We start from the raw sequence: 57282 nt of genomic DNA on the forward strand, positions 1-57282 counted from the left end.
GGGTGCCGGTCGCCGAGCTCGGGCGACGGCACGACGCGCCAGGCCGCGACGAGCAGCAGCGCGCCGATCGGCACGTTGACGAGGAACACCCACTCCCAGCCCAGGTGCTCGGTGAGGAGGCCGCCGATCAGCGGCGCCACGACGGGCGCCGCGAGGGCAGGCCAGGTCAGGTAGGCGATGGCCTTGATCAGCTCGGACTTCTCGGTGCTGCGCAGCACGATGAGACGCCCGATCGGCACCATCATCGCGCCGGCGGCCCCCTGGACGACCCGTGCCGTCGTGAGCGCCGCCAGGTCGGGGCTGAGGGCGCACGCGAGCGACGCCAGCGTGAACAGCACCACGGCCGCGAGGAACACCCGACGTGCGCCCCACCGCTCGGCGAGCCAGGCGCCCAGCGGGATGAACGCGGCCACCGCGACCAGGTAGCCGGTGACGGCGATCCCGAGCTGGGCCGGCTGCACGCCGAAGTCCTGGGCGACGGAGGCGGTGGCCGTCGACAGGATCGTGGCGTCGAGGTTCTCCATGAAGAAGGCCGCCGCGACCACGAGCGCCACCGGTCGCGACCAGCGCGGCGCTGCCGCCGCCTCCTCGGTGCCGCCCTGGGAGTCGGCGGCACCCGCCCCGCCCGGCCGGCCGGCCTCGGGACCGGGCGTCGACGTCACAGCGAGAACGCCTCGACGACGGGCCGGAACTTCATCGTCGTCTCGGCCACCTCGCGCTCGGGGGCGCTCTCGGCGACGATCCCGGCGCCGGCGAAGGCCCTGACGGTGCCGTCGGCGTGCACCTGCGCGCAGCGGAGCGCGATCGCCCACTCGCCGTCGCCGTCGGCGCCCACCCAGCCCACCGGGCCGGCGTAGCGGCCGCGGTCGAACGGCTCGAGGCGACGGATCAGCTCGAGCGCCCGCGGGGTGGGAGTGCCGGCCACGGCGGCGGTCGGGTGCAGGGCGGCGATCAGGTCGAGCGACGACGACCCGTCGGTGAGCCGGCCGCGCACATCGCTGGCGAGGTGCCACAGGTTCGGCAGCTTGAGGGTGAACGGCTGCTCGCCGCTCACGACGTCGTCGGCGTGCGGGGCGAGCGACAGCAGCAGGCTGCGGAGCGCGAAGGCGTGCTCGTCGAGGTCCTTGGTCGAGGTGGCGAGTGCGTGGGCGGCCTGCTCGTCGGTGACGGCGTCGACGCCGCGGGCGCTGCTGCCCGCGAGGACGCGCGCGCTCACCTCGCCGCGCTCGGTGCGGACGAGGGTCTCGGGGCTGGCCCCGATCAGGCCGCCCACGGCGAAGGCGTAGCAGTCGGGGTAGGCCGTGAGGAGGGTCGCGGCCACGAGCCGCAGGTCGGCCTCGGCGGGCAGCCGGCCCACGAGGTCGCGCGCGAGCACGACCTTGTTCACCTCGCCGCGCCGGATCGCCTGGACGGCCTGCGCGACGGCGGCCGCGTAGCCCGGCCCTGACAGCTCGCCGTCGACCAGGCGCAGCTTCGCGGCCGCGCCCACCGGCGAGGCCGGGGGCAGCTCAGCCCCGTCGACCCTCGTGATCCAGGCCACGCCGTCACGCCGCCCGAGCACGATGCGCGGCACGATCAGGACGCTCGTGTCGGCCGACCCGTCGTCGAACGCGAACGAGCCGAACGCCATCAGGCCCGTGCCCGGCACGCCGACCTCGTCCACGACCGAGGCGCGGCTCGCGACCGCGCGCCAGGCGTCTGCGGCGTCGCGCATCCGGTCCGGCCCGGTGAACTCGAGCCGGAGCGCCTCGCCGATGCCCGCCATGCCGGCGCCGCCCCGGACGAACACGAGCGGGCTGCGCGGGTCGACGACGTCCAGGAGGGGACTGATGTGGTCGATCTGCGTGGTGCGGACGGACAGGGGAGGAACGTGCAGCGACGGGAGGACCACGCCTCGACCCTACTCGGGCCACGCACGGGGCATGCCGGTAGGATCGACCATCGTGACCAAGGCCGACATGAACAAGCAACCTGACGAGGTCGCGTCGATGTTCGACGGCGTCGCCCGCCACTACGACCGCACGAACGACGTGCTCTCCGCGGGCAACGCCGTCCTATGGCGCATCGCGACCGTCAAGGCGATCGGCGCGGGCCCGGCAGACCGGGTGCTCGACATCGCCGCCGGCACCGGCACCAGCTCGGTGGCGATCGCGGCGCGGGGCGCCGAGGTGGTCGCGCTCGACTTCTCGCACGGCATGGTCGAGGTCGGTCGGGAGCGTCACCCCGAGATCGAGTTCGTCGAGGGCGACGCCGAGCAGCTGCCCTTCGACGATGCCACCTTCGACGCCGTCACCATCTCGTTCGGCCTGCGCAACGTCAACCGGCCGAAGCAGGCGCTCGCCGAGATGTACCGGGTGCTCAAGCCCGGCGGCCGTCTCGTCGTCTGCGAGTTCTCGACGCCGCCCTTCGGTCCGCTGCGCGCCGCGTACCGCACCTACCTCCGGCACGTCATGCCGGTCGTCGCCCGGGCGGTGAGCAGCAACACGCCCGCCTACTCGTACCTCGCCGACTCGATCGACGCGTGGCCAGAGCAGCAGGTGCTGAGCCAGTGGCTGCGCGGCGCCGGTTTCACCCGGGTGGCTCACCGCGACCTGACGCTGGGCATCGTCGCCCTGCACAGGGGCCGCAAGCCGGCCGACCAGTCGACCCGCGCCTCCGCGGCGAAGAAGAAGTAGCCGCCGCCCCCGGGCGGTCGACCAGACCAGACGAAGGTGACCCCTGTGAACCCGAGTGTGCCGCTCACCCGCCGCAGCTCCCTGAGCTCGTCGCTCGGCCTCGGCGAGAAGCTCTTCGCCTCGCCCTCCGACCGCCGTTTCGTGCAGTCGGTCGACGACGGGCTCGAGCTCGTCGAGCAGGGCCTGCTCCGCGAGATCGCGTTCGCCGACGAGATCGCCGACGCGACGACGCGCTACCTGCTCGCCGCGGGCGGCAAGCGCGTGCGCCCGACCCTGACCCTGCTCATCGCGCAGCTCGGCGACGGGGCCACACCGGGGATCGTCGCGTCGGCGCAGGCCACCGAGATCACGCACCTGGCGTCCCTATACCACGACGACGTCATGGACGAGGCGCAGATGCGCCGCGGGGTGCCCAGCGCCCAGACCGTGTGGGGCAACAACGTCGCGATCCTCGCCGGCGACCTGCTCTTCGCCCGCGCCAGCACCATCGTCTCCGGCCTCGGTCAGGAGGCGATCCTGCTGCAGGCCGAGACGTTCGAGCGCCTGTGCCTCGGCCAGCTGCACGAGACGGTCGGCCCGCGCGAGGGCGACGACCCGATCGCGCACTACATCGACGTGCTCGGCGACAAGACCGGCTCGCTCATCTCGACCGCCGCCCGTGCCGGCGTGATGTTCTCGGGCGCGCCCCGCGAGTACCTCGCCCCCGTCGCCGAGTTCGGCGAGAAGATCGGCATCGCGTTCCAGCTGATCGACGACGTCATCGACCTCTCCGACCAGGCTGAGGAGACGGGCAAGCGCGCGGGCACCGACCTGCGTGCGGGCGTCGTCACGCTGCCTCTCCTCTACCTGCGCCAGGAGGCGCAGACCGACATGGAGGCGGCCGCCCTGCTGGGCGTCATCGACCAGGTCGTCGACGCCACCCGGGCGGCCGAGGACGGCGCGGACCCCGTCGACGAGGCCGAGTTCGCGCGGATCGTCCGTCAGCTCCGCGAGCACGAGGTCACCGACCGCACGCGTCGCGAGGCGCACCGCTGGGCGTCGGAGGCGCTGGCCGCCCTCGACGCGCTGCCGGCGGGCCCCGTCAAGAAGGCCCTCACCCGCTTCGCCGACCGCGTCGTCGAGCGGTCCGCCTGACGGGCGACGCGCCTCCTCGGCACCGCACCACCCCCCCCAGACACAGCACCGTCAGCACGGCCGGCACCGCCGCGCCGCCCACCAGGAGAGAGACAACTCGTGACCACCCTTCGACTGGCCATCGTCGGAGCCGGCCCTGCCGGCATCTACGCCGCCGACATCCTGCTCAAGGCCGAGAAGGCCTTCGACGTGTCGATCGACCTCTTCGAGCAGCTGCCTGCCCCCTACGGGCTCGTCCGCTACGGCGTGGCGCCCGACCACCCGCGCATCAAGGGCATCGTCAACGCCCTGCGCGACGTGCTCGACAGCGGCGACATCCGCGTCTTCGGCAACGTCCGCTACGGCGAGGACATCACGCTCGACGACCTCAAGGCGCACTACAACGCGGTCATCTTCTCGACCGGCGCCATCAAGGACGCGGACCTCGACGTCCCCGGCATCGAGCTCGAGGGCAGCTACGGCGCCGCCGACTTCGTCAGCTGGTTCGACGGCCACCCCGACTTCCCCCGCACCTGGCCCCTCGACGCGCAGTCGGTGGCCGTGGTCGGCGTCGGCAACGTCGCCCTCGACGTGTCGCGCATCCTCGCCAAGCACGCCGACGACCTGCTGCCGACCGAGATCCCCGACAACGTCTACGCCGGGCTCAAGCAGTCGTCCATCACGGACGTGCACGTCTTCGGCCGACGCGGCCCCGCCCAGGTCAAGTTCACGCCCCTCGAGCTGCGCGAGCTCGGCGAGGTGCGCGACGTCGACATGATCGTGCACGACGAGGACTTCGACCACGACGAGGCCTCGAAGACCGCGATCGCGACGAACAAGCAGGTGTTCGTGATCGACAAGGTGCTGAACCAGTGGCGCCAGCGCGAGGTCGGCACGGCGTCGCGACGCCTGCACCTGCACTTCTACGCGAAGCCGCTCGAGGTCGTCGGCGACGACGCGGGCCGTGTCGCGGCCTTCCGGTACGAGCGCACCCGGCCCGACGGCCAGGGCGGCGTCGAGGGCACGGGCGAGATCCGCGAGGTCCCCGTGCAGGCGATCTACCGTGCCGTGGGCTACTTCGGCTCGCCCCTCGACGGCATCCCGTTCGACGAGCGCCGTGGCGTGATCCCGAACCACGAGGGCCAGGTGATGGACGACGACAACCAGATCATGCCCGGCGTCTACGCCACCGGCTGGATCAAGCGCGGCCCTGTCGGCCTGATCGGGCACACGAAGTCCGACGCGATGGAGACCGTCAAGCACGTCATCAACGACCAGGCGAGCTGGTGGCAGCCCGCCGACACCTCCGACGAGGCGATCCCGGCCCTGCTCGAGGCGCGCGGCGTGGAGTACACCGACCTCGAGGGGTGGCACCGCCTCGACGAGCACGAGCAGTCGCTCGGCGCGCAGCACGAGCACGAGCGGGTCCGCGTCAAGGTCGTGCCCCGCGACGAGATGGTCCGCGTCTCGCGGTCCGGCTCGGAGCCCGTCACCGGCTCGGAGTCCGTCTCGGCCTAGGCACAGGGCGGGCCGCGCCTCCTCTCGGGGGCCCGGCCCGCTCCTCCTGCGCACCGGCCCGTGCGTGCGTGGCTAAGCTGGTCGACATGGCAGACAGCTCCTTCGACGTGGTCAGCAAGGTCGACAAGATGGAGGCGGACAACGCCCTCCACCAGGCGCAGAAGGAGATCGAGCAGCGCTACGACTTCAAGGGCGTCGGCGCATCGGTCGACTGGAGCGGCGAGAAGCTGCTGCTCAAGGCAGCGACGGAGGAGCGGGTCAAGGCCGTCCTCGACGTCCTGGAGTCGAAGTTCATCAAGCGCAGCATCAGCCTGAAGCACCTCGACGCCGGCGAGCCGTTCGCCAGCGGCAAGGAGTACCGCATCGAGGCGGCCCTCAAGGAGGGGATCGAGCAGGACGCCGCGAAGAAGATCGGCAAGATCATCCGCGACGAGGGCCCCAAGAGCGTCAAGAGCCAGATCCAGGGCGACGAGCTGCGCGTCCAGTCGAAGAGCCGCGACGACCTGCAGGCCACCATGGCGCTGCTCAAGAAGGCCGACCTCGACGTCGACCTCCAGTTCGTCAACTTCCGCTAGCCCCCAGCCGCCCGGCCGCTCCCTCTCCGGCCGCCCCGCCCAGCCCGCCCCGCGCCCTGCCCGCTCCGCCCTCTTCGGCACCGCGCCCCGAGATCCGTCCCGCAAATGCCGACCGCACGGGCCGCGGGCGGCCTCATCTGACGGGATCTGCCACTTCTATGGCTCCCCCGGTCGGGTTCTGCAGGCGTCCTCGATCAAGGAGGCGCGAGATGGCTGCCCAGAGAGAGTCCCAGTCGTCGAAGACCTGGTGGTACGAGATCTCGATCACGACGTAGCCCAGGGCGATGAGGGTCGCGATCCTCACTCGGTCGTCGTTGTACTGCTTCGGCGACGAGTGGAACTCGTAGCTCGTGCACTCGACGACCAGCCAGCCGTCCAGGAGCAGGTCGACGCGGATCTCGGTCGTCAGCCAGACCTGGATCTCCGGACGGAGCCCGTGGCCGACGAGGCGGACTCTGGCAACTGACTCAGTGCCCGACTCGGATCGAGCGTCCATCAGCACGAGGAGGCCGCCAGCGGACCGCCCGAGAAGATGACGCTCGACGGCTGCGAGGGAGGGGCGTGTCGTTCGAGGCAGCCGCAGGGCGGAATCGATCACCGCGACGGCCCGGTCGACGGGCTCGTGCAGCAGAGTCTGTGCCGCCGCCCGGCTAGGCGAGACGGACAGCCGCTCACCCGCGGTGAGCTCCGTCGCGTCGCGGAGGACGAGGACATGAGGGTGGGTGCTGCCGAGCCGTCGACCTGCGTCGTCAGGATCACGCAGATCGCGGGCGTTGTGGGGCACGGACACGACGAGGCGGTCTACTGGCGGGGACCACGCACCTCGAAGGGTCAGGGCGCTGACTCCGGCGAGCACCCCTCCGACCCTGGCTGCACGTACGACGTCGACGGGCAGGCCGGGCAGGGCGTAGAGCCCGTGCCGGACACGCTCTACGTCGCCGCGCCGCCAAGCGTCGCCAGTTCCTGTCGTGTGCACCCGGCCCTCAGTAGTTCCCGTCTGTGCGCCAGCCCCTGGTGGCGTGAACGGATGATGGTGGCGACTCGCTGATGCTCCATGTCGCCCGACCCTGCCCCGGTCGTCACGTGCGTGTCTTCGCTGGAACCTGGCCTGTGGACGACTCCCGGACCTGGGGCACCTTGTGGGGGAGCGGCGCGAACTCTCCTGTGCACGAGGCGCCCGCAGTTCTCCATCCGCAAATCCCGACCGCTGACGCCATTTCGCTAAGTTCATGACGGAAAATCCCCTCATGAGAGGTCGCTCGGTCGGCATTTGCGGGCGAGAGAGGGGGAGGAGGGGCGGGGTGGTCAGCGGGACCCTCCGGAGGCTGTATATTTGTCGGGCGCCTCCGGTCGGTGATTACATGGGCCGGGCGTGCATGGCAAGTTACCCAAGCGGCCAAAGGGATCTGACTGTAAATCAGCTGGCGTAGCCTTCGGGGGTTCGAATCCCTCACTTGCCACAGTGTCATCCGGAACACGTGTTCCACCACGACGGACTCGAGAGATCGGGTCCGTTCGTCGTCTCGGGGGTCGTCCGCGCGGCGGCCCGGCTGGGCGGCGACTCATCGAGCACGCCCACGAGGAGAGCCCATGGACGACAGCGCCGACCGCGACGACAGCACCCGCACCAGCACCAGCACCAGCACCAGCACCAGCACAGTCCCGGACGTCGCCGAGCTCCTCGCCATCGCCGTCGAGGTGACGACCGCCGCGGCCAGGCTCGCCGCCGCCCGGCGTGCCGAGGGGGTCGAGGTCGCCGACACGAAGAGCAGCCTGGTGGACGTCGTCACGCACACCGACCGCGAGGTCGAGGACCACCTGCGCGGCCGCCTCGCCGAGTTGCGACCCGGCGACGGGTTCCTCGGCGAGGAGGGCGACCCCGACGACTCGACCACCGGGCTCACGTGGGTCGTCGACCCGATCGACGGCACCGTCAACTTCCTCTACGGCATCCCGCAGTGGGCGGTCAGCGTCGCCCTCGTCGAGGGCGGACCCGACCCGCTGACCTGGACGGCCCTCGCCGCCTGCGTCGTGAACCCGCTCTCCGGCGAGGTGTTCACCGCGAGTCGAGGAGGCGGCGCCTGGCTGGGCGAGGCACGTCTCGTCCCGTCCGCCCCGGCCTCGGTCGCGGAGTCGCTGTTCGCGACGGGGTTCTCGTACGAGGCCGACCGGAGGGTCGAGCAGGCCGCCGTGCTCGGCCGGCTGATCGGGCAGGTGCGCGACCTGCGCCGCCTGGGCGCCGCCTCCCTCGATCTGTGTGCCGTGGCGGCGGGGCGCCTCGACGCGTACGCCGAGCGGGGGCTCAAGCCGTGGGACCACGCCGCCGGCGTGCTCATCGCTGAGGAGGCGGGTGCGGTGGTGCGCGGCGAGGTGGGGCAGGCCCCGAGCGGCAGGCTCGTGGTCGCGTCGGCGCCGAGCGTCGCGGGGGCGGTCGACGTGCTCCTCGAGGACGCACAGTTCTGACCTCGACTCCGCCATCAGGCCCCTGACCAGGCATGTATCCTGGATATCGGCTGCAGATCCGGTCGTGACACCCGAACTCGGGTAGCCATCCGGTGAACGACCGGCTACCCTTGACGAGTTCGTTACTTCTCCGTGACATTTGTCCGGCGTCGTCTCGACTACGACCTCGAGAGCCGATGAGCCCTCTTCCCGCCTGACCCCGAGGATCCATCACCCGTGTCGAAGTCCCACACCATCGCCGAGCCCGAAGGCGACCAGCAGTCGCGTCGTGCACCCGTCGATCAGCGGGACGACGCTGCCGGAGCCCCGGCGCAGCAGGTCTTCACGACCCGCCGTGAGGCCCGCGAGGCCGAGCGTCGCGCTGCGGCCTCCGTGGCCGCCCCCGCTGCGTCCGCCGCACCCGACGAGTCCGCCCCCGCTGTGTCCCTTCCGGCCGTGTCCCTCCCCGCCGTGTCGGCTGCCGACGCGGCCCCGGCCCAGATCGTGGCCCCGGCCCCAGCCGCCGCCCAGACCGCGACGCCGGCCCACGCCACCAGGGCAGAGCGTCGCGCCGCCGAGGCAGAAGCCGCTCGTCGTCGTGGCCGTCGCCCGGCCGTGTCCGAGACGGCCTCCCTGCCCCGGGCGACCCGCTCGACCGCGCGTGCCGCTCAGCGCCCCGTGGCGGCGCTCGCCTCGCGCGCCGCGGCGACACCCGCGTCCGCCGCGAGTCCGGCTCCGGCTCCGGCCGCGACTGCTCGTCCTCCGGCTCCGGCCGCGACTGCTCGTCGGAAGGGCTCGCTCCGCGGCGCCGGCAAGCGCGTCACGGTCGTGGGCGCCATGGTCTTCGCCGGCGCGATGCTCGTCTCCACCTCCGTGCCCGCGAACGCCTTCTTCGTCGACACCGACGAGCGCACGGTCGCCAAGAACGCCGCTGCCAGCCAGACCTTCGTCGCCGGCGCGACGGCCGAGGCCGCCGCGTCTCGCGACGGCTACTCGGTCACCGAGATGAAGGTCGCGCCCGTCAGCGAGTACGCGTCGACCAGCGCCAGCACCTTCTCCAACGACGTCGCCGGCACCGTCCAGTGGCCGTTCGCGACCGGCGTGCCGATCAGCAGCGGCTTCGGCGCCCGTCACGTCTCGAACTGCGGCTTCTGCAGCACGTTCCACAACGGCCTCGACTTCATCCCCGGCGCGGGCTCGCCCATCCAGGCGATCGCCGACGGCACCGTCAGCGCGGTCACCGGCCCGGGCGGCGCCTTCGGCAACCACGTCGAGATCGAGCACGTCATCAACGGCCAGAAGGTCACGTCGACGTACTCGCACATGCAGACGGGCTCCGTGCAGGTCTCCGTCGGCCAGACGGTCACCGTCGGCCAGCTCGTCGGCAAGGTCGGCAGCACCGGCAACAGCACCGGCGCCCACCTGCACTTCGAGATCCACCTCGGCGGCGTGCCGGTCGACCCGTACCCGTGGCTCACCGCCAACACGAACTGAGCCGTCGGAGGCGCCCGCCGGCCTGAGCAGGCCGGTGCGTCCCCGCCGACACGACGAAGCCCCCGACCTCGGTCGGGGGCTTCGTCGTGGGCGCAGCAGGTGCGCGGGCGGTCAGCTCGGGTCGTCGACCGACGCGAGCCACACGGCGGCGTTGGGCGGCAGCGCCGGCCCGTCGAGGAGCATGGTCGAGAGCAGCACGTCGCCGACCGGCAGCTCGACCGCCACGTCGCCGGTGTTGGCGACGACGGTGACGCCGCCGGTGCGGAAGGCCACGACGCTCTGGTCGTAGCCGTCGACCCAGGTCAGGTGGGCGGCGCCGAGCTCGTGCTCCGCGCGTAGGGCGAGGGCCGAGCGGTAGAGCTCGAGCGTCGAGCCTGCCACGCCCTGCTGCTCGTCACGGGCGTAGGTCGACCAGTCGTCGGGCTGCGGCAGCCAGGAGGCGCCGGTCGCGCTGAACCCGAAGGCCGGAGCACCCGACTCCCACGGGATGGGCACGCGGCAGCCGTCGCGCCCGTAGCGCTCGCCGTCGGTGCGGAACCACGTCGGGTCCTGTCGGCTCTCGTCGGGAAGATCGACCGCCTCCGGCAGTCCGAGTTCTTCGCCCTGGTAGAGGTAGGCGCTGCCGGGCAGCGCGAGCATGACGGCCGAGGCCGCCCTGGCGCGGGCGAGGCCGAGCTCGGGGATCGGCAGGCCGGCGCTCTTCGGGCCGATGCCGTGGCCCTGGGGGTTCTCGGCCGTGAGGGCGAGGCGGCTCGCGTGGCGCACGACGTCGTGGTTGCTCAGCACCCAGGTGCTCGGTGCGCCGACGCTCGAGAAGGTCTCGATCGACTGGTCGACGACCCTACGGATGGCCGTCGCCGACCAGCCGGTCTCGAGGTAGGCGAAGTTGAAGGCCTGCTGCATCTCGTCGGGACGCACCCACTTGGCGAGCTTCGACAGGGGCTCGACCCACGCCTCCGCCACCATGACGCGGTCGCCCGGGTACTCGGCCAGCACCTGGTGCCACTCGCGATAGATCTCGTGCACGCCCTCCTGGGCCCAGTAGGGCGGGGTGGCGTCGGCGGTCTCGCCGCCGCCCATGCTGCCGGCGTCGGCGGGCGGCGTGTAGTCGGGCAGCCCGTCGGCCTTGATCATGCCGTGGGCGACGTCGACGCGGAACCCGTCGACGCCTCGGTCCAGCCAGAAGCGCAGCACGTCGACGAAGTCGGAGCGCACGACCGGGTTGGTCCAGTCCAGGTCGGGCTGGGAGGTGTCGAAGAGGTGCAGGTACCACTGGCCTGGCCGGCCGTCGGGCTCCACGAGGCGCGTCCAGGCCGGTCCGCCGAAGACGGACTGCCAGTTGTTCGGCGGCAGGTCGCCGTCGGGGCCCGTGCCGTCGCGGAACATGTACCGCGCGCGCTCGGCCGAGCCGGGGGCCGCGGCCACGGCGGCACGGAACCACGCGTGCTCGGAGGACGTGTGGTTGGGGACGAGGTCGACGATCAGGCGGAGGCCGAGCTCGGTCGCGCGGGCGCGCAGGGCGTCGAAGTCGTCGAGCGTGCCGAAGAGCGGGTCGACGTCCACGTAGTCGGCGACGTCGTAGCCGGCGTCGCGCTGGGGCGACGTGTAGAAGGGCGAGAGCCAGACGGCGTCGACGCCGAGGTCGGCGAGGGCGTCGAGCCGCGAGGTGATGCCGGGCAGGTCGCCGACGCCGTCGCCGTCCGCGTCGGCGAACGAGCGCGGGTACACCTGGTAGATGACGGCGGTGCGCCACCACTCGCCGCCGCGCTCGGCGCCGGACGACGGGGCCGACTCGACGTCGGCGATGGTCGTGGTGTCGGTCTCGGAGGGGGAGTCGAGCGTGTCGCCCGTGGTCTCGTGTGAGGACATCCCGCCACGATACGGCAGCGGCGGGGCCCGTCCGCCCGGTAGCGTGGGGCTCCCACGACACGGATCGGAGGACCCCTGGACTCCTTCAGCGACCTCGCGAACGGCGACTGGTCCGACGACCCCCGCCCGTTCCCCCTGGCCCTCGGCACGAACGTCTTCGGCTGGACGGTCGGCGCCCCGACGGCTCTCGAGCTGCTCGACCTGTTCGTCGGCGACGGCGGGCGCATCGTCGACACGGCCGACGTCTACTCGGCCTGGCTGCCGGGCAACTCGGGCGGCGAGTCCGAGGCGATCATCGGCCGCTGGCTCGCCCGTCCCGGCAACCGCGACCGCGTGCTCGTGAGCACCAAGTGCGGTCAGCACCCGGCCGCGCCCGGCCTGTCGCGAGCCAGCATCCGCACCGCCGTCGAGGCCTCGCTCACCCGGCTCCGCACCGACCGCATCGACCTCTACTCGGCGCACTTCGACGACGACGAGACGCCGCTCCGCGAGACGGTGACGGCGTTGAGCGAGCTCGTCGACGAGGGCAAGATCCGCTTCGCCGGCGCCTCCAACTACTCGCCCGCGCGGCTGCGCCAGGCCCTCGCCATCGCCGACAGCGACGGCCTGCACCCGTTCTCCGTCGTGCAGCACGCCTACAACCTGGTGAGGAGGGGCGAGTACGAGACCGAGACCGCCCCGGTCGTCGACCACTTCGGCCTCGCCGTCCTGCCGCACTCGTCGCTCGCCAGCGGACTGCTCACGGGCAAGTACCGGGGCGGCGACGCCCCTCGGTCGTCGCCCCGTGAGGGCCGCGCGGCGAGCTACTCGACGCCGCAGGCCCTCGGGGTGGTCGAGGTCGTCGCCGAGGTCGCCGATCGCCACGGCGTCGCGCCGGCGGCGGTCGCCGTGGCCTGGCTCGCCTCGAGGCCCGGCGTCGTGGGCGCACTGGCCAGCGCGCGCACCGTCGAGCAGCTGGACGACCTGCTGGGCGCGGCGTCGATCGAGCTCGACGAGCGCGACCTGGCGGCCCTCGACGCGGCGTCCGTCCCGCAGCCCTCCGAGGGGGCGGGGCGCGTCAGCTCCTGAGGACGACGACCGTGCGGACGCTCGGGTCCCAGCGCCGAGCCCCGGCGAGCGTGGGGGCGGGAGCGTCCTCGAGTGCCTCGCGCGCCTCCTCGTCCTCGAGGGCCTCGACCGCGGCGAGGGCCCGGCCCACGGCCTCGGCGTCGAGCCTGCTCGCCAGCGTCACGTGGGGCACCCAGAGGCCGGGGGAGGAGTGCGGCACGTCGTCCTCGCCGCCCACGATCGCGTGGACCTCTGCCTGGAGCTCGAGGAGGCCACGGGTCGCGATGATCGACCTCACGAGCACGTGACCCCGACCGTGTCCGAAGACGAGCGGTGCGCCCAGCGCGATCGGCAGCGGCAACAGGGCCTCGAGCAGCTCGGCCAGCGCCGGATCGGTGCTGTCGTCGATGCGGCGACGGGCGAGCAGCGTCACGTGCGGGGCGTTCGAGCCGCTCGCGTGGTCGGCCTGCGAGGGGAGCCCGGCGTCGGAGAGCGCGGCCCACTGGGCGCGGATCCGGGCGTCGGCCGGCTCGTCGAGCAGGAGTTCGATGCTGTGCACCCGTCGATGATGGCCTCGTCGGGGAGGCGCGGCCCCGGTGTCCTCAGAGGGGTCTCGGCTCTGCTACCCTTGTGTGGTGCCGAACGGCAGTCGCCCTCCTGGGTCAAACTGAACGCGGTCACGCCCCGATAGCTCAGTGGTAGAGCACTTCCATGGTAAGGAAGGGGTCGTCAGTTCAAACCTGACTCGGGGCTCCGGCTGGTCACGGTCACACCGTGCAGACAGCTTGCGGCGGGGTAGCTCAGTTGGTTAGAGCACACGGCTCATAATCGTGGTGTCGCGGGTTCGAGTCCCGCCCTCGCTACCGCAGGCCCTGATCGTGCATCGCACGACCGGGGCCACTGTACTTTCTGGAGCTGCTTCCCGAGACGCTGCTCGCCGGTGCGGCTCTTCCTGATCGCCGTGCGCCGGCAGTCGCATACGCTCAGGGGATGTCCCCGAGCATCCACAGCATCGGCACGGCCGTTCCCTCGACGATCATCGGGCAGGACCACATCCGTGACGTGTTCCGCAGCCAGCCGGGGCTCGGCCGACTCGCGCCCCGGCTGATCGGGGCGGTCTTCGACGGTGCCCAGATCGACACCCGCCACACGGTGATCGACGAGCTCGCCGCAGATCAGCCGGAGCAGCCCGGCCAGCCCGGCCAGCCCGGCCAGCCCGGCCAGCCCGACACCGCCCCCGTCTTCTTCGACCGTGCCGAGGGCCGCATCCTCCGCCCTGGCACCGGAGCCCGCAACGACGTCTACGTCGAGCGCAGCCCCGACCTCTTCGTCCGCGCCGCCGAGGAGGCGCTGGCCGGTGCCCCGGGGATCACCGCGGCCGACGTCACCCACGTCGTCACCGTCTCGTGCACCGGCTTCTTCGCGCCGGGACCGGACTACCTGCTGGTGCGCCGGCTCGGCCTCGCGCCCTCGACCCGCCGCCTGCACATCGGCTTCATGGGCTGCTACGGCGCCTTCCCTGCCCTCCGGGCCGCCCGCGACACCTGCCTCGCGGAGCCGGACGCCGTCGTGCTCGTCGTCTGCGCCGAGCTCTGCACCCTGCACCTGCGGAGCTCGGACGACCCCGACGCGATCATCGCCTCCTCCGTCTTCGCGGACGGCGCCGCCGCGGCCGTCGTGTCGTCCCGGCCCGCCGCCGTCGGCGCTCCGGTGCTCGACCTCGACGTGCTCGAGACCGTGCTGACGCCCGTCGGCGAGGACGACATGGCCTGGAGCATCGGAGACCAGGGCTTCGACATGGTGCTGAGCAGCTACGTGCCCCACATCGTCGAGGAGCACGTCGACGCGGCGCTCGCCCCGCTGCTGGAGGCCGGGGGCGTGACGGTCGGCGAGATCGACGACTGGGCCGTGCACCCCGGCGGCCGCAGCATCCTCGACCGGGTCGAGTCGCAGGTCGGCCTCAGCGAGGCGCAGCTGGCGCCGTCGCGCCGGGTGCTCCGCGACTACGGCAACATGTCGAGCGCGACGGTGCTGTTCATCCTGCGCGAGCACCTCGAGGGGCGTGGGGCCGAGGGTCGAGGAGGTGCGGGCGCGGCCGACGCACCGGTCACGCCGGCTGCCCGTCGGGTCTGCGCCATGGCCTTCGGGCCGGGCCTCACCGTCGAGAGCGCGCTGCTCACCCGTCGCGTCGGCGCGTGACCGTGGTCCTCTCCGAGACCCGCGGGTCGCGAGACCCGCGCGGCCCGTTCGTCGACGTCGGGCAGCGGGCCGTCGGGCTCCGCGAGCTGATGGACGATCCTGACTGCGACCTCGGCCAGCTGAGACGCACCTACGCCGTCTTCCCGGTCGTGAACGGGCTCGTCGCCGGCTGGCGTCGTGCGTACCGCGAGCGGATCCGGCCCCTCCTGTCCGCGGACCGGCCCACGAGCCTCCTCGACCTCGGATCCGGCGGGGGCGATCTCGCCCGGTCCCTGGCCCGGTGGGCGCGCCGCGACGGCGTGCGCCTGACGGTGACGGCGGTCGACCCCGACCGCCGCGCGCACGAGTTCGCGAGCGCGCGACCGGCAGAGGGCGTCGTCCACCGCTGCGCGTCCAGCGGCGACCTCGTCGCCGCCGGCGAGCAGTTCGACGTGGTCGTGTCCAACCACGTGCTGCACCACCTCGACGACGACGCCAGGGCCGCCGTGCTCGCCGACAGCCGGGCGCTGGCCCGGCGCCTCGCGCTGCACAGCGACATCCGGCGGTCGCCCGCGGCCTACGCCGGGTACTGGGTCGGGACGCTGCCGCTGGCGCGCACCTCCTTCGTCCGGGTGGACGGGCTGCGCTCGATCCGCCGCAGCTGGACCGACACGGAGCTGGCCCGTGAGCTGCCGATCGGCTGGACGGTCGTCCGTCGACCGCCGTTCCGCGTCTGGGCCGTGCTCGACCTCGACGAGCACACGGGCGTTCGGGGGCCGCGCTCGTGATCACGCACGACGTCGTCGTCGTCGGCGGGGGACCGGTGGGCGTGCTCGCCGCGGCCCTGCTGGCGGCGCGCGGCCTCGACGTCGCGGTCTGGGAACGCCGCGCCGAGGCGCCGAGCCTCTCACGGGCCATCGGCGTCCACCCCCCGTCCCTCGACGTGCTGGACCGGGTGGGCGCGGCCGAGCCGCTCGTCGCGGAGGCAGTCCCCGTCCGCCGTGGCGTCGCCCGCAGCGGCGGGCGCACCCTCGGCACGGTCGACTTCGACCGGGCGCACCCCCGCTGGCCGTTCGTCGCCGCCCTGCAGCAGCACCGCACCGAGCAGCTGCTGCGCGACAGGCTGGAGGCACTCGCCCCTGGCTCGTTGCGGCGCGGAGTCTCGCTCGACACGCTGGAGCAGGAGCCCGACCGCGTCCTGCTCCGCGGCACGGCCGACGACGGACCTGTGGAGGCGGCAGCCCGCTTCGTCCTCGCCGCCGACGGCGCCCGCAGCCCCGTGCGCGGCGCCCTGGGCATCGACGCGCCCCTGCGCCGCTACCCCGACCGCTACGTGATGTGCGACGTGGCCGACGACACCGGGCTCGGCGCCGACGCGGTCGTGCACCTCGAGCGACGCGGCGTCGTGGAGTCGTTCCCGCTGCCCGGCGGGGTGCGCCGCTTCGTGGTGCTGCTCGACGACGACGCCGCACGCACGTCCGACGGGACCCGGCCGACCGAGGCCGTGCCCGACCCCGAGATGATCGCGAGGCTCGTCGCGGAGCGGACCGGGATCGAGGTCGATCCCGGCACGGCGACCATGACGAGCGCGTTCGGCGTGCAGCGACGGCTGGCCCGCCGCACGGTCGCCGGGCGGGTCGTCCTGATCGGCGACGCCGCCCACGAGATCAGCCCGATCGGCGGCCAGGGGATGAACCTCGGCTGGCTCGACGCCGACGCCGTGGCACCCGTCATCGCGAGGGCACTGCGCTCTGCCGGAGGGCGGCGCCTCGACCCGACCGTGTTCCGGGCCTACGAGGAGGCGCGTCGCCGGTCGGTCGGCCGCTCGGCTCGGCAGGCGGAGATCAACATGGCCCTCGGCCGCCCCGTCGGGCCCGCGGTCGGCGTCGCACGACAGGTCGGCCTGTCGGCGGCGCTGCACCTGCCGACCCGCCGCCTCCTCGCCTCGCTCTACTCGATGCGCTTCGTCTGACCCGCGTCGCGCCGCCTCGCGCCGCCTCGCGTTCTCGCGGCCAGGAACGAGCCCATCGCCCTGCTCACGCTTTTCAGGACGCTGAGTCCTGAGTTGGCGTTGTGCAGGACTCTCTGTCCTGAATCGTGCACAGTTCAGGAGGCGGCAGCCGAAACTCCTGAATACGGCCCGAATCGATCGGGCGGCGGCCGCGGCGAGTTCTTGAACGAGGTGGACGGGGTCCGGCATGCGCAGCCGGCCAGCTGCTGGCCTCATTCAGGACGCTGAGTCCTGAGTTGGCGTTGTGCAGGACTCTGCGTCCTGAATCGTGCACACTTCAGGAGGCGGCAGCCGAGAACTCCTGAATCAGGGCGTCCTTACGTGGCCCGTCCAGGTGGCGCGGCCGGCGCGGACGGCCCGGGTCAGGCGACGAGCGCCGTGCCCGCGAGGGCCAGCGACACGACGAGCACGAGAGCGGCGGCGATGACGAGCCGGAACAGGCCCCTGGTCGCCCCGCCCCGGCGGACCAGCCTCGCCCCGACCGCGGACAGCACCAGCGCGGTGGCCGCCCCGACGAGGCCTGCGCCGGTCCGGACAGGAGTCAGGGACTCGTCGAGGAGGAGCCCCGCCGCCGTCACGACCGCAGCCGTCCCCAGGGCGGCGAAGGCCACGAGCCCGGCGCGCAGGCGTCCGAGCCGGTGCGGGAGCCCGACGACGCCCGTCCGGGCATCGTCGTCGAGGTCGGGCAGGACGTTGGTGAAGTGGATCGCGACGCCGAAGGCCGCTCCGACGATCAGGGCCCAGGCGGCGGGCTCGGCCGGGGGCGCAGCGGCGAGGGTGACCACGGCGGGCAGGGCCCCGAAGCCGACGACGAACGGCACGACCGACCATGCCGTGCGCTTGAGCCCGAGGTTGTAGGCCCAGCCGGAGACGAGGAAGACGAGGTGGGCGACGCCGGCGGCCCAGCCGAGCAAGAAGGTCAGGCCGACCGCGAGGACGGTGACGACCGTGACGGCGACCATGGCCGCCCTGGTCGAGACGAGGCCCAGGGCGAGCGGCTTGTCGAGGCGCCCGACCTGGCGGTCGCGCGCGGCGTCGACGAGGTCGTTCGAGAGCCCGATCGAGAGCTGCCCGGCCAGCACGGCCGCTCCGAGCACCAGGGTGCGTCCCGCGTCGAGGCCGACTGCCGTCGCGAGGACGACCGAGAGCAGCGTGACGGCGACGGTCGGGCCGGGGTGCGTGGAGCGTGCCAGGGCCGCGACGGTCGAGACGGGTGAGGTCGTCACGCGCGCGATCTCCGATGGAGAAGGAGGGTCGATCGAGTGAGCACGTCCGGGCCGGGGGTGACCCGGACGTGCCCGTCAGCCGCTCGCGGCCCATGTCGGGACAGGTGGATCAGGACCTGTCCCGGGCCGTCGATCGAGGGCTCGCGTCGAGTTACCATCCCAGACGTGGGGGAAGTGTACGACGCGAGCCCTCGCAGCGGTAGAGCCATCGAGCAGACTCGGCTACTGGCCGCGACCGGTCTTCTCCTGGAGGCGGTCGATGTGCTCGCTCGCCTTGGCCTTGCTGAGGTCGGCGGGCAGCTCTTCGCCTGCCTCGCGGGCGAGCGTGTCGAGGTAGCTCTTCTGCGGGCCGGTCATCGGCTCGTCGCCGGTCACCCAGTCCTCAGGGTCCTTGGAGGCGGTGGTGGAGGGGTCGGGACGATTGCCGCCCAGGGTCTCTCCGGAGCCGGAGCCGGAGCCGGCGTCGGCGCCGGAGGCAGGTGCCCCGCCGCCCTCGGGTGCTGCGGGGTCGACGGGCGTGATGTCAGGGTCGATGTTCGAGTCGCTCATGGGGAGAACGTACGCCGCGCCCCCGACATCGGCCCCGGTTAGACTCGACGCCGTGCCAGTGAACCCCGATCTGCAAGGGCGGGTCCTCCCGCCGGCTCCCGCCTACCTCGTCGGCCGGGAGAAGGTGCGCGAGTTCGCCCGCGCCACCGGCTCGACCAGCGCCCTGTCGCTCGACCCCGAAGCCGCGCGTGCCGCGGGCCACGCCGACGTCGTCGCCCCGCCGACCTTCCCCGTCGTGGTGCAGGAGGCGACCCTCGCGCAGCTCCTCGCCGAGCCCGACGCAGGCATCGACTACTCCCGGGTGGTGCACGGCGAGCAGCGCTTCCGCTACAGCCGTCCCGTCGTGGCCGGCGACGAGCTCACGGCCACGCTCACGGTGACCAGCGTCAAGTCCCTCGGCGGCAACTCCATGGTGACCGCCTCCTCCGACATGGTCGACCAGGCCGGGGCGCACGTCGTCACCGCGGTGTCCACCCTCGTGGTGCGGGGGGACGACGCGTGAGCGCCCTCGAGGTCGGCCAGGTCGTGGCCCACAAGACGTACCCGCTGACGCGCGACTCGCTCGTCCGCTACGCCGGCGCGTCCGGTGACTTCAACCCGATCCACTACCGCGACGACGTCGCCGAGTCGGTCGGCCTGCCCGGCGTGCTCGCCCACGGCATGCTGACCATGGGCACCGCGGTGCAGCCCGTGGTCGAGTGGCTCGACGGCTCGGGCGACGACGCCGGCGTGATCGGCTGGGTCTCCGACTACCAGGTCCGCTTCACCCGTCCGGTGGTCGTGCACCCGTCCGACGGCGCCGAGCTGTCCGTCACCGCCAAGGTCGCGGCGCTCGACGACGAGGCCGGCACGGCGCGGGTCGACCTCACGGTGACGGTCGACGAGAAGACCGTGCTGGGCAAGGCCCAGGTCGTGGTGACCCTGGCGTGACCTCCTTCTCCGAGCTGACGACGATGCGCGTCGGCGGCGAGCCCGCGCGGTTCGTCACGGCCGACGGCACGGACGAGCTGATCGACGCCGTCCGGGCCGTCTGGGCCGACGACGAGCCCTGGTTCGTCCTCGGCGGCGGCTCGAACACGGTCGCCTCCGACGAGCCCTTCGACGGCACCGTCGTCCACGTGCGCACCCGTGGCGTCGAGAGGCTGCACGACGTCGACGGCCGGGTCCGCCTGCGGGTCGCCGCGGGCGAGCCCTGGGACGACCTCGTGGCGCGCACGGTCGACGAGGGCTGGTCCGGCCTCGAGGCGCTGAGCGGCATCCCCGGCTCGACAGGCGCCTCCCCGATCCAGAACATCGGCGCGTACGGACAAGAGGTGTCGTCGACGGTCGTCTCGGTCGACTTCCTCGACGCCGACACGGGCGAGTTCGTCCGCGTGCCCGCGGCCAACCTCGGCCTCGGCTACCGCACGAGCGTGTTCAAGCAGGGCCGGGCGGGCGTCGTGACCGCCGTCGAGTTCGCGCTCCGCGACGCAGGAGGCGCGAGCGAGCAGGTCTCGTACCCGCAGCTCGCCGGGGCCCTCGGCGTCGACCTCGGGGCCCGGGTCTCGGTCGCCGACGTGCGGTCGAGCGTGCTGGCCCTCCGCGCCTCCAAGGGCATGGTGCTCGACGCCGACGACCGCGACACGTGGTCGAGCGGCTCGTTCTTCACGAACCCCGTGGTGTCCCGTCAGGCGTCCTCGGAGCTGCCCTCGGACGCCCCGCGCTGGCCGATCGACCCCGAGCCCGAAGATCAGGTGGTGCCGCTCGGCGAGGCTCCGGCACCGCCGCCTCCGCCGACGAGCGGGGCCGTCAAGCTCAGCGCCGCATGGCTGATCGAGCGCGCGGGCGTCGCGCGCGGTTTCCGGCTGCCGGGTTCGGGAGCCGCGATCTCGACGAAGCACACGCTCGCCCTGACCAACCGGGGCAGCGCCTCCTCCGACGACGTGGTCGAGCTCGCCCGCTTCGTGCAGCAGCGGGTCCTCGCCGAGTTCGGCGTCCTGCTCCGCCCCGAGCCCGTGCTGCTCGGCCTCGACCTCTGACCTGACGTCAGCCCCGTGCGGAGGGCAGCCAGCCGCGCTCCATCGCGAGGGTGACCGCCCGGGTGCGGTCGCCCACGCCGAGCTTCTCGAAGACGTGCTGCAGGTGCGTCTTGACGGTGGCCTCGCCCACGAAGAGCCGCAGGCCGATCTCACGGTTCGAGCAGCCCTCGGCGACCAGGACGAGCACCTGGGTCTCACGGGGGCTCAGCGGCGTCGGTCCCGAGCTCACGGAGTCACGCGACCCGACGCCCGCGCCGTCAGCCTGCGCCGCCGTCCGGCGAGCACGCCCCACGAGCAGCGCCGCCATCGACGGCGCGAGCGCGACCTGTCCGGCGACCACCGAGCGGAGCCCCGCGAGCAGCTCCTCCTCGGGCGCCGCCTTGAGCAGGTACCCGCTGGCGCCCGCCTCGACGGCGCCGAGGATGGCGTCGTCCGACTCGTAGGTGGTCAGCACGACGACGCGGGCCGTCGGCACGTCCCGGAGCACCGCCTCCGTCGCGGCGACGCCGTCGAGCCGTGGCATGCGGAGGTCCATCAGCACGAGGTCCGGCCGCAGCTCGGCGGCGAGCTGAACCGCCTCGACGCCGTCGGAGGCCTGGCCGACGACCTCGAAGTCGGGCGTGGCCGTGAGCATCGCGGTCAGGCCCTGCCGCATGATCGGGTGGTCGTCGACGACCAGGGTGCGGACGCTCACGACCGCTCGCCGCCGGGCAGGTGCGCCGTCACGGTCGTCCCGGCCGCGCCGCTGACGACCTCGAGCCGCCCGCCGGCCAGCCGCAGCCGCTCGTCGAGGCCGTCGAGCCCGAAGCCGTCCCGAGCGGCGGCGGGGTCGAACCCGCGGCCCTCGTCCCGCACCGACAGGACCACGGCGCCGACGGTGCCCGAGCCCTCGGCGACGTCGTCCCCGCGGGCGAGCGCGACGTGCGCCGAGCGCGACCCGCTGTGCTTGCGGACGTTGGCCAGCGCCTCCTGCGCCGCCCGGATCACCACGACCTGGTGGTCGCGAGGAAGGGCGAGCCCCGGCTCGACGTCGACGGTCACGGCGACGCCGCTCTCGCGCGAGAACCGCGCGGCGAGTCGGCGCAGGGCGTCGGCGAGGTCGCCGCTGTCGAGTCCCGAGGAGGCGGTGGCCGCGACGAGCGTGCGGGCGTCGGTGAGCGCGTCCCTGGCCGACGACTCGATCAGCTCGAGCTGGGCGAGGCCGGCGGCGGCGTCGCCAGCGGCCACCGACGACCGTGCCTGCTGGCTGAGCATCACCAGCCCGGTCAGGCTCTGCGCGACGGTGTCGTGGATCTCGCGGGCGAGGCGCTCGCGCTCGGCCACGGTGCCGGCCTCGCGGTGCCGGGTGGCCAGCTCGTCCTGGGCGGCGCGCAGCTCGTCGAGCAGCCGGCCGCGCTCGACGCCGGTGTGGGCGATCGACGTGATCCAGAAGCCGAGGGCGATGCTGAACAGCAGCGAGAGCCCCTCGCTCGTGGCTGCCGTCGCGAGCGTGTCGGGCGACCAGCCGAGGCTGACGACGAAGCCCGCCGAGATCGCCAGGCAGAGCAGGACGTTGGCGACGATCGCCGAGCGGGGCGTCGGCAGCACGGTCCAGAGCAGCGGCATCAGGAACGCCTGGACGACGGCGAGCGGCGGGGCACCGGCGACGGCGAGCCCGCCGACGACCACGACCGCCGCGACGACCACGACCTCCGCCCGGCCCACCCGGTCGTCGTCCCGCCTCACCACCGGCCGGGCGAGCAGCAGCCAGGTCAGGACGAAGAGCCCGGTCGCCGCCAGGGCGAGCGGGCGGCTGCCGACGGCGCTCCCGCCGTCGCCGCTGCTGCCGGCCTCGGAGGCCAGTGCGAGCACGACCAGCACCACGGCCGTCGCCCCGGCCCCGACGTCCCACCAGCGCATCGCGACGCGGCTCGTGCCGCGGCCCGCGCCGGATCCCGCGCCGCGGCTCACGGCGGGGGCGCCCTCGGCTGCCGTGGCGGTCATGTCCGTCACCGTACCGTCCCGCGCGGCCGCGGTCAGGCGTCCTTCCTGCCCCAGCGGAACGTCAGCCGGGCCGCGACCGCGCCGGCCACGAGCCAGACGGCCAGCCAGAGGGCCACGCCCGCCAGGTCCCAGGTGCCGCCCACCTCGGCCGCCGCCGACGACTCGGGCAGGAACACGCTCCGCATCCCCTGGGCGAGCCACTTCAGCGGGAACGCCGAGGCGACCTGCTGCAGCCACGTGGGCAGCTGCGTGAAGGGCAGGTACACGCCCGAGATGAACTGCAGCACGAGCGTGATCGGCACGATGACGGCCGTGGCGCTGCGCCCGGTGCGGGGGACCCGCGACAGGGCGATCCCGATCAGCGCCGAGCCGGCGAGGCCGAGCAGCCACACCCAGCCGAACGTCGCCCACGACGACGCCTCGGTCGGCAGCGGCACCCGGAACAGCACCCGGGCGACGACGAGGAGGAGCGCCACCTGCAGCAGGTTCGTCACGACCACCTGCCCCAGCTTCCCGAGGAACCAGGAGGCGACGGGCAGCGGGGTGCCCGCGAGCCGCTTCAGGGTGCCGTCGGAGCGCTCCACGGCGATGTCGATCCCGAGGGCCTGGACGCCCGAGAGCAGGACGCCCGCGGCGATCATCCCCGGCAGGTAGTACGCGGCGGCGTCGACGGCCGAGCCGTCGGGCCGCACCCCGTACGAGCCAGAGGCGCTGAACGCCGTCGAGAAGATCGCGAGCATCACGACGGGGAAGAGGAACGTGAAGAACACCGTGTCGCCGGCGCGGAAGTAGGTCCGCACCTCGTGGCGCACCTGGACGCCCGCGAGGGCCAGCACGCGGCTCACGACGCTGCCGCCTCGGCGACGAGCTCGAGGTAGACGTCCTCGAGCGACGGACGGACCACCTCGAGGTCGCGCAGCTCCGCGCCCGCGCCGTGCAGGCGCGCGACGAGCCCGCCCGGGTCGGCCGTCCTCTCCTCGTGACGGCCTCTCGCATCCGACCACCGCACGAGCGGGGTCCTGGCCGCGACGCTGCCGATCTCGTCGGGGCGTCCCTCGGCGACGACCCGCCCCTCCGTGATGACCGCGACGCGGTCGCTCAGCTGAGCGGCCTCGTCGAGGTAGTGGGTGGTCAGCAGGATGCTCGTGCCGTCGTCGGACAGCGACCGGATCAGCCCCCAGAACTGCCGCCGCGCCTCCGGGTCGAAGCCCGTCGTCGGCTCGTCGAGGAACAGCAGCTCGGGGTCGCCGACGATGCCGAGCGCGACGTCGACTCGACGCCGCTGCCCGCCCGAGAGCGCGCGGACGCGGGTGCCCGCCTGCGCCTCGAGCCCGACGGCGGCGACGACCTCGTCCACGTCGCGCGACCGGGGGTAGAGGGCCGCCATGTGCGCGACCTGCTCCCGCACGGTCGAGGTGCCCTGCTCGGCCGAGGTCTGCAGCACGATGCCGATGCGCGCCTTCCAGTCGAGGCCGCCGTGGCGCGGGTCCGTGCCGAGCACGAGGGCCTCGCCGCCGCTGCGGTCGCGGTGCCCCTCGAGGATCTCGATCGTCGTCGACTTGCCGGCGCCGTTCGGGCCGAGCAGGCCGAGGGTCTCGCCGGGCTGGAGGTCGAACGAGACGCCGTGCAGGGCGGTGGCGCGCCCGTAGGTCTTGGTGAGGTCGCGCACTCGCACGACGGGCTGTGGGGTCATGCTCCGAGCCTCGGGCAGGAGGCGCGGGCGCGGCACCCCGGACCGGGCTACCCGCATCCCCCGACCGGTGGACCCGGCAGGGGGACGCCGCCGGTGGACCGGGCCGGCGAGCGGGTCCGGGGACCCGGCCGGCGCCTCCTACGAGAAGAGGCGCTGGAGGCGCTGCACGCCCTCGAGCAGCTGGTCGTCGCCGAGGGCGTACGACAGGCGCAGGTAGCCGCTCGGCCCGAAGGCCTCGCCGGGCACGGTGGCGACGTCGGCCTGGTCGAGGATCAGGTCGGCGAGCTCGAGGGAGGTGGTGGGCGTGACCCCGCCCCACTCACGACCCAGCAGGCCGCTGACGTCGGGGTAGACGTAGAACGCGCCCTCGGGGGTCGGGGCGACGACGCCGTCGATCGCGTTGAGCTCGTCGACGATGCGGCGGCGGCGGACGTCGAAGGCGCGGCGCATGGCCTCGACCTCGTCCTGCGGGCCGGTGAGGGCCGCGAGGGCAGCGCGCTGCGAGACGTTCGACACGTTCGACGTGAGGTGCGACTGCAGGTTCGAGGCGCCGGCGATCACGTCGGCAGGGCCCACCATCCAGCCGACACGCCAGCCGGTCATCGCGTAGGTCTTGGCGACGCCGTTGACGAGGATCGTCTGGTCGGCGAGCTCGGGCACGGCCTCGGTGATCGAGACGGCGCGCACGCCGTCGTAGACGAGGCTCTGGTAGATCTCGTCGCTGATGACCCAGGTGCCTGTCTCGAGCGCCCATCGGCCGATGGCCTCGACCTCGGCGGGGGAGTAGACGGCGCCCGTGGGGTTCGAGGGCGAGCAGAACAGCAGCACCTTGGTGCGGGGGGTGCGAGCGGCCTCGAGCTGCTCGACGGTGACCTTGTAGCCCTGGTCGGCGCCGGCGAAGACCTCGACCGAGACGCCGCCCGCGAGCGAGATCGCCTCGGGGTAGGTGGTCCAGTAGGGCGCGGGCAGCAGGACCTCGTCGCCCTCGTCGAGCAGCGCCTGGAACGCCTGGTAGACGGCCTGCTTGCCGCCGTTGGTCACGACCACCTGCGTCGGGCGCACCGACGTGCCGCTGTCGCGGAGGGTCTTCTCGGCGATCGCCTCGCGCAGCTCGGGCAGGCCCGCGCCGGCCGAGTAGCGGTGGTTGCGCGGGTCACGGGCCGCCGCGACAGCCGCCTCGACGATGTGGTCGGGGGTGGGGAAGTCGGGCTCGCCGGGGCCGTAGCTGATGATCGGCCGGCCCTCGGCCAGGAGCGACTTGGCCTTGGCGTCCACCTTGAGGGTGGCCGACTCGGCGATGGAGGCGATGCGGGACGAGAGGCGGCGTGTCGGCTGGGTCACGACGGCCACCCTATCCGGCGGCCCGCGGCCCCGACAGGGCACCCCGGCCGGGCCCGTCGGCGCGTCCCGGCTTTGCAACACCGCAGGCGCTCACCTACACTTGTCGAGGCGGTCGGACACCGCGGAGTCGGCGCGCGCCTCAGGGCGAGCACGAGTCGCAGTCCGGCCCGGGGGTTCAGGCCCCATAGGGCGGTGGCTCAATTGGTAGAGCAGCGGTCTCCAAAACCGCAGGTTGCAGGTTCGAGTCCTGTCCGCCCTGCAGCCCGGCCGGGTCGCCCCGACTGGTCCACCAGAGACCAGCGGGGCGGCCCGGATCACGGACCAGGCCCTCGGGTCGACCCTCGGAAGGTAGATACGACAGTGGCGAGAAAAGACCTCGACGTCCCCAGTGAGGACGTCGTCGACAAGGCGAAGTCCGACAGCGCAGCGCGTCGCAGTCCCTTCGCCCGCATCGCCCTGTTCATCCGCCAGGTGATCGCCGAGCTCAAGAAGGTCGTCACCCCGACCCGCAAAGAGCTGCTGAGCTACACCGGCGTCGTGCTGGTCTTCGTCGTCATCATGATGGCGCTGGTCACCGGCCTCGACTCCCTCTTCGGCCTCGTCGTCGGCTACGTCTTCGGCAACGGTCCCACCGGCAGCTGACCCTGCCCGCCGGCTGACGGACCACCCGGTCCGCGCCGTGCCCCTCGACCCTGTGGGGTCGGCGAGGACGACCCGGTCCGCCAGGTCCCTCTCCACACGGCCCCACTCTTCAAACGGAAGTTGAAATCCAGTGCCTGACAACGAGCGCGACGACATCGATCTCGCCCCCGCCGCCGAGCAGTCCTCCGAGGTCGCCGAGACGCAGGAGGGCGACGTCACCGACATCGACTCCGACGGCGACCAGGGCTCGGCCGAGGAGTCCGCGATCACCGTCGTCGACGAGGGCGACGCGGGCACCACCGACACGGACGACCTCGACGGCCTGCTCGACACGCTCGCCGAGGCCAGCGACCCCGAGGCCGACGCCGTCGTCGACGACGCGCTCGACATCGACGACGCCGCCGAGGCGGAGGCCGCCGTCGAGGCGACCGACGACGAGGCCGACTCCGAGGCGGAAGAGCTCGCGAACGAGGGCGATGCGGCCGGCGCGAACGCCGTGATCGCCGAGGCCGAGCAGTCCGTGCAGGACGCCGACGCGCAGGTCGCCCAGGACGACGTCGACCTCGACGTCGTCAGCGAGCCGACCGACGAGGTCGCGACCGACGGCGACGAGGCCGACGACGAGGCCGAGGTCGACCCGTACGAGGCCTTCCGCTACGACCTGCGCGGCAAGCCCGGCAAGTGGTACGTCATCCACAGCTACGCCGGCTTCGAGCGTCGCGTGAAGCAGAACATCGAGAACCGCATGGTCTCCCTGACCATGGAGGACTACATCTACCAGGTCGAGGTCCCGATGGAGGACGTCGTCGAGATCAAGAACGGGCAGCGCAAGCTGGTCACCCGCGTGCGGATCCCCGGCTACGTGCTCGTCCGCATGGACCTCAACGAAGACTCCTGGTCGGTCGTCCGCCACACCCCCGGCGTCACGGGCTTCGTGGGCAACGCCCACAACCCGACGCCCCTCCGCTTCGAGGAGGCCTTCCAGATGCTGAAGAGCCTCGTCCAGGTGCAGGAGGCGGCCCCCGCCGCCAAGGGCTCGGCCAAGGGCGGCAAGCAGGCCCAGCGGGTCATCCCCGCCGAGGTCGACTTCGAGATCGGCGAGACGATCACCATCAAGGAGGGCTCGTTCGCCGGTCTTCCCGGTACCATCAACGAGATCAAGCCCGAGAGCGGCAAGCTCACGGTGCTGGTCTCCCTGTTCGAGCGCGAGACTCCCGTCGAGCTCAGCTTCGACCAGGTCACCAAGCTCTAGCCCCAGGGCGACAGCCCCACAGCTCCCCTAGATCACCGGAGTCCGCACCGCGGACCACCGGGAGAGCGGACCGCGACCGCGGCCAGCTCGAACCCCACGAGAAGGAAAAGAACATGGCACCGAAAAAGAAGGTCACGGGTCTGATCAAGCTTCAGATCAACGCCGGCGCCGCGAACCCGGCCCCGCCCATCGGCCCGGCCCTGGGTCAGCACGGCGTGAACATCATGGAGTTCTGCAAGGCGTACAACGCCGCGACCGAGTCGCAGCGCGGCAACGTCGTCCCCGTAGAGATCACCGTCTACGAGGACCGTTCGTTCACGTTCGTCCTCAAGACCCCGCCCGCCGCGGAGCTCATCAAGAAGGCCGCCGGCGTCGCCAAGGGCTCGTCGACTCCCCACACCGACAAGGTCGGCAAGCTCACCATGGACCAGGTCCGTGAGATCGCCACCACCAAGCAGGCCGACCTGAACGCCAACGACATCGACGCCGCGGCGAAGATCATCGCCGGCACCGCCCGTTCCATGGGCATCACGGTCGACGCCTAGCCACACCCCCCTCGTGCAGGCGGCCCGCCTGCACGCACCAGACACCAGTGGGAGAGCCGGCCAGGCTCGCTACCACGTCCCCAGTAACGAAGAGGTCCAACATGGCTCAGAAGTCCAAGGCGTACCGCGCCGCCGCCGAGAAGATCGAGGCCGGCAAGTTCTACAGCACCAGCGAGGCCGTCGCCGTCGCTCGTGAGACCGGCTCCAAGAAGTTCGACTCCACCGTCGAGGTCGCGCTGAAGCTCGGCGTCGACCCCCGCAAGGCGGACCAGATGGTGCGCGGCACCGTCATCCTCCCGCACGGCACGGGCAAGACCGCCCGCGTCATCGTCTTCGCCACGGGCGCTGCGGCCGAGGCCGCCATCGCCGCCGGTGCGGACGAGGTCGGCGGCGACGAGCTCATCGAGAAGGTCGCCGGCGGCTACACGTCGTTCGACTCGGCCGTCTCGACGCCCGAGCTCATGGGCAAGGTCGGCCGCCTCGGAAAGGTCCTCGGACCCCGTGGCCTCATGCCCAACCCGAAGACGGGCACCGTGACACCCAACGTCGCGCAGGCCGTCAACGACATCAAGGGCGGAAAGATCGAGTTCCGTGTCGACAAGCACGCCAACGTGCACTTCGTCATCGGCAAGGCCGGCTTCTCGGAAGAGCAGCTGAACACCAACCTCGACGCCGCCCTCGACGAGGTCGTCCGTCTGAAGCCGTCCTCCTCCAAGGGCCGCTACATCACCAAGGGCACGCTGTCGACGACCTTCGGTCCCGGCATCCCCCTCGACATCAACGTCTTCTAGGCCGCAGCTGCTCACGCAGCGCACCTCGATCACCTGATCGTCACGACAGGCCGTCCCGCTCTCGAGCGGGACGGCCTTCGTCGTCCCCGGCGCACGGGCGCAGCGCTGAGCGGCCGTGCGCAGCGTCCACACCCCCCGATCCCGCGCACACCCCTCGGCGCGCGCGAGGGTCTGCGCGGGTTCCGCGGGTGTCGGCGCGAGCGCACGAGCGCACGGGCCCGGTGGGCACGGTGAGCACGAGGAGGCGCGGGTGCGGCACCATGGAGGCGTGACCGTCACCGCACGCCCTGCCACCGCTTCCGACGCCCCGGCCCTCGCCTCCGTGGCGGCCCTCACGTTCCCCCTGGCCTGCCCGCCCGGCACCGCCCTGGTCGACATGGCCCGGTTCGTCACGACGGTGCTCAGCGAGGAGCGCTTCGACGACTACCTGGCCGACCCGACGCGGCACGTGCTCGCCCTGGAGGACGACGCGCCCGCGCCCGGCGCCCCGCTGCCCGGCTCTGCGCTTCCCGGTGCGCCGCTGCTCGGAGCACCGCTGCGGGGCTACGCGATGCTCGTCACGGGCGACCCGGCCGACGCCGACGTGGCCGCCGCGGTCGAGGTCCGCCCGACCGTCGAGCTGAGCAAGCTCTACGTCGCGCCCGACGCCCACGGGCAGGGGGCTGCGCGGGTGCTCATGGAGGCGGCGCTGGCGACGGCCCGCGCGACCGGCGCCTCCTCGATCTGGCTGGGCGTCAACCAGCAGAACTCCCGCGCGCAGGCCTTCTACGCCAAGCACGGCTTCGAGCGGGTCGGCACGAAGCGGTTCACCGTGGGCACCGAGACCCACGACGACTTCGTGCTCGCCCGCGGCCTCTAGCCCGACAGGCGCCCGTCAGGCCCGCGCCCGTCAGGCGGGCACCCGACAGGCGTGCACCCGTCAGGCCCGCGCCCGTCAGGCGGGCAGGCGGCGACTCACTCGTCGGCCACGCGCAGCACGAGCTTGCCCCGCGTGTGGCTCTGCTCGAGCCGGCTGTGGGCGTCGGCGGCGTCGGCCAGGTCGTAGATGTCGTCGACGTGCACCCGCAGGTCGCCCGAGTCGATCAGGCGGGAGAGCACCGTGAGGGTGGACGCATCGGGGCAGACGGCGAAGCCCGTGGACCGGACGCCCTTCGCCTCGGCCTTGGCGGCGAAGGTCCGCCACGAGCGCACCGGTGCGTGCACGGCGAGGCCCCCCGGCCGCAGCACCGCGAGTGACTGCTCGGCGACGTCGTCGTCGTCGACCAGCCCGATGACCACGTCCACGTCGCGCACGCTGCGGGTCAGCTCGGCCGAGCCGTAGTCGACGACCTCGTCGGCGCCGAGCTCGCGCAGCCAGCTGCTGTTGCGCTGCGATCCGGTGGCGACCACGTGTGCTCCGAAGTACGACGCGAGCTGCACGGCGAAGTGGCCCACGCCTCCTGCGCCGGCCTGCACGAGCACTCGTTGGCCCTCGTGTGCCTTGGCGACCTCGACGACCATGCCCCAGGCCGTCAGGGCCGCGAGCGGCACTCCGGCGGCCTCGACGTGCGAGAGCGTCGCGGGCTTCCGGGCGAGGGAGGTGGCAGGCACGCTGATGTACTCCGCGTACGTGCCGCTCGTGTGCGGGAAGGCGGCCATGCCGAAGACCTCGTCGCCCGGCCGCAGCGGGTGGGCGGCGTAGGGGGCCTCGACGACGACGCCGCTGAAGTCGTGGCCGAGCACCGCGGGCCAGGCCCGGACGGCGCCGCTGTCGGCGCGGCCGGCGCGGGCCTCGGCGTCGACCCGGTTGACGCCCGCGGCGTGCACCTTCACCAGCACGTCCGAGCCGACGCGGCAGGGCCACGGCAGGTCGGCCGCGATCAGCTCCTCGGGCCCGCCCGTCTTCTCGATCACCATGGCACGCATCGTCGTGTGCGTCATCGGGCTCCTCTGTCCGTCCACGGCGCCCCGCCGGGGCGCCCGTCACCCCAGTGTCGACAGCAGATGAGTCGGACGTGTTTCGCGGGTGTCACCGTCTGGCGAAACCTCGCTACGGTGACGGGATGACACCGTCGACGCCCGCCGTGACCACCGTGCCCGCCGTCGTGCCCGCGGCCTTCCGCCTCCTCGCGGCGCTGGCCGTGCTCGCGGCCGTCGTGGGCCAGTGGGTGCGGAGCGTGGAGAGCCCCGTGTACCAGTTCGCCAACTTCTTCGGCTACTTCACGATCCAGTCGAACCTGATCGCCGCGGTGGCGTTCGTCGTCGGGGCGGTGTTCCTGCTGCGCCGCCGTGAGGCGCCCGAGTGGAGCGTCGTGCTGCGCGGCGCCGCCGCGACGTACATGGTCACGACCGGCATCGTCTACAACGTGTTGCTGACGGACGTCGCCCTCGACAACTCGTTCAACGTGCAGTGGTCGAACGACACCCTGCACAAGTGGATCCCGCTCTTCGCGCTGCTCGACTGGGTGCTGGTCGGCGACCGGGGGCGCATCGCGTGGCGTCGGCTCTGGGTCTTCCTGGTGTACCCGCTGGTCTGGGTCGTCGTGGTGCTGCTGCGCGGGCAGTCGTTCGTGCCGTACCCGTTCCTCGACGTCGAGCGCCTCGGCGCGGGCGGGGTCGCGGTCTGGTGCCTCGTCATCGCCGTGGTCATCGCGGGGCTGAGCGCTGCCGTGATCTGGCTGAGCCGGTGGCGCGTGCTCGGGGTCGACCACGAGCCAGCGCGCGGCGGGTCAGGACAGGGCGCGCCTCAGCGCAGCGGGTCGTAGGGCGGCGGCTCGTACGCACGCACTCCCGGGGCGAACGGGTCGACCGGCGCCTGGCGCGCGAGCGTGTCGAGCACGGTGTCGGCGAGGCCCACGAGGCGGTGGATCTCGTCGTCGTCGCGATCGACCCAGCGGCACTGCGGCACCGCGTCGACGGGCACGAAGTCGAGGTGCTGCTCCCACACGACGAGCGTGCGCTCGGCCCCGAGCACGTACTGCTGCCAGAACACTTGCCGCAGGTACGAGCGCGGGATGCTCGTCCAGGCCTTCTTCGTCGTCTTGATCTCGCAGAGCTCGACGGTGCCGTCGTCGCGCACGGCCACGCCGTCGGGCGTCGCGAGGTGGCGCTGCTGCTCGTGGGCGTGGAACAACTTCGAGCTCGGCGCGATGCGGTGCTCGGACAGCACCCAGCGGGCGATCTCCGGCTCGCGGGCGCGTCCGTGGTCGGTGTAGGCGTTGCCGCCGAAGCCGTTGCCGTAGAGCTTGTCGAGCACGACCGCCTGCACGGCCCTGGGGCTCGAGAGCCGCGCCACGTCGGTGGCCGTGATGCCGCGGCTGCGGGCACGGAGCCACGCGATGCGGTCGGTCGAGTCGGCGAGCACGCGCAGCTCGTGCGCCGGCCGGCGCGGTGCCGCAGGAGGCGCGGCGAGGGTCTCGTCGTCGTCCCAGAGCGAGAGCATGGGCTGGACGACGGACATGCCTCCATTGTCGCTCGTGACCGGGGCAGGTCGCGACAGGGCGCCTCCTCGTGTCGGCGGCGGGCGATCGGCGGCGGGCGACCGGCGGTCAGCGACCGCGGGGCACCAGCCGGGGCCGGCGCCTCAGACGGCGGCGGCCAGCTCGTCGATGGCCGCGGGGGAGAGCGCGTGGTGGATGGCCAGCATGCTGGCGCCGATCACGGCCGCCCTGTCGCCCGACCGCGACTGGACGATGCTCAGGTGCTCGGTGGCCAGGGGCATCGACCGCGAGTAGACGACCTCGCGCACCCCGGCGATGAGGTGCTCGCCGGCCTGGGCCATCGAGCCCCCGATCGCGATCGTCGACGGGTTGATCATGTTGACGCAGGCGGTCAGCACCTCGCCGATGTCGCGGCCGGCCTGGCGGACGGCCTGGATGGCGTCGATGTCGCCCGCCCGCACCAGGTCGATCACCTCGGCGCCGCCGGCCACGTCGTGCCCCGCGCGGCGCAGGGCGGCGGCGATGGCCGGACCCGAGGCGACGGCCTCGAGGCAGCCGACGTTGCCGCAGTGGCACGCGATGCCGGCGCCGCGCGGCACCTGCACGTGGCCGATGTCGCCGGCGATGCCCTGGGCACCCCGCTGCAGCCGGCCGCCCGAGATGATGCCGGAGCCGATGCCCGTGGCCACCTTGACGAACATGAAGTGGTCGACGGCCGGCCACGCGAAGCTGCGCTCGCCGAGGGCCATGATGTTGACGTCGTTGTCGACGAGCACCGGCACGTCGAGGTGGCCCCGCACCCAGCCGGGCACGTCGAAGCCGTCCCAGCCGGGCATGATCGGCGGGTTGACGGGCCTGCCCGTGCTGAACTGCACGGGGCCGGGGAGGCCGATGCCCACCCCGATCAGGTCGCGGCGGGTGCGCCCCAGCTGGGCGAGCAGGGCGTCGGCCTCGGCGACCATGGTCGCGAGCACCGGCTCCGGCCCGTCGGCGACGTCGAGCAGCGAGCGTCGCCCGATGAGCGTCTCGCCGACGAGGTCGGTGAGCACGAGGTTGAGGTGGCCGGCCCCGAAGTCGGCGCCGAGCACGACCCTGGCCGACGGCACGAGGGCGACCCGGGACGGCGGGCGTCCGCCGGTCGAGACGGCGTCCGCGAAGGGGCCGACGAGCCCGAGCTCGACGAGGGCGTCGAGCCGCAGGCCGACGGTCGAGCGGGCGAGCCCGGTCATGGCGGCGAGCTCGGCCCTGGTGCGCGGGCGACCGTCGCGGAGCAGCTGGAAGAGCTCGCTGGCCCCCGTGCTGCCGAGCGCGGACGACCGCGTCGTGTCGGACATGGTGAGCAGTAAAGCACAGGCCGAGGCGACGGCCGAGACAAGACCGCCGATCGGTGACGACTTTTGCTTGCGCTCCGACAGAAGTGGTCCTATGGTCGGTCTCGATCAGCGGTGATCGACTCCCCACGAGGGGCAGCGACGCCGTACTCGCCCCACTCGAAGAGGAGTACCCCTGGTGACATCACCGATCTCGGTCCAGCTCTACACGGTCAGGGACGCCATCGCGGCCGACCTGCCCGGCACCCTCCAGCGCATCGCCGACATCGGCTACACGCAGGTCGAGCCGTGGGGCTTCGTCGAGCGCGTCGAGGAGTACGCGGAGGCGCTGCCCGCCGCCGGCCTCACCGCGCCGAGCGCCCACGCCAAGCTCGTCGGCCAGGACCTCGAGCCGATCTTCGCCGCCGCCGTCCGGCTCGGCGTCGGCACCGTGATCGATCCCCACATCGACGAGACGCGCTGGGTCACCCGAGAGGACGTCGAGGCGATCGCCGCCGAGTTCGTCGCGATCTCGGACGCCGCGGCGGCCCACGGCCTCTCGGTCGGCTACCACAACCACGAGTTCGAGCTCGAGGCCGTCATCGACGGCACCCCTGCCCTCGAGATCTTCGCGGCGGCCCTGCCGGCCGGCGTCGTGCTCGAGATCGACACCTACTGGGTCGAGGTCGGCGGCGTGGACGCGGCCGAGCTGCTGGCCCGTCTCGGCGACCAGGTCCAGTTCCTGCACGTCAAGGACGGGCCGAAGAGCAAGGACGACTCCGAGCAGGTAGCCGTCGGCAAGGGCGTCATGCCCGTGCGCGACATCCTCCGGGCCGCTCCCCAGGCCCTCGCCGTCGTCGAGCTCGACGACACCCGCGGCGACGTGTTCACCGCGCTGACCGACAGCTACGAGTTCCTGCAGGGAGTCCGCGCATGACCGACACCGCCACGACCTCCGACAGCGTCGCCGCCCGCGACGCCCGCACCGGCCCCGTCGGGGTCGGCGTCATCGGCGCCGGCGTCATCAGCGACCAGTACCTCGGCAACCTGACGAAGTTCCCCGACCTCGAGGTGCTCTTCGTCGCCGACATCGACGAGCCCCGCGCCGCCGCGCAGGCCGAGAAGTGGGGCGTGCCCGGCAGCGGCTCGGTCGACGAGCTGCTCGCCCACGACGGCGTCGAGATCGTCGTCAACCTCACCATCCCCGCCGCCCACGTCGAGGTCGCGCTCAAGGCCGTCGCGGCCGGCAAGCACGTCTGGGGCGAGAAGCCCTACGCCCTCGACCGCGAGAGCGGCGCCCGTCTGCTGCAGGCAGCGAAGGAGGCGGGGGTGCGGGTCGCCGTCGCTCCCGACACGTTCCTCGGGTCGGGCATCCAGACCGGGCTCCGCGTCGTCCGCCGCGGCGACATCGGCACGCCCCTCACCGGCCTGACGCTGTTCCAGGTGCCCGGCCCCGAGTCGTGGCACCCGAGCCCCGAGTTCCTGTTCGCGCACGGTGCCGGACCGATGTTCGACGTCGGACCGTACTACCTCACGACCCTCGTGCAGGTCTTCGGCCCGGTCGCGAAGGTGACCGCCACCTCCTCGAAGGCCCGCGAGACGCGCGTCATCGGCTCCGGCCCCAAGGCGGGCACCGAGTTCCCGGTCGAGGTCCCGACCCACATCAGCGCCCTGCTCCAGTTCGAGAACGGCGCCAGCGCGCAGGCCGTCTTCAGCTTCGACTCGAAGCTGGCCCGTGCCGGCTTCGTCGAGATCGCGGGCACCGAGGGCACGGCCGTGTTCCCCGACCCGAACGAGTTCGAGGGCGACACCGTCGTGCACACCGGCGGCGAGCAGCCGACCGTCGTGCCGGCCTCCGGCTCGACCTTCACCCGCGGCACCGGCGTGGCCGAGCTCGCCCAGGCGATCCGCGAGGGCCGTCGCGAGCGCGTCCCCGGCGAGCTGGCGTTCCACGTGCTCGACGTCATGGTCTCGCTGGCCGAGTCGGCCGAGCGCGGCGAGGGCGTCGTCGTCGAGTCGTCGCTCGAGCCCACGCCCGAGCTGCCAGAGGACTGGGACCCGTCCGTCCCGACCCTCGGCTGAGCCCTGGGCGGGCCGACCTCGACGACGAGGCCGGCCCGCCACCGGGACACCGCCCCTCCACTTTCCCTCCCACAGCACCACAGCACCACAGCACCACAGCACCACAGCACCACTGCACCGAAGCAGCTCAGCACCACAGCCACACAGCACTTCCCCCGCTCGATGAAGAGACCTCTCGAAGATGAGAAACCAGGAGAAGACATGAACACCAAGAAGTTCCGCTGGGTCGCCGCCCTCGCCGTCGGCGTCGTCGCGGCAGGCTCGATGACCGCCTGCTCCGCCTCCGGCGGCAGCGGCGACAGCGACACGATCACCTACTGGGCCAGCAACCAGGCCCCGACGGTCGAGCGCGACGCCGAGATCCTGCAGGAGTCCATCGACCGCTACACCGAGGAGACCGGGGTGAAGGTCGACCTCGAGGTCATCCCGTGGTCGGACCTCTACAACCGCATCCTCACCGCCGTCTCGAGCGGCGAGGGCCCCGACGTGCTCAACATCGGCAACACGTGGGCGGTGTCGCTGCAGTCGAGCGGCGCGTTCGTGCCGTGGGAGGGCGAGGCCCTCGACGCGATCGGCGGCCAGGACCGCTTCGTGCAGTCGAGCTTCGCCACGGGCGGCGCCGAGGGCCAGGCCCCGACGTCCGTGCCGATCTACGGCCTGTCGTACTCGCTGTACTACAACACGGCCATGTTCGAGGCGGCCGGCATCACCACTCCGCCCGCCACGTGGGACGAGTTCGTCGAGGACGCCAAGAAGCTGACGATCGACACGGACGGGGACGGCCAGATCGACCAGTGGGGCGTCACGATGGCCGGCTCGAGCATCGCGAACAACGCCCACCAGGCGTTCGTCCGCGGCCTGCAGAACGGCGGCTCGCTCTACGACGACGACGGCAACCCCGACTTCGGCAACGACGGCGTCGTGACCGGCGTGAAGGAGTGGGTCGACCTGATGGCCGTCGACAAGGTCGTCTCGCCGTCCGACGCCGAGAGCGTGAACGGCTCCGACATGGCGGCGACCTTCGCCGAGGGCCAGGCCGCGATGTTCTTCGACCAGGCTCCCGGTGACAACCTCAAGTCGCGCAACTTCACGGACTACGCCGCGGCACCCGTGCCGATGGAGACCGCCGACGCCACCGGCCTCGAGGGCACCCAGAGCCACGTCGCCGGCATCAACGTCAGCGTCTTCGAGAACTCGGGCAACAAGGAGGCGGCGATCGACTTCGTCAAGCACCTCACGAGCGACGACGAGCAGAAGTACCTCAACGAGTCGTTCGGCTCGCTGCCCGTGGTCACGACCGCGTACGACGACCCGGCGTTCCAGACGGACGTCATCAAGCTGAAGCAGACGATCCTCGCGGACCACGCCCAGCCCATGCCCCTCTACCCCTCCGAGGGACAGATGGAGACCCTGGTCGGCACCGCGATCAAGGACCTCCTCGCCACCGCGGCCCAGGGCGGCTCCGTCAGCGAGGCCGACGTGAAGTCGGCCCTCGAGGACGCGAACAGCCAGATGACCACGGGTCAGTAGCCCCGTCCCACCGTGCGGGGACCCGTCCGGCCGACAGCGTCAGCGCAGTCGGCCGGACGGGCCCCCCAGCCCCGCCGAGAGGACCGTCATGACCGTCAACGTTCTGCCCCCCGCCACCGCCGAGAAAGAGTCGGCCCCTGATCCGCACCAGCTGGCTCCGATCGAGCCCGCGAAGCGCAAGAAGCACCGCTCGCCGCTCGCCTACTTCCTGGTCGCCCCCGCGGCCCTGGCCGAGCTGCTCGTCCACATCGTCCCCATGGTGCTCGGCATCTGGATCGCGTTCATCACGCTGAACCAGCTCAGCATCGCCAACTGGGTGAACGCGCCCTTCGTCGGCCTGCAGAACTTCGTCACGGCCCTCGACCCCAGCTCGCCCATCGCGGGCCAGCTCTACGGGGCCCTCGGCCGCACCCTGCTCTTCACCGTGATCGTCGTCGCGATCGCGTGGAGCATGGGCATGCTCGGCGCCGTGCTGCTGACCAGCTCGTTCAAGGGCCGGGGCCTGCTCCGCACCCTGTTCCTCGTGCCCTACGCGCTGCCCTCGTACGTCGGCACCATCGCCTGGGCCTTCATGTTCAACCAGCGCGACGGGGCCATCAACCGGTTCCTGGTCGACGACCTCGGGATCCTGCAGGACAGGCCGTTCTGGCTGCTCGGCGGGAACTCGTTCTGGGCGATCGTCATCGTGACGGCCTGGCAGTTCTGGCCCTTCGCGTTCCTGATGCTGCTCGCGGCGCTGCAGAACATCCCGGGCGACGTCTACGAGGCCGCCAGCCTCGACGGCGCCAGCCTCTGGAAGCAGTTCACGAACATCACGCTGCCGATGGTGAAGCCCGCCAACGCCGTGCTGCTGCTCATCATGAGCCTCTGGATCTTCAACCAGTTCAACGTGCCGTACGTGCTCTTCGGCCCGGCCTCGCCCGAGCAGGCGACGCTCATCTCGCCGCTGATCTACCAGCAGAGCTTCAACAACTGGAACTTCGGCCTCGGCGGCGCCATGAGCGTCATGCTCCTGGTCGTGCTGCTGATCGCGTCGGCGTTCTACATCCGGATGGTCCTCCCGAAGGGGCAGCACGACAATGATTGAGACCCGCGGCTTCAAGATCTTCCGCTTCTTCGGCCTGGCGTTCCTGTCGCTGGTCGTGATCGTCCCGCTCTACGTGGTGCTCACGACCTCGATCAAGCCGCTGGCCGACGTGCAGGGCCTGTTCACCTGGATCCCCTCGCGCGTCACCCTCGAGCCGTACGTCCAGATCTGGCAGACGGTGCCCCTGGCGTCGTACTTCAAGAACAGCCTGATCGTGACGATCTCGGCGACGATCCTGTCGGTGGCCATGGCCGTGCTGGCCGCCTACGCTCTGGCCCGGCTCCGCTTCAAGGGCCAGCGCAGCTTCAGCCTCGTGGTGCTCTCGACCCAGATGTTCCCCGGCATCCTGTTCCTCCTGCCGCTGTTCCTGATCTTCGTGCAGATCCAGCGCACGGTCGGGGTGCAGCTGACAGGCAGCTACCTCGGGCTGATCATCACCTACATGACGTTCAGCCTGCCGTTCTCGATCTGGATGCTGACGGGCTACTTCGCCTCCATCCCGAAAGAACTCGAGGAGGCGTCGATGATCGACGGCACCGGACGCCTCGGCGCCCTGTTCCGCGTGATCATCCCCGTCGCGAAGCCCGGCATCATCGCCGTCGCGGTCTACGCCTTCATCACGGCGTGGGGCGAGGTGCTCTTCGCCTCGGTGCTCACGAGCAAGGACACCAGGACCCTGTCGATCGGCCTCAGGGCGTACGCCTCGCAGCAGGACGTCTACTGGAACCAGCTGATGGCGGCCTCGGTCGTCGTCTCGCTGCCCGTGCTGATCGGCTTCATGCTCGTGCAGAAGCACCTCATCACCGGTCTGTCGTCCGGTGCCGTCAAGTGACGGCGACCGGCCGGGCCTGACCACGGGGGAGGGGCGGTGACCGACGTGGGGGAGGCGGCGCCTCGCCTGGCGGACGTCGCCCCGACCCGGAGGGGCGTGACCTCGGTCGCGCCCCTCCGGGTGGGGGTGGTCGGCGGCGGCTTCATGGGGCGGGTCCACACGGCCGCGGCCAGGGCGGCCGGCGCGCAGGTGGTCGCGGTCGCGTCGTCGAGCCCGGCCAGCGCCTCCTGGGCCGCCGCCGCACTCGGCATCCAGACCGCCCACGACACCGTGCAGGACCTGCTCGACGACCCCGGCGTCGACGTGGTCCACCTCTGCACGCCGAACACCCTGCACGCGCGGCTCGCCCTCGCGGCCCTGGCAGCCGGCAAGCACGTGGTCTGCGAGAAGCCGCTGGCCACCTCGACGGCCGAGGCCGACGAGCTCGTGCGGGCAGCCCGGACGGCAGGCAGGACCGCCGCGGTCCCGTTCGTCTACCGGTACCACCCGATGGTGCGGGAGGCGCGGGCCAGGGTGGCCTCGGGCGTCACGGGCCGCGTGCTGAGCGTCCGCGGCAGCTACCTGCAGGACTGGCTGCTCGACCGCGACGACGTCGACTGGCGGGTCGACTCGGCCTCGGGCGGCCCCTCGCGTGCCTTCGCCGACATCGGCAGCCACCTCGTCGACCTGGTCGAGTTCGTCCTGGGCGACCGCGTCGCGAGCCTCTCCGCCGTCGTCGACCGCGTCCACGACGAACGCGGCGGCCGCCCGGTCGACACCGAGGACGAGGCCGCGGTCGTCTTCGAGACGGCCGCCGGCGTCATCGGCACCCTCTTCGTGTCGCAGGTGGCGCCGGGGCGGAAGAACCGCCTCCTCGTCGACGTCGCCGGCACGGCCGAGAGCCTCGAGTTCTCGCAGGAGGAGCCCGACCGGCTCTGGATCGGCCGTCGCGCCGCGTCCGAGGTCGTGGTGCGCGACGCGGCCCGGCTCGTGCCGGACGCCGCCCGCCTCTCGACGCTGCCTGCCGGGCACCCGATGGGCTACCACGACGCCTTCGCCTCGTTCGTCCGCGACGTGCACGACGCCGTGCGCGGCGGACGGCCGGACGGGCTGCCGACCTTCGAGGACGGCCGCCGCGCCGTCGTCGTCACCGAGAGCGTCCTGCTCGCCGCCGCCGAGCGGCGCTGGGTGGACGTGCCCTCGTGAACGACCGACCCGTGGGGGGCCGCCTCGTGGACCGGCGCGGAGTGGACCAGGATGGAGCTGCACCGACGCGCCGACGCGCCGACGCACCGACGACGAGAGAGGCCGACATGGGCGAGAGCTCGCACCCCGTCACGCTGTTCACCGGCCAGTGGGCCGACCTGCCGCTCGAGGAGGTCGCGGCGCTCGCCGCGGGCTGGGGCTACGACGGCCTCGAGATCGCCGCGTCGGGCGACCACCTCGACCTCGAGCGCGCCGACAAGGACGACGCGTACCTGCGCGGCCGGCTCGACGTGCTCGAGCGGCACGGCCTCGGCGTCTGGGCCATCTCGAACCACCTCACGGGCCAGGCCGTCTGCGACGACCCGATCGACTTCCGGCACCAGGCGATCGTCCGCCCGAGCACGTGGGGCGACGGTGAGCCGGAGGGCGTCCGCCAGCGCGCGGCCGAGGACATGAAACGGGCGGCCAGGGTCGCCCGGCGGATGGGCGTCGACACGGTCGTCGGCTTCACGGGCTCGTCGATCTGGCCGTACGTCGCGATGTTCCCTCCGGTGCCCGAGAGCGTCATCGACGCCGGCTACGAGGACTTCGCCGCCCGCTGGAACCCCATCCTCGACGTCTTCGACGGCGAGGGCGTGCGGTTCGCCCACGAAGTGCACCCGTCCGAGATCGCGTACGACCACTGGACGAGCGTCCGCGCCCTCGACGCGATCGAGCACCGCGAGGCCTTCGGCTTCAACTGGGACCCGTCGCACATGCTGTGGCAGGGCGTCGACACGATCGGCTTCATCGTCGACTTCGCCGACAGGATCTACCACGTCGACTGCAAGGACACGCGGGTCAGGCCGAGCAGCGGCCGTGCCGGGGTGCTCGGCTCGCACCTCCCCTGGGGCGACCCTCGTCGCGGCTGGGACTTCGTCTCGACCGGGCACGGCGACGTCGACTGGGAGTCGGCGTTCCGCACCCTCGACGCCGTCGGCTACGCCGGGCCGATCTCGATCGAGTGGGAGGACGCCGGCATGGACCGGCTGCACGGGGCGCCCGAGGCGCTGGCCCACGTGCGCTCGCTGCTCTGGCCCCGGCCCACCGCCTCCTTCGACGCCGCCTTCTCCAACCAGTAGCCCTGCCCTGCCCCTCCTCATTCAGGAACATCAGTCCTGATCCGCGCGGCGGGGGGAGGCGGAGTCCTGATCGGTGCACCGTTCAGGATCAAGCAAGCCTGCGTTCCTGAATGCCGAGACCCGAACGACGAGAGAAGAGAACCCCCGTGCCCCGCACCCTGCAGCCCGGACAGTCGAGCCGCGTGCTCGTCGTCGACCCCGCGACCGGCGCCGTCGAGGTCGTGCTCGAGAGCACGAGCGTGCTCGTCGAGGCGCCCAACTGGAGCCCCGACGGCCACTGGCTGGTCGTCAACGCCGACGGCCTGCTCTGGCGCCTGCCCGCGGACGCCCGCGGCGTCGACGAGTCGGCGCTCGTGCCGGTCCCGCTGGGCGACGTGCCCGAGATCAACAACGACCACGTGATCGCGCCCGACCAGGGCGGCGTGTTCGTCAGCTCGCGCGACGGCCACCTCTACGAGGTCCCGTGGGACGGCGTCGCGCCCGGCGGGGAGGCACGCCGCGTCACGCGCGAGCACCCTGCCGACCGCAACCACAAGAACTACCTGCACGGCGTCTCGCCCGACGGCGCGACCCTCAGCGTGATCGTCGGGGCGCTGCCCGAGGCAGCAGCAGACCCCGGCGACGAGGAGGCGCGGGCCGGCTGGCAGACGAACGTCGTGCTGGTCTCGGTGGCCGACGGCGCCCCGACCCCCGTCACCTCGGACGTCCACCCCGACGACGGCGCCGAGTTCTCGCCCGACGGGCAGCACGTCTGGTTCAACTCCGAGCGGGCGTCGGGCGGCGTGGCGGGCCACGCCCAGCTGTTCCGGGCCCGGCCCGACGGCGGCGAGCTCGTGCAGGTCACGGACGACGAGCTCGTGAACTGGTTCCCGCACGTCTCGCTCGACGGGGCGACCCTGCTCTGGCTCGGCTACCCGACGGGCACGCTCGGCCACCCCGAGGACCGCGACGTCGTGCTCCGCACCCTGCCGCTCGGCCCGGACGGGCTGCCGACGCCGGGGGAGCAGCCGCACGACGTGCTGCGGCTGCTCGGCGGCCAGGGCACGATCAACGTGCCCTGCTGGGCGCCCGACTCGACGCGCTTCGCCTGCGCGGACTACCCGCGCGGCTGACCTGAGGACGAGGACGAGGACGAGGACGAGGCAGGACCCGGCACCGCGCCGGGTCCCGCCCTCGGACTCGGACGTCAGGCCGTCGGCAGCAGCTCGGCGACCTTCCCGCCCGCGATCCGCAGGCGCCGCTCGGCACGCCGGGCGACGGCCGAGTCGTGCGTGACGATGACGAGGGTCAGCCCGCGGTCGCGCCAGACGCCCTCGAGCAGGTCCATGATCTCGTCGCGGGTGGTCTCGTCGAGCGACCCGGTCGGCTCGTCGGCCAGCAGCACGGTCGGCTCCTTGACCAGGGCACGCGCGATGGCGACCCGCTGCTGCTGGCCGCCGCTGAGCTCGCCTGGCAGGTGGTCGGCCCGCTCCGCGAGCCCGACCGAGACCAGCGCCTCCTTCGCCCGCGCTCGCCGCTCGGGGCGCGGCACGGAGTCGTCCGCGAACGCCGTCTCGACGTTCTCCGCGGCCGTCAGCGTCGGGATCAGGTTGAAGCCCTGGAACACGAAGCCGACGTCGCGGGCCCGCACCGCCGCCAGCGCACGGTCGCCCGCCGTCGAGAGGTCGGAGTCGCCCAGCCGCACCGTGCCGCTCGTCGGCCGGTCGAGCGCCCCGAGCATCTGCAGCAGCGTCGACTTGCCGCCTCCGGTCGGGCCCTGGATCGCGACCAGCTGGCCCGCGGGGATCTCGAGGTCGACCCCGTCGAGAGCCGTGACGGTTCTCTTGCCCTGCGAGTAGGTCTTGGTGACGGCGGTGAGCGTGTACATGGGCGGGGTGCCTCCGGAGGTGGTGGTCGGGTCGACGAGGCCGGCGGGTGCCGACGAGGTGGTGGTGCTGATGTCGGTCACGCGACGCTCCTCAGCGCCTCGGCCGGGCGCAGCCGCGACGCGCGCCAGCCGCCCGCGGCCCCGGCGAGCAGCCCGCCGACGACGGCCAGGCCGACCGCGAGCAGCACGACCGAGATCGTGACGGGGGCGTGCAGGACGACGTCCGTCGTGGCCGCGGCCACCTGCTGGCCGAGGCCGCCGCCGCCGGCCGCCGCCGCGCCTCCTGCGTCGGTGGCCGCGCCGGGACCGCCCGCGCCGGGGCCGGCCGCCGCCGTGGTGGCCGCAGCCGACAGGGTCGGGGCGACGAGGTTCACCACGAGCAGCCCGACGAGGCCTGCCGCGACGCCGACGACGCCGCCGACCAGGCCCTGCACGATCGACTCGCCTGCGACCTGGCGGGTGATGCGCGCGTTGCTCCAGCCGATCGCCTTGAGGGTGCCGAACTCGCGGGTGCGGCGGCTGACGCCCGAGACGGTGAACAGGATCGCGATGAGGAACGCCGCGGCGAGCACGATCACGGAGAGCCAGGTGCCGAGCTTCCCGATCAGGTCGGAGGCGGTCGACAGCGAGCCGGAGACGCTCGACGCGAGGTCGGACTGCGTGCTCACGGTGGCGTCGGGCAGGGCGGCCTGCAGGTCGGTCTTCAGGGCGTCGACGCCGCTGGCGCTCGCCGCGGTCACGTAGACGTCGCTGATCTGGTCGGTCAGCCCGCTGAGCGCCTGCGCCGTGTCGAGGGGGACGTACGCGTCGGAGGCGGTGGCCGCGTCGGACGACGTGGACGAGACGATCCCCACCACCGTGAAGTCCGTGCCGCCGACGGCCAGCGTGTCGCCGACCGCGAGCTCGGCGCTCGTGGCGTACGTCTGGTCGAGCACGACGACGTCGGTGCCCGCGTCGTCGGCGGCGAGGGCACGGCCGTCGACGAGCGAGGCGCTGGTCAGGGGGCCGACCGCGGCCGCGCTCGGGTCGAGGCCCGTGACCGAGAACTGGTCGACGTCGAAGGCGCTGCCGCCGGCTCCGTCCGCTCCGCCCGTGGGAGGCGCGGGCTGAGTGCCCGTGTCGGTCCCGTCGGTGCCGGTGCCGGTGTCGGTGTCGGTGCCGGAGCCGGTCGCGCCGTCGGTGCCCGCGCCTCCTGCTGCGCCCTGCGAGAAGTCGGGCAGCGTGCCCGAGAAGCTCGAGTTCTGCAGGCTCAGCGTGGCCGTCGCGGCGGACACGCCGTCGACGCCCTCGACGGTCGCCAGGGCGGACGAGTCGAAGGTCGCCGTGCCGCGGGCGGCCGAGAGCGTGCTCTGCGCGACCTCGGTGCTGCCGTCGTCGGTGGTCGTGCCGTCGCCCGAGCCGAACGCGAACTGCTGGCCCGGGCCGCCGCCGTCGGCGCCCGGCTCGGCGGTCTGGGTGATCGTGACGTCGGTGCCGACGCCGTAGACGGACTCGAGCACGGACGACTGGGCGTTCCGCACGCCGGTCGCCACACCGCTGACGACGATGACGAGCGCGATGGCGAGGGCCGTGCCCGCCGCGATGATCATGGTCTGCTTGCGTCTGTTGCGGAGCTCTCTGAGCAGGTAGGTAAAGAACATCGTGGGTCTCCTCGGTGCAGGGGGATCCGCGGGGGATCAGGTCGGAGGCGACGCTAGGGAGGCGGTCTCGCAGCACCCGATGGGCCGACCATGAGGTCCCTATGAGAGACGCGCAGGCAACGCATCGGAGCAGCACAGTTGGTTCATAGGAACCGGCTCGAAGCTGAGTGCGTGACCACGACGACTCCCACCTCCGCACAGGCCCCCCGACTCACCAGGGCCGACGGCTCGCCCCTCCGAGTCCTCGTCGTCGACGACGAGAACAGCCTCACCGACCTCCTCTCCATGGCTCTCCGCTACGAGGGCTGGGACGTCAGGGCCGCCTCCGACGGTCAGGGCGCCCTCGCGCTCGCCCGCGAGTTCCAGCCCGACGCGATCGTGCTCGACTGGATGCTGCCCGACATCGACGGCATCCAGGTGCTCGGCCGCCTGCGGGCAGGGGGCGACGACACCCCGATCCTGTTCCTCACCGCGAAGGACTCGGTCGAGGACCGCGTCTCCGGCCTGACGGCCGGCGGCGACGACTACGTCACCAAGCCGTTCTCCCTCGAGGAGGTGGTGGCCCGGCTGCGAGGACTCATCCGCCGCTCGGCCTCGGCCGTCAGCGAGGCGGGCGACAGCCGCATCGTGGTCGGCGACCTGGTGCTCGACGAGGAGAGCTACGAGGTGCACCGCGGCGGGCGCGAGGTCGAGCTGACGGCGACCGAGTTCGAGCTGCTGCGCTTCCTGATGCGGAACCCTCGCCGCGTGCTCAGCAAGGCCCAGATCCTCGACCGCGTCTGGAGCTACGACTTCGGCGGCAAGTCGAGCGTCGTCGAGATCTACATCTCGTACCTCCGCAAGAAGATCGACGCGGGTGAAGAGGCGATGATCCACACCGTGCGCGGCGTGGGCTACGTCATCAAGCCCACGTCGTGAGCTCGGCCGCACCCGGAGGGTCCCGTCTCGCCGGGCTCCTCGGGCGCGTGCCCCGCGCCTCCGCCCCCCTCACGCTGCGCAACCGCCTGATCCTCAGCATCGTGGCCATCGTGGTGCTCCTCACCGTGGTCATCGGCACCGTGAGCGTCGTCGCGCTCCGCGGGTCGCTGATGCGTCAGCTCGACGACGACCTCGCCAGCGCGACCAGCCGGGCGGTGGCCGCCGCGTCGATCGGCGGGTCGGCCGGCCGGCCGAGCCTGAGCCCGGACAGCGACGCGTTCAGCGAGCCTCGCCAGGCACCGGGCACCTTCACCGCCGTGCTCGTCGGCGACGTCGTGCAGCAGGCCTTCACCGTGACCGAGACCGGCGAGCTGGTGGATCCCCTCACCGACGAGATCACCGCGGCGCTGGCGAGCGTGCCCGACGCGGGCGGCCCGGTCACCGTGTCGCTCGGCTCCGACCTCGGCGGCTACCGCGTCGAGGCCGTCCCGGTCACCCTCACCTCGCGGAGCGGCAGCTCGTCGTCGACGGGCGCCGTCTCGACCGGCTACCTCGTCGTGGGCCTGCCGACCGAGAGCGTGACCCAGACCGTCGCCGGGATGATCGCCTCCATCGCCTTCGTGACCCTGCTCGGCCTCGTCGTCGCGATCCTCATCGCCTACGCCGTCGTACGGCGCGCCCTGCGGCCCCTCGAGCGGCTGTCGGACACCGCGCTGCGCGTCGCCGAGCTTCCCCTCGACCGCGGCGAGGTGGCCCTCGCCGAGCGCGTCGACGAGCAGGACACGGACACCCGCACCGAGGTCGGCCGGGTGGGCGCGTCGCTGAACCACATGCTCGGGCACGTCGCTGCGGCGCTGGAGGCGCGGCAGCAGAGCGAGAACAAGGTGCGTCAGTTCGTCGCCGACGCCTCGCACGAGCTCCGCACCCCCCTCGCGTCGGTGCGCGGCTACGCCGAGCTGACGCGGCGGATGGGCGCCGGGCTGCCGGACGACGTCGTCTACGCGATGGGCCGGATCGAGTCGGAGTCGCTGCGGATGACGTCGCTCGTCGAGGACCTGCTGCTGCTCGCCCGCCTCGACGAGGGCCGCGACATCGTCGTGGCCGACGTCGACCTGACCCGTGTGGTGCTCGACGCCGTCAACGACGCCGCTGTGGCCGACCCGGCCCACGACGTCGACGTCGTGCTGCCCGACGAGCCGGTCGTCGTGCCGGGCGACGCCATGCGGCTGCACCAGATCGTCGCGAACCTGCTCACCAACTCGCGGACCCACACGCCCGAGGGCACGCCGGTCCACGTCGCCCTCGCCGTCGACGCGGCAGCCCGCTGCGCCGTCGTCACCGTGTCGGACGAGGGGCCGGGCATCGACCCGGCCGTGCTGCCGGTGCTGTTCGAGCGCTTCGCCCGGGCGGACAGCTCGCGCTCGCGCAAGGCGGGCTCGACCGGGCTCGGGCTCGCGATCGTCGAGGCCGTCGCGCACGCCCACGGCGGCGACGTCTCGGTCGCGAGCAGCGCCGACGGCGCCGTCTTCACGGTCCGCCTGCCGCTCGCGGGGATCCCTGCGGCAAGCGCGCCACGGGCTGCAGAACGGGCCACGACCTGACCGCAGGAGGCGCGACTTGCGTCGACGCGCCTCCTGCGTCTACTGTGTACCCAGCCCAAGACCGCCGGTTGTCCCTGTCTGCTCGCAGACGGAGACCGAAGGTTCTCGAGAGAGAGCGACCAGCGCAGGTGTGTGAAGTCGTTCCTCGCTTCTGCGAGATCCAGCTCCGTGCGCCAGCGCCGGAGCTTTTTCCATGCCCCGTCCTCGGACGAGACGTGAGCGAGTGCCAGGGGGCTGCCGGCACACCCACGTTTTAGGAGAGCCATGGCGAACAAGGAAGCATCGGTCGCCGAGCTCACGGAGAACTTCCGTAGCTCGACCGCCGTTCTGCTCACCGAGTACCGCGGTCTCACTGTGGCGGAGCTCAAGGAGCTCCGCACCGCCATCAGTGCAGACGCGACGTACGCCGTGGTGAAGAACACGCTCAGCAAGATCGCGGCGAACAACGCCGGCATCAGCTCGTTCGACGACGAGCTCGTCGGCCCGTCTGCGATCGCCTTCGTGCACGGAGACCCTGTCGCCGTCGCCAAGAGCATGCGTGACTTCGCCAAGGCACACCCCGCGCTGATCGTGAAGGGCGGTTACTTCGACGGTAACGCCCTGACCGCAGCCGAGGTCACCAAGCTCGCCGACCTCGAGTCGCGGGAGGTGCTGCTGGGCAAGCTGGCCGGCGCCTTCAAGGCCTCGCTGTTCGGCGCTGCTTACCTGTTCAACGCTCCGCTGTCGCAGGCCGTCCGCACGGTCGAGGCGCTGCGCGCGAAGCAGGAAGCCGACAGCTAACAGCTGTCGCAGCAACCACCACCACTTACAGAACACAACAAGGAGAACACCATGGCGAAGCTCACGCAGGACGAACTGATCGAGGCCTTCAAGGAGCTCACGCTCATCGAGCTCAGCGACTTCGTGAAGAAGTTCGAAGAGGTCTTCGAGGTCACCGCTGCTGCCCCCGTGGCCGCTGCCGGTGCCGCCGGCCCCGCCGCCCCCGCCGAGGAGGTCGAGGAGAAGGACAGCTTCGACGTCGTCCTCGAGGCTGCCGGCGACAAGAAGATCCAGGTCATCAAGGAGGTCCGCGCGCTCACGAGCCTCGGCCTCGGCGAGGCGAAGGCCGTCGTCGACGGTGCCCCCAACACCGTCATCGAGGGTGCGAACAAGGAGACGGCCGAGAAGGCCAAGGCTCAGCTCGAGGCTGCCGGCGCCACCGTCACCCTCAAGTAGCACCGGGGGCCGCACGGCCCCTCGCGACCTCGGTCGCACAGCACTGCCTGCTCGTCCGCGAGCACAGGAGGCGCCGCTCCCCACGGGGAGCGGCGCCTTCGTCGTTCCCGGATCCGGTCCACGGCACCGAGGAAGCAGGAGGCGTCAGCCGCGGGCGACGACCGAGTGGCGTCGGCCGTAGAGCGCGTACACCGCGACCCCGACCGCCATCCAGACGGCGAACGCGGCCCAGGTCACCCCGCCGAGCGTCACCATGAGCAGCACGCAGGTCGCGAAGCCGAGCAGCGGGACGACGGGGTAGAGCGGCACGCGGAAGGTCCGCTCGAGCTCCGGCCGGTTGCGCCGCAGCCAGATCACCGACAGGTTGACGAGCGCGAAGGCGAAGAGCGTGCCGATGCTCGTCGCGTCGGCGAGGGCGCCGAGGGGGATGAACGCCGCGGTGACGGCGACCGCGCCGCCGACGATCAGGGTGCCGGCGACGGGCGTGCGCGTCCGCGGCGAGATCCGGCCGAGGATCGACGGCACGAGCCCGTCGCGCGCCATCGACAGGAAGATGCGCGTCTGCCCGTAGAGCACGGTGAGGACGACGGAGGCGATGGCCGCGACCGCGGTCACGGCGAACAGGAACGCGACCCACGGCTGGCCCGTGATGTCGGCCACGATGGTCACGAGGGTCGCCTCGCCGTCGGTGAAGTCCTGCCACGGGCGGGCGCCGACCGCGGCCACCGCGACCAGGATGTACAGCACCGTGATGATGACGATCGAGGCGACGATCGCCCGCGGCAGGTCCCGTCTGGCGTCCCGCGCCTCCTCGCCGGCCGTGGACGCCGCGTCGAAGCCGATGTACGAGAAGAACAGGCGGGAGGCGGCGGCCGAGACCCCGGCGGCCCCCATCGGGGCGAGGGGCTCGAAGTTGCCGACGCTGAAGGCGGTGAACGCGACGGCGACGAAGAAGACGAGCAGGCCGACCTTGACGACGACCAGGACGGTGTTGACCCAGGCGCTCTCGCGGGCCCCCGGGACGAGCACGAGCGTGGCGAGCAGGACGAGGGCGGCGGCGGGGAGGTTCAGCAGGCCTCCCTCGGCGGGCGGACCGGCGACGACGTCTGGCAGTGCGAGGCCGAAGACGCGCAGCGCCTCGTCGACGTACTGGCCGGCGCCCACCGCGACGGCCGCGACCGACACGGCGTACTCGAGCACGAGGCACCAGCCGCAGACCCAGGCGATGCCTTCGCCGAGGGTCGCGTAGGCGTAGCTGTAGCTCGAGCCCGAGACGGGCACGCTGCCCGCCATCTCGGCGTACGACAGGGCCGAGAGCAGGGCGGCGACGCCCGCCAGGACGAACGCCAGCCAGACCGCGGGCCCGGCCAGCGGCACCGCGGTGCCGAGCACGACCAGGATGCCCGTGCCGAGCGTGGCCCCGATGCTGATGGCGGTCAGGTGCCAGACGCCCAGGGTGCGCCGGAGGCCCCGCGCGTCGGACGCCTCGGCCTCTCGGGCGAAGGCCTCGAGGGGCTTGCGACGCAGCAGCTGCTCACCGAGCGAGGGGCGGGCTGAGGCTGGGGCGGGGGAGGCGGGGGTCGGCTCGTCGTGCACCGCGAGAGGCTACCGCACGGCGAGGGAACAGCCCGGCCCCCGGCCCGGCAGGCCCGGCCCCCGGCCCGTCAGGCCCGGCCCCCCGGCCCGGCAGGTCAGTGCTCGGCTCGGCGGGATCAGTCCTCGTCGACGTGCAGCCCGAGCTGGCGCACCCGGGCGATCGCCTCCCGGCGGGACGTCGCCTGCAGCTTCCGGTAGATGCTCCGGACGTGGCTCTTGACCGTGTTGACCGAGATGAACAGCTGGCTGCCGATCTGGCCGAGGGTCTGGCCGGTCGCCAGGTGGCGCACGATGACGAGCTCGCGGTCGCTCAGCGGCTCCGCGAGGGGAGGCACGTCCGGCCCCTCGGCCGTGTGCAGGCGGGCGAGCACGCCGAGGGTCGCCTGCGGCTGGTCGCGCTGCACGGCGCGGGCCACGAGATGGTCGAGCAGCGGCTCCGGCAGGGTGCCGAAGACCCAGCTGGCGCCCGAGTGGCCTGCCTCGAGCAGGGCGCGGTCGAAGGCGATGTCGGCCTGGGCGGTGTCGCCCTGGGCCAGGTGGGCGGCCGCGGCGACGGCGTGGACGTGCCCGACGGTGCGCTCCGAGTGCAGGTCGCCGAGCACGAGGCACGCCTCGAGGTCGTCGAGCGCGGCCTGCGGCTCGCCGGTCGAGAGGTGGATGAGGGCGAGCACGCGGGCGGGGCACTCGATGTGGCGGTCGCCGGGCGAGAGGGGCTGGGCCAGGCGCCGCGCCTCCTGCGCCTGTCCGAGCTGGAGCATGGTCTCGGCACGGAGGGCCGTGGCCGACCGGCCGAGGACGACGGCGCCGGTGAAGCCCTGCACGAGGCGCGAGATGCGGCCGAGGTGGTCGAGCACCTCGATCGAGCGGCCCTGGGCGAGCAAGACGGTCGCCTCGGCGAACCAGCCGAGCGCCTCCCAGTCGCTGCCGCGGGCCGCGAGGTGCACGCGGGCGACGAGGTCGTCGTGCCCGCCGGGGGAGTCGTCCCGCTCGAGAGCGAGGTGCAGCCGGGCGATCTGGGCGAGGGCCCCGAACGAGCTGGCGAGCAGGTCGGTGCCCTCGGCGAGCTCGGCGGCGTGCTCGAGGTGCTCGTCGGCGAGCGCGAACTCGCCGAGCAGCACGGCGACGTAGGCGAGGGCGGACAGGCACTCGACGCGCTCGGCGATGCTGAGGTGCTCCTCGCCGAGGCCCGAGGCGAGCCCGAGCGCGAACTGGGCCTGGTCGTACTCGCCGTAGTGCAGGCGGATGAGGCCGAGCTGCAGCGAGAAGGAGGCGCTGAGGCTGATGCGGGCCGTGATCGACTCGGAGAGGTCGCTCTCGATCATCGTGCGGGCGACCTCGAGGTGCTCGTGGGCGACGACGAGGTTGCCGAGCGTCCGCAGCGCGGCGCCGAGGTGCACGTGGTAGCCGGCGCGCACCTCGAGGGGCAGGCCGGGGTCGGCGTCGATGGCCTTGGCCACGCCGCGGAACCACGGCAGCGCCGCGCTGCGCGAGCGGGAGCCGACCGATCGGTAGCTGGCGGCGAGGGCGAGCAGGATGAGCGGTCGACCGCTCCACTCCTCCTCGGGAGCCGAGCGGACGGCCTCGCGCAGACGGGCTCCCTGCAGCGGGGCTATCTGCGTCCAGGCCTGCTCGATGGCGTCGAGAGAGGCCCGCGCGTCGGCGGGCTGGAGCTCGACCCCTGTCGGGTCGGGTGATGCATCGTCAAGGGTGCGCACGGGTCCTACCTCTGCCGCATCGGGTAGTTCCCCGGTCGGGTCGGGGAATGCGGCGTCAGGGCGTGGTCAGGCACCCTGAGCTCCCAGCATAAATGAGCGATGTTCCCATCTGCGCGTCCCACGGCCAGATTGCCCCAGGAGTGGGGGGACGCGCCGCGGGCGTAGCCTCGCTCCATGAGCAGCGCGGGCGGGGCAGGCAGAGGAGGCGGCGGTCGAGCAGGAGGAGGCGGCGGCGGTCGTGGCGGCCGGGTCTCGAGCGGCGACGCCGCGGCCCAGAAGGCGGCCAACGCCGCCGCGCCGAAGATCCCCGACCTCTTCCGGCGCATCCGCGGGCTCTTCTCCCCGCACCGACGCGCACTCGTCGTCACCGTCGTGCTGGTGCTCGTCGGCGCGGCGATCAGCGTCGCGCCTCCTCTGCTCACCAAGCAGGCGTTCGACCGCGGGCTGTTCCCCGCGGGCGGCCCCGACGTCCCGGTGCTGATGGAGCTCGTCGGCCTGATGATCGGGCTGTGGGTGCTGTCGGCCGGCATCGGCGTCTGGCAGACGTACCTCACGGCCACGGTCGGCAACAGCGTGATGGGCGCCCTCCGCATCCGGCTGTTCGGGCACCTCCAGCGGATGGAGCTCGCGTTCTTCACCCGGACGAAGACCGGCGTCATCCAGTCCCGGCTGCAGAACGACGTCGGCGGCGTCGCGAACGTGCTGAGCAACACGATCTCGAGCGTGCTCGGCAACACTGTCACGGTGATCGCGGCGTTCATCTCGATGCTCGTGCTCAGCTGGCAGATGACCGTCGTCACCGTCATCCTGCTGCCGCTGCTCGTCGTGGCCCAGCGCCGGGTCGGACAGGTGCGGGCGCGCATCGCGACCAAGACGCAGGAGTCGCTCTCGGACATGACCGCGATCACGCAGGAGGCGCTGAGCGTCAGCGGCATCCTGCTCGCGAAGAGCTTCAACCAGCAGCGCAGCGAGGTCGAACGCTACTCGGCCGAGAACCGCACGCAGATCGGCCTGCAGGTGCGGCAGCAGATGAGCGGCCAGTGGTTCTTCGCCGTCGTGCAGATCTTCCTGTCGGTCATCCCGGCGCTGATCTACCTGGTCGCCGCCTGGCTCATCCTCCGCGACGTGCCGGTGACCGCCGGCACGATCGTCGCGTTCACGACGGTGCAGGCGCGGCTGACCTTCCCGCTGATGGGGCTCCTCCGGGTGGCCCTCGACCTGCAGACATCGGGCGCCCTCTTCGCGCGCATCTTCGAGTACCTCGACCTGCGGCCCGCCATCACCGACGGCGGGGCCTCCGCGACGGTCGACGAGGCCCAGCTCGGCCGCGTCGAGTTCGACGACGTCGAGTTCGCCTACCCCGACGCCGAGCCGGGGCAGCGGACCCTCCGCGGCGTCTCGTTCGACATCGAGCCGGGCCAGTTCGCGGCCTTCGTCGGGCCGAGCGGCGCGGGCAAGACGACGGTGTCGTACCTCATCCCGCGCTTCTACGAGGCGACCGGCGGCAGCGTGCGCTTCGCCGGCACCGACGTCCGCGACCTGCGGCAGGAGTCGCTCGTCGAGAACATCGGCATCGTCAGCCAGGAGACCTACCTGTTCCACGCGACGATCGGCGACAACCTCCGCTACGCGCGGCCGGACGCGACCGACGAGCAGCTCGTCGACGCCGCCCGGCAGGCGAACATCCACGAGACGATCGCGTCGTTCCCCGACGGCTACGACACCGTGGTGGGCGAACGCGGCTACCGCCTCTCCGGCGGCGAGAAGCAGCGCATCGCCATCGCCCGCGTGCTGCTCAAGGACCCGGCGGTGCTGGTGCTCGACGAGGCGACGAGCGCGCTCGACACCGTGTCCGAGCGGGTCGTGCAGGAGGCGCTGGACACGGCCACGAGAGGGCGCACGACGATCGCCATCGCGCACCGCCTCTCCACGGTCCGCCACGCGGACGTCGTCTTCGTCGTCGACGGCGGGCGCATCGTCGAGCGCGGCACGCACGACGAGCTCGTCGCCCTCGGCGGCGTGTACGCCGACCTCTACGGGCAGCAGGTGGCGTCGACGACGTGACCGGCGCCTCCTCGACGGGTGTCGCGGAACGACGGCTGAACGTCGCCGGGGTACGCGGCGTGTCACCAGTGTGTGACAGCTCTGGCGCGGTGCCCTCGATCGGTGGTACATCTGGGGGACGGATCAGATGAGGCTGCGTCATGTCGAGCGATGCTGGGCGGACGTCCTCGGGGGAAGAGGCCAGGCGTGTCGAGCTCCACCCACAGCAACAGCACCGTCAGCCCGGACGAGGCGACGGGCAGACCGACGCGGCGTCGCTCGCCGCTGCGGGCCCTCTTCGGGCGCGGCTCGCTCGACATCCAGTCGACCTTGCTCGTCATGCTGCTCGCGGTCAGCTTCCTCGCGGCGATCGTGATCGGCAGCGTCGGCTACGTGAACGGCCGTGACTCGCTCCGCGCGGCGGCGTTCGACCAGGTCACGAGCATCCGCGAGTCGCGCGCCCGCGACGTCGAGCGAACCCTCGCGGGGGTGCAGCAGGCCGTCGTGCTCGACAGCCGCAACGACAGCGCCGTGCAGGCGTCGCTCGACTTCAACGCCGGCTTCGCCGCGCTCGACGAGCAGCCTGTCGACCCCGCCCGGCAGCAGGCGGTCACCGCCTACTACGAGGGCACGTTCGTGCCGAGGCTCGACGAGGCCACCGGCTCGACGACCGACCCGTCGCTGATCGAGCCGACATCGTCGGCCCAGGCGTACCTGCAGTCGATCTACACGGCGCCCTTCGACGACGACTTCGACGCCTCGCTCGCGCTCGACACAGCCGACGACGGCAGCGAGTGGTCGCAGGCCAGGGCCGACCACCACGACTACTTCCGCGAGATGGTCGACCAGCTGGGCTACGAGGACGTCCTGCTCCTCGACCTCGACGGCAACGTCGTCTACTCGGCGTACTCGGGCGTCGACCTCGGCACGAACGTCGAGGACGGGCCGTACTCGCGCACGGCGCTCGCCGACGTCTGGGCCACCGCGCTCGAGTCGAACACGGTCGACTCGTCGTTCACGACCGACTTCCAGCCTTACGCCCCGTCGCTCGGCGTGCCCACCGCGTGGATCGCGTCGCCCGTGGGCACGGGCGCGGACGTCACCGGCGTGCTCGCCGTGCAGGTGCCCACCGAGACCATCGACTCGGTCATGACGGGCGACCAGGGCTGGGCCGACCAGGGCCTCGGCCGCACCGGCGAGGCCTACCTCGCCGGGCCCGACGAGACGATGCGCTCGACCTCGCGCGAGCTGATCGAGCACCCCGACACGTTCGCCGCCGACGTCGTCGACCACGGCACCCCGACCGACGTCGCCGAGCGCCAGGTGGCGAGCGGCAGCTCGGTGCTGCTGCAGCCGGTGGCGACCACCGCCGTGGACGCGGCCCTCCAGGGCCGTACCGCCACGACGGTCAACACCGACTACCTCGGCCACGAGGTGCTGGCGGCCTACGCGCCGATCGACGTCGACGGCCTCAACTGGGTGATCGTCGCGAAGGTCGACACGTCAGAGGCGTTCGCGCCCGTGGACGTGTTCACCCGCAACCTGCTGCTCTCGACGGCGGCGATCATCGTCGTGGTGTCGCTGCTCTCGCTGCTGCTGGCGCAGGTGTTCGTCCGGCCGGTGCGGCGCCTCCAGCACGCCGTCAACCGCGTCAGCGGGGGCGAGATCGGCGTCGAGGTGCCCGTGAAGGGGCACGACGAGTTCAGCGAGCTGGGCGGCGCCTTCAACGACATGAGCCGCAGCCTCAGGGTCAAGCAAGATCTGATCGACGAGCAGCGACGGGAGAACGACCGCCTGCTGCTGACCCTCATGCCGGAGGCGATGGCCAAGCGCTACAAGGAGGGCGAGGAGACGATCGCCGAGGACCACACCGACGTCGCCGTCGTGTACGCCGACGTCGCCGGGTTCGACGACTTCAGCCGGGGGATGCGCTCGGGTGAGCGACTCGCCCTGCTCAACGGCCTGTGGCGGTCGTTCGACGAGGCGGCGGAGAGGCTCGGCGTCGAGAAGGTGCGGAGCAGTCAGCAGGGCTACCTCGCCAGCTGCGGGCTCACGGTGCCGCGCATCGACAACGCCCGCCGGGTGGTCGACTTCACCCTCGAGCTGCAGGGGATCATCGAGCGCTTCAACGCGACCAACTCGTCCCGCGTCGCGCTGCGCGCGGGCATCGACACCGGCCAGGTGACCAGCGGCCTCGTCGGCCGGACGAGCATGGTCTACGACATGTGGGGCGACGCTGTCACTCTGGCCCACCGGGTGCAGGACGTCTCGTCGCAGGCGGGCGTCTACGCCACGGAACGGGTCGTGCAGAAGATCGGCGACGGGGTGCCGGCGGTCGACTCCGGCACGGTCACGACCCAGTCGGGCGAGCAGCGCGTCTTCCGCCTCGAGCGGCCGGTCGCCTGATGACGTCACTCTGGCAGCAGCCCTGGTTCTGGCCGGTGCTCGCCGTGGTGGTCGGGCTGCCGGCGCTGCTCATCGTGCTGACCGAGATCGCCAGCACCCTGCAGCGGCGGGGCAACCCCGGCGCACGTGTCGTGCGGCTGCTCCGCACCTACGTCGTGCCCACCGCCGCCGTGTCGATCCTGGTCGCCCAGGTCACGATCGCGGTCGACTCGAGGGACTTCACCTGGACGAAGGTCGCGACGACGGCCTTCGGGTTCCTGGTGATCCTCGCCGTGCTGAACGCCGTCAACCTCGCGCTCTTCACGAACGCCGAGAAGGGCAGCTGGCGCGACCGCCTCCCCTCGATCTTCGTCGACATCGGCCGCATCGTGCTGATCGCGATCGGGCTCGCCGTCCTCTTCAGCACGGTCTGGGGCACGGACGTCGCCGGGCTGTTCACGGCGCTCGGCGTCACCTCGATCGTCCTCGGCCTGGCGCTGCAGGGCGCCATCGGCAGCGTCGTCTCCGGGCTGCTGCTGCTGTTCGAGCAGCCGTTCCGGCTCGGCGACTGGCTCGACGCCGGCGGCGTGCGCGGCCGCGTCGTCCAGGTCAACTGGCGCGCCGTGCACATCGACACGGGCAACGGGATCCAGATCACGCCCAACGCGTCGCTGGCCGGCTCGTCGTTCACGAACCTCAGCCGCGGCGACGGCAGCTACACGGTCACCGCCCCGGTGGCCTTCACCACGGACGACCCGCCCGCCGAGGTCGTCG

General features: G+C 72.4%; 54 protein-coding genes and 4 tRNA genes (2 of these 58 only partly in view). 38 read left to right on the forward strand and 20 right to left on the reverse strand.

What is annotated here, in order from left to right:
• Nucleotides 1-662: the 5' portion of an MFS transporter gene (locus JOE35_RS05480; RefSeq protein WP_307802952.1), read on the reverse strand. Its footprint begins 817 nt before the window's first position; 662 of the gene's 1479 nt are visible here — the first part of the coding sequence; the start codon lies at nt 660-662; the stop codon falls past the left edge of the window.
• Nucleotides 659-1891, reverse strand: a complete 1233-nt coding sequence (locus JOE35_RS05485; protein ID WP_307802953.1) for an isochorismate synthase — start codon at nt 1889-1891, stop codon at nt 659-661. Before JOE35_RS05485 ends, JOE35_RS05480 begins: the two co-directional genes overlap by 4 nt.
• 52 nt (nt 1892-1943) lie before the next feature.
• Here JOE35_RS05485 and JOE35_RS05490 point away from each other — a divergent pair, with 52 nt between their 5' ends.
• The 4 genes from JOE35_RS05490 (at nt 1944) to JOE35_RS05505 (ending at nt 5881) form a co-directional block, all read left to right on the forward strand.
• On the forward strand, nt 1944-2675 hold the full coding sequence (locus JOE35_RS05490; protein ID WP_307802954.1) for a demethylmenaquinone methyltransferase: 732 nt from the start codon (nt 1944-1946) through the stop codon (nt 2673-2675).
• A 45-nt stretch (nt 2676-2720) separates the two neighbouring features.
• On the forward strand, nt 2721-3809 hold the full coding sequence (locus JOE35_RS05495; protein ID WP_209560242.1) for a polyprenyl synthetase family protein: 1089 nt from the start codon (nt 2721-2723) through the stop codon (nt 3807-3809).
• Between the two features lie 99 nt (nt 3810-3908).
• Nucleotides 3909-5306, forward strand: coding sequence for an FAD-dependent oxidoreductase (locus tag JOE35_RS05500; protein WP_209560243.1), 1398 nt, complete (start codon nt 3909-3911; stop codon nt 5304-5306).
• An 86-nt stretch (nt 5307-5392) separates the two neighbouring features.
• Nucleotides 5393-5881, forward strand: coding sequence for a YajQ family cyclic di-GMP-binding protein (locus tag JOE35_RS05505; RefSeq protein WP_209560244.1), 489 nt, complete (start codon nt 5393-5395; stop codon nt 5879-5881).
• Nucleotides 5882-6014: 133 nt separating this feature from the next.
• On the opposite strand, the gene JOE35_RS05510 is transcribed toward JOE35_RS05505, so the two are convergent.
• Nucleotides 6015-6377 (reverse strand): hypothetical protein, encoded by a 363-nt coding sequence (locus JOE35_RS05510; RefSeq protein WP_209560245.1) that lies wholly within the window; start codon nt 6375-6377, stop codon nt 6015-6017.
• A gap of 882 nt (nt 6378-7259) precedes the next feature.
• Between JOE35_RS05510 and JOE35_RS05515 the strand changes: the two genes are divergently transcribed.
• The 3 genes from JOE35_RS05515 (at nt 7260) to JOE35_RS16045 (ending at nt 9817) form a co-directional block, all read left to right on the forward strand.
• Nucleotides 7260-7341: transfer RNA gene (locus JOE35_RS05515), tRNA-Tyr, on the forward strand.
• Between the two features lie 130 nt (nt 7342-7471).
• A complete protein-coding gene (locus tag JOE35_RS05520; protein WP_209560246.1) occupies nt 7472-8344 on the forward strand; it encodes an inositol monophosphatase family protein in 873 nt (290 codons plus the stop codon).
• A 216-nt stretch (nt 8345-8560) separates the two neighbouring features.
• Nucleotides 8561-9817, forward strand: coding sequence for a M23 family metallopeptidase (locus JOE35_RS16045; protein ID WP_209560247.1), 1257 nt, complete (start codon nt 8561-8563; stop codon nt 9815-9817).
• Nucleotides 9818-9928: 111 nt separating this feature from the next.
• On the opposite strand, the gene JOE35_RS05530 is transcribed toward JOE35_RS16045, so the two are convergent.
• On the reverse strand, nt 9929-11686 hold the full coding sequence (locus JOE35_RS05530) for a glycoside hydrolase family 13 protein (protein ID WP_209560248.1): 1758 nt from the start codon (nt 11684-11686) through the stop codon (nt 9929-9931).
• A 135-nt stretch (nt 11687-11821) separates the two neighbouring features.
• On the opposite strand from JOE35_RS05530, the gene JOE35_RS05535 reads away from it, so the two are divergent.
• A complete protein-coding gene (locus tag JOE35_RS05535; RefSeq protein WP_307803123.1) occupies nt 11822-12754 on the forward strand; it encodes an aldo/keto reductase in 933 nt (310 codons plus the stop codon).
• Here JOE35_RS05535 and JOE35_RS05540 read toward each other — a convergent pair.
• Nucleotides 12744-13292 (reverse strand): 2'-5' RNA ligase family protein, encoded by a 549-nt coding sequence (locus JOE35_RS05540; protein WP_209560249.1) that lies wholly within the window; start codon nt 13290-13292, stop codon nt 12744-12746. The two genes, JOE35_RS05535 and JOE35_RS05540, sit on opposite strands and share 11 nt — an antisense overlap.
• Before the next feature lie 122 nt (nt 13293-13414).
• On the opposite strand from JOE35_RS05540, the gene JOE35_RS05545 reads away from it, so the two are divergent.
• The 5 genes from JOE35_RS05545 to JOE35_RS05565 all read left to right on the forward strand — a co-directional run bounded on the left by JOE35_RS05545 (nt 13415) and on the right by JOE35_RS05565 (nt 16883).
• Nucleotides 13415-13486, forward strand: a tRNA-Thr gene (locus tag JOE35_RS05545).
• Nucleotides 13487-13522: 36 nt separating this feature from the next.
• Nucleotides 13523-13596 (forward strand) — tRNA-Met (locus JOE35_RS05550).
• A 127-nt stretch (nt 13597-13723) separates the two neighbouring features.
• Nucleotides 13724-14932, forward strand: coding sequence for a type III polyketide synthase (locus JOE35_RS05555; protein WP_209560250.1), 1209 nt, complete (start codon nt 13724-13726; stop codon nt 14930-14932).
• Entirely contained in the window at nt 14929-15699 is a 771-nt protein-coding gene (locus JOE35_RS05560) for a class I SAM-dependent methyltransferase (protein WP_307802955.1), read from the forward strand. The genes JOE35_RS05555 and JOE35_RS05560 overlap by 4 nt, the downstream gene beginning before the upstream one ends.
• On the forward strand, nt 15696-16883 hold the full coding sequence (locus JOE35_RS05565) for an NAD(P)/FAD-dependent oxidoreductase (RefSeq protein WP_209560251.1): 1188 nt from the start codon (nt 15696-15698) through the stop codon (nt 16881-16883). Before JOE35_RS05560 ends, JOE35_RS05565 begins: the two co-directional genes overlap by 4 nt.
• Before the next feature lie 401 nt (nt 16884-17284).
• Here the strand turns inward: JOE35_RS05565 and JOE35_RS05570 are convergent, their stop codons facing one another.
• Nucleotides 17285-18148 (reverse strand): UbiA family prenyltransferase, encoded by an 864-nt coding sequence (locus JOE35_RS05570; protein ID WP_307802956.1) that lies wholly within the window; start codon nt 18146-18148, stop codon nt 17285-17287.
• Between the two features lie 222 nt (nt 18149-18370).
• The gene (locus tag JOE35_RS15535) at nt 18371-18580 is read right to left on the reverse strand and encodes a DUF3072 domain-containing protein (RefSeq protein ID WP_245186350.1); all 210 of its coding nucleotides are present in this window, start codon (nt 18578-18580) and stop codon (nt 18371-18373) included.
• A gap of 169 nt (nt 18581-18749) precedes the next feature.
• Here JOE35_RS15535 and JOE35_RS05580 point away from each other — a divergent pair, with 169 nt between their 5' ends.
• The 3 genes from JOE35_RS05580 to JOE35_RS05590 are packed head-to-tail and all read left to right on the forward strand — an operon-like array spanning nt 18750 to nt 20715.
• Complete coding sequence (locus JOE35_RS05580) at nt 18750-19199, forward strand: MaoC family dehydratase N-terminal domain-containing protein (protein ID WP_209560253.1); 450 nt, start codon at nt 18750-18752, stop codon at nt 19197-19199.
• Nucleotides 19196-19627 (forward strand): MaoC/PaaZ C-terminal domain-containing protein, encoded by a 432-nt coding sequence (locus tag JOE35_RS05585; RefSeq protein WP_209560254.1) that lies wholly within the window; start codon nt 19196-19198, stop codon nt 19625-19627. Before JOE35_RS05580 ends, JOE35_RS05585 begins: the two co-directional genes overlap by 4 nt.
• Nucleotides 19624-20715 carry a UDP-N-acetylmuramate dehydrogenase gene (locus JOE35_RS05590; protein WP_307802957.1) on the forward strand — a complete coding sequence of 364 codons (1092 nt, stop codon included), beginning with the start codon at nt 19624-19626 and terminating at the stop codon, nt 20713-20715. Before JOE35_RS05585 ends, JOE35_RS05590 begins: the two co-directional genes overlap by 4 nt.
• Nucleotides 20716-20722: 7 nt before the next feature.
• Here JOE35_RS05590 and JOE35_RS05595 read toward each other — a convergent pair whose 3' ends face one another.
• The 5 genes from JOE35_RS05595 to JOE35_RS05615 form a co-directional block, all read right to left on the reverse strand.
• Nucleotides 20723-21409 (reverse strand): response regulator transcription factor, encoded by a 687-nt coding sequence (locus JOE35_RS05595; protein WP_209560255.1) that lies wholly within the window; start codon nt 21407-21409, stop codon nt 20723-20725.
• Nucleotides 21406-22698 carry a sensor histidine kinase gene (locus tag JOE35_RS05600; protein ID WP_209560256.1) on the reverse strand — a complete coding sequence of 431 codons (1293 nt, stop codon included), beginning with the start codon at nt 22696-22698 and terminating at the stop codon, nt 21406-21408. The genes JOE35_RS05595 and JOE35_RS05600 overlap by 4 nt, the downstream gene beginning before the upstream one ends.
• 32 nt (nt 22699-22730) lie before the next feature.
• The gene (locus tag JOE35_RS05605; protein WP_209560257.1) at nt 22731-23543 is read right to left on the reverse strand and encodes an ABC transporter permease; all 813 of its coding nucleotides are present in this window, start codon (nt 23541-23543) and stop codon (nt 22731-22733) included.
• On the reverse strand, nt 23540-24391 hold the full coding sequence (locus tag JOE35_RS05610) for an ABC transporter ATP-binding protein (protein ID WP_209560258.1): 852 nt from the start codon (nt 24389-24391) through the stop codon (nt 23540-23542). The genes JOE35_RS05605 and JOE35_RS05610 overlap by 4 nt, the downstream gene beginning before the upstream one ends.
• Nucleotides 24392-24529: 138 nt before the next feature.
• Nucleotides 24530-25732: a pyridoxal phosphate-dependent aminotransferase gene (locus JOE35_RS05615; RefSeq protein WP_209560259.1), complete on the reverse strand. Its 1203-nt coding sequence runs from the start codon at nt 25730-25732 to the stop codon at nt 24530-24532.
• A 186-nt stretch (nt 25733-25918) separates the two neighbouring features.
• On the opposite strand from JOE35_RS05615, the gene JOE35_RS05620 reads away from it, so the two are divergent.
• From JOE35_RS05620 to JOE35_RS05645, 6 genes are all read left to right on the forward strand, one after another.
• Nucleotides 25919-25991, forward strand: a tRNA-Trp gene (locus tag JOE35_RS05620).
• A gap of 101 nt (nt 25992-26092) precedes the next feature.
• Complete coding sequence (gene secE, locus JOE35_RS05625) at nt 26093-26374, forward strand: preprotein translocase subunit SecE (protein WP_123546700.1); 282 nt, start codon at nt 26093-26095, stop codon at nt 26372-26374.
• A 130-nt stretch (nt 26375-26504) separates the two neighbouring features.
• Nucleotides 26505-27626, forward strand: coding sequence for a transcription termination/antitermination protein NusG (gene nusG, locus JOE35_RS05630; protein ID WP_209560260.1), 1122 nt, complete (start codon nt 26505-26507; stop codon nt 27624-27626).
• Nucleotides 27627-27739: 113 nt separating this feature from the next.
• The gene (gene rplK, locus JOE35_RS05635) at nt 27740-28171 is read left to right on the forward strand and encodes a 50S ribosomal protein L11 (protein WP_123546698.1); all 432 of its coding nucleotides are present in this window, start codon (nt 27740-27742) and stop codon (nt 28169-28171) included.
• A gap of 101 nt (nt 28172-28272) precedes the next feature.
• A complete protein-coding gene (rplA, locus tag JOE35_RS05640; RefSeq protein WP_123546697.1) occupies nt 28273-28962 on the forward strand; it encodes a 50S ribosomal protein L1 in 690 nt (229 codons plus the stop codon).
• A gap of 268 nt (nt 28963-29230) precedes the next feature.
• Nucleotides 29231-29821, forward strand: a complete 591-nt coding sequence (locus tag JOE35_RS05645; protein WP_209560261.1) for a GNAT family N-acetyltransferase — start codon at nt 29231-29233, stop codon at nt 29819-29821.
• Here the strand turns inward: JOE35_RS05645 and JOE35_RS16215 are convergent.
• Both JOE35_RS16215 and JOE35_RS05655 read right to left on the reverse strand, forming a co-directional pair.
• Nucleotides 29769-29900 (reverse strand): pentapeptide repeat-containing protein, encoded by a 132-nt coding sequence (locus JOE35_RS16215; protein WP_209561898.1) that lies wholly within the window; start codon nt 29898-29900, stop codon nt 29769-29771. The two genes, JOE35_RS05645 and JOE35_RS16215, sit on opposite strands and share 53 nt — an antisense overlap.
• A gap of 16 nt (nt 29901-29916) precedes the next feature.
• Nucleotides 29917-30882 carry an NADP-dependent oxidoreductase gene (locus JOE35_RS05655; protein ID WP_245186058.1) on the reverse strand — a complete coding sequence of 322 codons (966 nt, stop codon included), beginning with the start codon at nt 30880-30882 and terminating at the stop codon, nt 29917-29919.
• Between the two features lie 122 nt (nt 30883-31004).
• On the opposite strand from JOE35_RS05655, the gene JOE35_RS05660 reads away from it, so the two are divergent.
• Complete coding sequence (locus JOE35_RS05660; RefSeq protein WP_209560262.1) at nt 31005-31706, forward strand: Pr6Pr family membrane protein; 702 nt, start codon at nt 31005-31007, stop codon at nt 31704-31706.
• Here the strand turns inward: JOE35_RS05660 and JOE35_RS05665 are convergent.
• Together JOE35_RS05665 and JOE35_RS05670 are read right to left on the reverse strand one after the other, a co-directional pair.
• Nucleotides 31688-32401: a YqaJ viral recombinase family protein gene (locus JOE35_RS05665; RefSeq protein WP_245186059.1), complete on the reverse strand. Its 714-nt coding sequence runs from the start codon at nt 32399-32401 to the stop codon at nt 31688-31690. The genes JOE35_RS05660 and JOE35_RS05665 overlap by 19 nt on opposite strands.
• A gap of 123 nt (nt 32402-32524) precedes the next feature.
• Nucleotides 32525-33715 (reverse strand): ROK family transcriptional regulator, encoded by a 1191-nt coding sequence (locus tag JOE35_RS05670; protein WP_209560263.1) that lies wholly within the window; start codon nt 33713-33715, stop codon nt 32525-32527.
• 175 nt (nt 33716-33890) lie between these two features.
• Here JOE35_RS05670 and JOE35_RS05675 point away from each other — a divergent pair, with 175 nt between their 5' ends.
• The 8 genes from JOE35_RS05675 (at nt 33891) to JOE35_RS05710 (ending at nt 42640) form a co-directional block, all read left to right on the forward strand.
• Entirely contained in the window at nt 33891-34628 is a 738-nt protein-coding gene (locus JOE35_RS05675) for a sugar phosphate isomerase/epimerase (RefSeq protein ID WP_209560264.1), read from the forward strand.
• Nucleotides 34625-35773 (forward strand): Gfo/Idh/MocA family protein, encoded by a 1149-nt coding sequence (locus JOE35_RS05680; protein WP_209560265.1) that lies wholly within the window; start codon nt 34625-34627, stop codon nt 35771-35773. Before JOE35_RS05675 ends, JOE35_RS05680 begins: the two co-directional genes overlap by 4 nt.
• Before the next feature lie 201 nt (nt 35774-35974).
• Complete coding sequence (locus tag JOE35_RS05685; RefSeq protein ID WP_209560266.1) at nt 35975-37303, forward strand: sugar ABC transporter substrate-binding protein; 1329 nt, start codon at nt 35975-35977, stop codon at nt 37301-37303.
• An 88-nt stretch (nt 37304-37391) separates the two neighbouring features.
• Nucleotides 37392-38390 carry a carbohydrate ABC transporter permease gene (locus tag JOE35_RS05690; protein WP_209560267.1) on the forward strand — a complete coding sequence of 333 codons (999 nt, stop codon included), beginning with the start codon at nt 37392-37394 and terminating at the stop codon, nt 38388-38390.
• A complete protein-coding gene (locus JOE35_RS05695; protein WP_146899186.1) occupies nt 38383-39222 on the forward strand; it encodes a carbohydrate ABC transporter permease in 840 nt (279 codons plus the stop codon). Before JOE35_RS05690 ends, JOE35_RS05695 begins: the two co-directional genes overlap by 8 nt.
• Before the next feature lie 36 nt (nt 39223-39258).
• Entirely contained in the window at nt 39259-40407 is a 1149-nt protein-coding gene (locus tag JOE35_RS05700) for a Gfo/Idh/MocA family protein (RefSeq protein WP_374099695.1), read from the forward strand.
• A gap of 107 nt (nt 40408-40514) precedes the next feature.
• Nucleotides 40515-41528: a sugar phosphate isomerase/epimerase gene (locus JOE35_RS05705; protein ID WP_209560268.1), complete on the forward strand. Its 1014-nt coding sequence runs from the start codon at nt 40515-40517 to the stop codon at nt 41526-41528.
• 146 nt (nt 41529-41674) lie between these two features.
• On the forward strand, nt 41675-42640 hold the full coding sequence (locus JOE35_RS05710) for a biopolymer transporter Tol (RefSeq protein ID WP_307802958.1): 966 nt from the start codon (nt 41675-41677) through the stop codon (nt 42638-42640).
• 74 nt (nt 42641-42714) lie between these two features.
• On the opposite strand, the gene JOE35_RS05715 is transcribed toward JOE35_RS05710, so the two are convergent.
• Both JOE35_RS05715 and JOE35_RS05720 read right to left on the reverse strand, forming a co-directional pair.
• On the reverse strand, nt 42715-43395 hold the full coding sequence (locus JOE35_RS05715; protein WP_209561902.1) for an ABC transporter ATP-binding protein: 681 nt from the start codon (nt 43393-43395) through the stop codon (nt 42715-42717).
• A gap of 77 nt (nt 43396-43472) precedes the next feature.
• Nucleotides 43473-45035, reverse strand: a complete 1563-nt coding sequence (locus tag JOE35_RS05720) for an ABC transporter permease (protein WP_209560270.1) — start codon at nt 45033-45035, stop codon at nt 43473-43475.
• Nucleotides 45036-45206: 171 nt separating this feature from the next.
• Here JOE35_RS05720 and JOE35_RS05725 point away from each other — a divergent pair, with 171 nt between their 5' ends.
• From JOE35_RS05725 to rplL, 4 genes are all read left to right on the forward strand, one after another.
• Nucleotides 45207-45953 (forward strand): response regulator transcription factor, encoded by a 747-nt coding sequence (locus JOE35_RS05725; RefSeq protein ID WP_209560271.1) that lies wholly within the window; start codon nt 45207-45209, stop codon nt 45951-45953.
• 47 nt (nt 45954-46000) lie between these two features.
• A complete protein-coding gene (locus JOE35_RS16050; protein ID WP_209560272.1) occupies nt 46001-47554 on the forward strand; it encodes a HAMP domain-containing sensor histidine kinase in 1554 nt (517 codons plus the stop codon).
• A gap of 264 nt (nt 47555-47818) precedes the next feature.
• Complete coding sequence (rplJ, locus tag JOE35_RS05735) at nt 47819-48334, forward strand: 50S ribosomal protein L10 (RefSeq protein WP_123546685.1); 516 nt, start codon at nt 47819-47821, stop codon at nt 48332-48334.
• Between the two features lie 51 nt (nt 48335-48385).
• A complete protein-coding gene (gene rplL / locus JOE35_RS05740) occupies nt 48386-48769 on the forward strand; it encodes a 50S ribosomal protein L7/L12 (protein ID WP_123546684.1) in 384 nt (127 codons plus the stop codon).
• A 144-nt stretch (nt 48770-48913) separates the two neighbouring features.
• Here the strand turns inward: rplL and JOE35_RS05745 are convergent, their stop codons facing one another.
• Together JOE35_RS05745 and JOE35_RS16055 are read right to left on the reverse strand one after the other, a co-directional pair.
• Nucleotides 48914-50365 carry an APC family permease gene (locus JOE35_RS05745; RefSeq protein WP_209560273.1) on the reverse strand — a complete coding sequence of 484 codons (1452 nt, stop codon included), beginning with the start codon at nt 50363-50365 and terminating at the stop codon, nt 48914-48916.
• Nucleotides 50366-50481: 116 nt separating this feature from the next.
• Nucleotides 50482-52080, reverse strand: coding sequence for a LuxR C-terminal-related transcriptional regulator (locus tag JOE35_RS16055; RefSeq protein WP_209560274.1), 1599 nt, complete (start codon nt 52078-52080; stop codon nt 50482-50484).
• 174 nt (nt 52081-52254) lie between these two features.
• Between JOE35_RS16055 and JOE35_RS05755 the strand changes: the two genes are divergently transcribed.
• The 3 genes from JOE35_RS05755 to JOE35_RS05765 form a co-directional block, all read left to right on the forward strand.
• A complete protein-coding gene (locus tag JOE35_RS05755) occupies nt 52255-54144 on the forward strand; it encodes an ABC transporter ATP-binding protein (protein WP_209560275.1) in 1890 nt (629 codons plus the stop codon).
• Nucleotides 54145-54330: 186 nt separating this feature from the next.
• A complete protein-coding gene (locus tag JOE35_RS16060) occupies nt 54331-56529 on the forward strand; it encodes an adenylate/guanylate cyclase domain-containing protein (protein ID WP_209560276.1) in 2199 nt (732 codons plus the stop codon).
• On the forward strand, nt 56529-57282 hold the 5' portion of the coding sequence (locus tag JOE35_RS05765; RefSeq protein WP_209560277.1) for a mechanosensitive ion channel domain-containing protein. It continues 689 nt past the right edge of the window; the window shows 754 of its 1443 coding nt (coding positions 1-754); it begins with the start codon at nt 56529-56531; the stop codon falls past the right edge of the window. The genes JOE35_RS16060 and JOE35_RS05765 overlap by 1 nt, the downstream gene beginning before the upstream one ends.

It is taken from the genome of Frigoribacterium sp. PvP032, assembly GCF_017833035.1.
Classification (GTDB): Bacteria; Actinomycetota; Actinomycetes; order Actinomycetales; family Microbacteriaceae; genus Frigoribacterium.

Bases quoted from the DNA above. Each gene is read 5' to 3' on its own strand.
- JOE35_RS05600 (WP_209560256.1), bottom strand. From the start codon at position 22,698: ATGACCGCCACGGCAGCCGAGGGCGCCCCCGCCGTGAGCCGCGGCGCG.
- JOE35_RS05715 (WP_209561902.1), bottom strand. From the start codon at position 43,395: ATGTACACGCTCACCGCCGTCACCAAGACCTACTCGCAGGGCAAGAGA.
- JOE35_RS05530 (WP_209560248.1), bottom strand. From the start codon at position 11,686: ATGTCCTCACACGAGACCACGGGCGACACGCTCGACTCCCCCTCCGAG.
- JOE35_RS05665 (WP_245186059.1), bottom strand. From the start codon at position 32,401: ATGTCCGTCGTCCAGCCCATGCTCTCGCTCTGGGACGACGACGAGACC.
- JOE35_RS05520 (WP_209560246.1), top strand. From the start codon at position 7,472: ATGGACGACAGCGCCGACCGCGACGACAGCACCCGCACCAGCACCAGC.
- JOE35_RS05705 (WP_209560268.1), top strand. From the start codon at position 40,515: ATGGGCGAGAGCTCGCACCCCGTCACGCTGTTCACCGGCCAGTGGGCC.
- JOE35_RS05555 (WP_209560250.1), top strand. From the start codon at position 13,724: ATGTCCCCGAGCATCCACAGCATCGGCACGGCCGTTCCCTCGACGATC.
- rplJ (WP_123546685.1), top strand. From the start codon at position 47,819: ATGGCGAACAAGGAAGCATCGGTCGCCGAGCTCACGGAGAACTTCCGT.
- rplL (WP_123546684.1), top strand. From the start codon at position 48,386: ATGGCGAAGCTCACGCAGGACGAACTGATCGAGGCCTTCAAGGAGCTC.
- JOE35_RS05755 (WP_209560275.1), top strand. From the start codon at position 52,255: ATGAGCAGCGCGGGCGGGGCAGGCAGAGGAGGCGGCGGTCGAGCAGGA.
- JOE35_RS05660 (WP_209560262.1), top strand. From the start codon at position 31,005: ATGACACCGTCGACGCCCGCCGTGACCACCGTGCCCGCCGTCGTGCCC.
- JOE35_RS05505 (WP_209560244.1), top strand. From the start codon at position 5,393: ATGGCAGACAGCTCCTTCGACGTGGTCAGCAAGGTCGACAAGATGGAG.
- JOE35_RS05510 (WP_209560245.1), bottom strand. From the start codon at position 6,377: ATGGACGCTCGATCCGAGTCGGGCACTGAGTCAGTTGCCAGAGTCCGC.
- JOE35_RS05610 (WP_209560258.1), bottom strand. From the start codon at position 24,391: ATGACCCCACAGCCCGTCGTGCGAGTGCGCGACCTCACCAAGACCTAC.
- JOE35_RS05680 (WP_209560265.1), top strand. From the start codon at position 34,625: ATGACCGACACCGCCACGACCTCCGACAGCGTCGCCGCCCGCGACGCC.
- JOE35_RS05685 (WP_209560266.1), top strand. From the start codon at position 35,975: ATGAACACCAAGAAGTTCCGCTGGGTCGCCGCCCTCGCCGTCGGCGTC.
- JOE35_RS05690 (WP_209560267.1), top strand. From the start codon at position 37,392: ATGACCGTCAACGTTCTGCCCCCCGCCACCGCCGAGAAAGAGTCGGCC.
- JOE35_RS05655 (WP_245186058.1), bottom strand. From the start codon at position 30,882: ATGACGCACACGACGATGCGTGCCATGGTGATCGAGAAGACGGGCGGG.
- JOE35_RS05695 (WP_146899186.1), top strand. From the start codon at position 38,383: ATGATTGAGACCCGCGGCTTCAAGATCTTCCGCTTCTTCGGCCTGGCG.
- rplK (WP_123546698.1), top strand. From the start codon at position 27,740: ATGGCACCGAAAAAGAAGGTCACGGGTCTGATCAAGCTTCAGATCAAC.
- JOE35_RS05670 (WP_209560263.1), bottom strand. From the start codon at position 33,715: ATGTCCGACACGACGCGGTCGTCCGCGCTCGGCAGCACGGGGGCCAGC.
- rplA (WP_123546697.1), top strand. From the start codon at position 28,273: ATGGCTCAGAAGTCCAAGGCGTACCGCGCCGCCGCCGAGAAGATCGAG.
- JOE35_RS05720 (WP_209560270.1), bottom strand. From the start codon at position 45,035: ATGTTCTTTACCTACCTGCTCAGAGAGCTCCGCAACAGACGCAAGCAG.